Origin of the sequence: Bradyrhizobium sp. UNPA324, from assembly GCF_006658635.1 — a bacterium.
Classification (GTDB): Bacteria; Pseudomonadota; Alphaproteobacteria; order Rhizobiales; family Xanthobacteraceae; genus Bradyrhizobium; species Bradyrhizobium nanningense.
Genome location: NZ_LFJD01000004.1, coordinates 925,971 through 981,774, shown reverse-complemented (window position 1 = coordinate 981,774; position 55,804 = coordinate 925,971). Strand labels below are relative to the sequence as shown.

Genomic DNA, 55,804 nt, shown 5'->3' with positions numbered 1-55,804 from the left:
CCCGGACACCCCCTTGGCAGACGGCGTGCAAGCAGGTAATCGACGGGCCCTTCGCGGAGGACGGAACCGATTTCTCTTCGTACGCCACTGGCGCTTCTGCTCGTTTCACTGGGTGCGATTGCTGCCGTGTGGTGGTGGTTGGCGACGCCGATCACGCTCGCGCGCGCCCCGATCGATCCCGCCGACAAGGTCCAATGCGTCTCCTACGCGCCGTTCCGCGGCGAGCAGACGCCGCTGAACGCGTGGACCCATATCGAGGCCGAGCAGATTGAGCAGGATCTGCGCCAGCTCAAAGAGATCACCGACTGCGTCCGCACCTATTCGATGGAGAACGGGCTCGACCAGGTGCCGGCGATCGCCGCCAAGGTCGGCGGGCTGAAAGTGCTGCAGGGAATCTGGCTCTCCAGCAACCGCACCAAGAATTTCGAGCAGGTCGCGCTCGCCATCCGCCTCACCAAGCAATTCCCGGACATCATCACTACGGTCATCGTCGGCAACGAGGTGCTGCTGCGTGGCGAGATGACGACGGCGGATCTCGTCTCCATCATCCGCCTGGTGAAGACGCAGGTCAGCGTGCCCGTCACCTATGCCGACGTCTGGGAGTACTGGCTGAAGAACCGCGAGGTCTCCGACGCCGTCGACTTCGTCACGATCCACATCCTGCCCTATTGGGAGGATTTCCCGGTGAAGGCGAAATTCGCCGCCGGTCACGTGGAGACGATCCGCGAGCGCATGGTGGTGGCGTTTCCCGGCAAGGAAATCCTGATCGGCGAAACCGGCTGGCCGAGCGAGGGGCGCATGCGCGACGGCGCGTTGCCGTCACGCACCAACCAGGCGCGGGTGGTTTCGGAAATCCTCAGCCTGGCGAAGGCGCAGAAGTTCCGCGTCAATCTGATCGAGTCCTACGACCAGCCGTGGAAGCGCAAGCTGGAAGGCACTGTCGGCGGCTATTGGGGCCTCTACGATTCGGTGCGCCGGAGCCTGAAATATCCGCCGGGCGAGCCGATCAGCAATTTCCCGTACTGGAAATGGTACATGGGCGCGGGCATGGGCCTGTCCGTGCTGGTGTTCGCGGTCGCCCTCATCACGCTGCGCCGGCGGCCGTGGACGCCGCGCTTCTCGGCCTGGCTCGGCGTCGCCATCTCGGCGACGACGGCGGGGAGCCTGCTCGGGATCGGCGCCGACAAGATGTATTACGAGAGCTACGGCATCGGCGGCTGGCTGCTGTGGGGCGCGCTGTTACTTGCCGGCATCCTGTCGCCGATCTTCTGTTCGCAGGCCATGGTGATCGGCCGCAGCCTTCCGACCTTCCTCGATTTGCTCGGTCCGCGCGAGGGGCGCAAATGGTCGAAGCTCACCGCCGTTCTCGGCCTGACGCTCGCGGCGACGGCGGTGATCGCGGCCGCGACCGCGCTCGGCTTCGTGTTCGACCCGCGCTACAAGGATTTTCCCTACGCCGCGCTGACGATGGCGGTGGTGCCGTTTGCGCTTCTGATGCTGAACCGGCCGCAGATCGGCCAGCGTCCGATCGCGGAATCGGTGTTCGCGGGCGTGCTGGCGCTGTCGGCCGTCTTCGTGCTCTTCAACGAAGGCCGCGACAATTGGCAGTCGCTGTGGACCTGCGCGATCTATCTGTTGTTCGCGCTCACGCTGTGGCGGGCGCGGGCCGAGCAAACCCAAGAATGAACAGGCCGATCGCAAGGCCCGACAGCACGACATTGTAGAGCACGATGCCGAGGCCGGCCGCGATGATGCCGACCGTGAGCAGCACGATCGACGGCCGCATCAGGTTCAGCGTCGCAACCACCAGCGCGACGATGCCGAACACCGAATTCTTGAACAGCACGGTCGAGACCGACCGCGCCTTGCAGAGCAGCGTCTGAAGCCCGGCGTCGCAGGCCAGAGCGACCTGCGACAGCTCGATCGCGAGGTAGCGCAGATAAAGCGCATAGCCGACGGACGCGAAGCCGACGACGATAAGGAACTGCACCTGGTAGGGCGTGAGGCGGAAGGGCTTTTTTGTCATGGCCGCAATATGGTCGGGATGGCGCGGGCAGGCAACAGGGGGGATGATGTTTCTGCTGATCCGGCCGGCTTAAGGCGTGCGCGAGGAGCCGTCAAAGCCGACGTTGCGTCCGTTCTGTTCCGCCAGCCGGCGCTCGTATTTTTCAGCCAATGCGAGCAGTCGCTTCCTGATATGGGGATCCGCCTGGTCTGCCAGCTCGCGGATCAAGGTGAGTTGCTCCCGCAGAAACTTCGCGTCCGCCGTCATCTCCGCTCCGAATCAAATCCGTCGCGGATCATGCCGGATTGCGCCGGCTCTGTTGGTGTCATTTGGTACGTTGCCATCGCTCGGAGCGTGCGATGCGGGCGGTCAACGCGACGGAGCCGACCATGTTGGTCAGGCGCCGTCGGCAAAAGTTGAATGATCCTGTCGCAGCACCATCACTTCCTGTGGGTGTTCGAGCCGGTGGTGGTGGTGTGGTGGCGCATTTTCTGTCCGGGCGCGCTTTCCGAGTGGCCCGGGCCCGCGGCGGTATTGGTCTGGTGACCAGGCGCGTATTCGGAAGCGCCGGGACCCGTCGAAGGCTTCGTCGTGTTCTGCATCTGCTGACCCGGCGCGTAGCTCGAAGCGCCCGGCGATTTCGTAGTTTGCGCAAACGCCGAGGATGCCGCCAGCAGCGCGGCCGTCGCGATGATCAATGTCTTCACGCGTGTTTCTCCCTTGGTCATGGAGGCGGCGGGCGATTTCGTATGCGGGCCGCTCCCGTTTACGACCGGGATAACTTGGCAATCGGCGGGTGGTTTCTCTTGCCGGGCCGAAATTTAGGTCCATTGCCGCGTGCAACAACGCGCCGGCATTCACCGTGCGTTCAGGTTGAGGCTGCGTCCGCCCCGGATCGGCGCGGCTTCATCGCCTGAAGAATGACGACAGCGTCGATCCCGCGGACGCCGACGCGGTCTCTGGCTTCGCCGGCGCCGGCTGCGCCGCAGGGGCGGGCGCGGGCTCCTCGCGCTTGGTGCGTTTCGAGGAGTAGCTGCGGCGGCGCTGCGGCTTCTCGGGCTTGGTGATGGGCGTGGGCGCGGTTTCGGTTTGCGGGGCCGCGTCCTGGTTCTTCTCCGCGTTCTTCTCTTGAACCCTGTCTTGAGATTTCTCTTGCGCCTTGTCTTGAGGCTTCTCTTGCCCCTTTTCCGAGCCACGCATCGACAGGCGCTGGCCGTCGAACACGGTGGTCTCGCAGTGACGATTGTTCTCGGCGAGGCTCGCGCAGAATTTCGCGGCGGCGGCGGCGTTGACGAGGGGCCCGGCGCCCAGGCGGAGCTGCATGCCGAGCCCGGTCGTGCCTTCCTTGATCATGATGATCGGTCGCAGCGCTGCGACTTCCGGATTGGATTTGGTCACGCCGCGCCAGAGCGCGCGCAAGGCATCGACCGAATTGGCGCCGCCGAGATCGATCGCGAAACGCGTCTGCTGAACCGCGATCGCGGGGGATTCGCTGTCGGCGGTTTCCGCCGGCTTGGCGGCTGTCGCGACGACTTCGGTCGGGGCGGGCGCCGGCTCGGGCTTCTTCTCGGCAGCCTTCTCGTTTGTCTCGGGCTGCATCAATTTCGACGCGGCCGGATCGGGCGGCGCCATGATCAACTTGGACGGGACCAGCGGAATGGTCGGCAATGCCGAGTTCGTTGCCAGCGGTTGTTGCACGAGCGAGGCGGCAGCGGCGCTCTGCGGTGGCGGGCTCGACGGCTCCTTTGCAGTTTCCTTCGACGTTTCCTTGGGTGTCTCCTTGGACGTGTCCTTGGCGGCGTCGGTGCGGGGCTTGTCAGCGGCGGAAGCAGGCGTCGAGGCAACCGGCGCGACGCTGGGAGCCGTGGGCGCAGCATCCTGCGCCTTGCCGGACTGCGGCGGCGGGGTGGTTTGCTTGGCGATGGCGCCGGTGACGGAATCGAGCCCTTGCTCCAGCACGGTGACGCGCGAATACAACCGGTCGCGATCCGTATTCAGCGTCTCGATGGCGGCAGTGAGCCGGCGAGCCTCGATCTGGCTCTCCTTGGTGAGCACCTGGAGCCGATCGGCCTGGCGCGCGAGATCGGCGGAAGCAACCTGGTCGCGCCGCCAGCCGAGCTGAGCCTGATTGGCCATCACCGCGATGGTGACGGCGCCAACGGCCGCCACGCCCCACGAGCCAAGCCGCCACAGCAGGCGGCGGTCGAACGCGCTTTCCTCGGCCAAAAGTCCAGAGAACAGCCCGCCGGTCTCCTTGGCGCCGAAGGCATCCGCCAGTGGGTCGGAATCCTTTGCCATGAACGTTAAGTGCCCAGCCCCGAAGCTGCCCCGAATCAATCAGGGAACATTAACAGGAAAAGCGTGTCGCACTTGAATTCCGGGCGTTTGCGGGGGTAGCAAGGCGGCAGCTTTTGAGGGCGGCCCGCCCCATTTGATTCGGCCGAATCTGACAGGATTTCGATGACCGCCCGTTCCAGCCTCACGATCGTGCTCGCCGCCGGCGAAGGCACGCGCATGCGATCGAGCTTGCCGAAAGTGCTGCATCCGGTTGCTCACCAGACGCTGCTGGCCCACGTGCTCGGCGCGGCACCCAAGGGAACCGGCAGCTCGCTCGCGGTCGTGATCGGTCCCGACCACCAGGCGGTCGCGGACGAGGCGAAGCGCATCAGGCCCGACGCGCTCACCTTCGTGCAGACCGAGCGGCTCGGCACCGCGCATGCGGTGCTGGCGGCGCGCGAGGCGATTGCGCAGGGCGCCGATGATCTGCTGATCGCCTTCGGCGATACGCCGCTGATCTCGGCCGAGACCTTTGCGCGGCTGCGCGCGCCGCTCGCAAGCGGCGCTGCGATTGCCGCGCTCGGCTTCCGCGCTGCCGATCCCACGGGCTATGGCCGCTTCATCGTCGAGGGCGAACGGCTGGTCGCGATCCGCGAGCAGGCCGATGCGAGCGCCGACGAGCGCAAGATCGATCTGTGCAATGCCGGCGTGATGGCGATCGACGGTCGCCGGGCGCTTCAAATCCTTGGGCAAATCGGCAATGCCAATTCCAAGGGCGAATATTATCTGACGGACGCGGTCGAAATCGTCCGCAAGCAGGGATGGGAGTCCGTGGTGATCGAGACCAGCGAGGACGAAGTGCGCGGCATCAATACCAAGGCGCAGCTTGCGGAAGCAGAAGGCGTGATGCAGGCGCGCTTGCGGAGAGCAGCGATGGAGGCCGGCGTCACGCTGATCGCGCCGGAGACCGTTTATCTCGCCGCCGATACCGTGTTCGGCAAGGACGTGACCATCGAGCCGTTCGTGGTGATCGGCCCAGGCGTGTCGATCGCCGACGGCACCGTGATCCATTCCTTTTCGCACATCGTGCAGACGACACTCGGCAAGAACGTCTCGATCGGTCCCTATGCGCGGCTTCGGCCCGGCACCTCGCTCGGCGACGGTGCGCGGATCGGCAATTTCGTGGAGACCAAGGCGGCGACGCTGGAGGCCGGCGTCAAGGTCAACCATCTCTCCTATATCGGCGATGCCACAATCGGCGCCAATTCCAACATCGGCGCCGGCACCATCACCTGCAACTACGACGGCTTTAGGAAGCACAAGACGGTGATCGGGCAGGGTGCCTTCGTCGGCACCAATTCGTCGCTGGTCGCCCCCGTCAAGATCGGCAAGGGCGCCTATATCGGCTCGGGCTCGGTGATCACCCGCGACGTGCCCGATGACGCCATGGCGCTGGAGCGTAACCAGCAGACCATCCGGGAAGGCGGCGCGGCGCGCTATCGCGAGATGAAGACGGGCGGCAAGAAGCCGGAGAAGTGAGAAGCCAGGCGGTTCTTCTCTTGCGAGGGCTGCGCGCGCATGGACGAGGACAAAGAGGCCGCCTTCTTATTCGAGTTCTTCGTCGAGAACGTCATCATGCCGCCGGGACGATGGGTGCTGGACCAAGTTGGAGTGCGCCACACGCATGAGCATGAGATCGCGGCGCTTTTCACTGGACTGGCGTTCTGGGCGTTCGCCGTTTTCCTCGTGTTCGCCCTGGTTCTCGGGTGGTGAGGCGTCCGCTATTCGTCGTCGGCGAATTCGGAGAAGATCGCGCGGGTCAGGCGCCAGCCGCGCGGCTTGGCGCGCTTGACCGGCTCGCCTTCGGGATGCTTCACGAAGACGGGCTTGCTTTCCTTGCCGCGCTGGGGCGGCGGCCAATGCGCCAGGTGCGTGCCGGTGGTCTCGCTGGCGCGCAAATACATCGATGACAGACCTTTGCGGTCGGACGAGCCTTTCATGGCCTCAACTCTCCTGCACCGGAATCGTTGGTCAAACATGTTGACAACAGGTTAACGCGCGCGGTTTAAGGCCGGCCAATTCGCCGCAGGCAAAGCTCAGGTTGCGATCCATGCTGTCTCAATTCGCAATAATTATTGAGTATATGGTTCCTTCCGAATTTCGCTAAAAACCGGACGTGTCGTTTAGGCGATTTTTCGACGATTTGGGGGATAGTGATCCGCATGTGCGGGATTGTCGGCATTCTCGGGCGCAAGCCGGTTGCAGAGCAGCTGGTGGATTCGCTCAAACGTCTTGAATATCGCGGTTACGACTCGGCCGGCGTCGCGACGCTCGAAGGCCGGCATCTCGAGCGCCGCCGCGCCGAGGGCAAGCTGAAGAACCTGGAGAAGCGGCTGGAAGCCGAGCCGCTCAAGGGCACCACCGGCATCGGCCACACCCGCTGGGCCACTCACGGCAAGCCCACCGTCAACAACGCCCATCCGCACGCGACCGAGCGCGTCGCCGTGGTTCACAACGGCATCATCGAGAATTTCCGCGAGCTGCGCGAGGAGCTCGAGAAGAAGGGCACGGTGTTCAACACCGAGACCGACACCGAGATCGTGCTGCATCTCGTCGACGATCTCTTGGCGCGCGGCAACAAGCCCGTGGAAGCGGTCAAGCTGGCGCTGGGGCGCCTGCGCGGCGCGTTTGCGCTTGGCTTCATCTTCGCCGGCGACGACGACCTGATGATCGGCGCCCGCAATGGTCCGCCGCTTGCGATCGGCTATGGCGACGGCGAGATGTATCTCGGCTCGGACGCCATCGCGCTCGGCCCGTTCACCGACACGATCAGCTATCTCGAGGACGGCGATTGGGTCGTGCTGACCCGCAAGAGCGCGACGATTTTCGACAAGGACGGCAACGCCGTCCAGCGCGACAAGATCAAGCACGCCGCCTCGACCTCGCTGGTCGACAAGGCCAATTACCGCCACTTCATGGCCAAGGAGATCCACGAGCAGCCGGAAGTGGTCGGTCACACGCTGGCGCGCTACGTCGACATGGCGACCGAGCGCGTCGCGCTGCCGGTCAAGCTGCCGTTCGACTTCAGGAACGTCCAGCGCATCAACATCACCGCGTGCGGCACCGCGAGCTATGCCGGCTACGTCGCAAAATACTGGTTCGAGCGCTTTGCGAGGCTGCCGGTCGAGGTCGATGTCGCCTCCGAATTCCGCTACCGCGAGGCGCCCTTGCGCAAGGGCGATCTCGCCATCTTCATCTCGCAGTCGGGCGAGACTGCCGACACGCTGGCGGCACTGCGTTATGCCAAGGCCGAGGGCGTGCACACGATCGCCGTCGTCAACGTGCCGACCTCGACGATGGCCCGCGAGAGCGAGACCGTGCTGCAGACGCTTGCCGGCCCCGAGATCGGCGTCGCCTCGACCAAGGCCTTCACCTGCCAGCTGATGGTGCTGGCCAACCTTGCGATCGCGGCCGGCAAGGCGCGCGGCGAATTGTCCGACGAGGACGAGACCAAGCTGGTCCACGGCCTCGTCGAGGTGCCGCGCCTGATGGCGGCTGCACTCACCACCGAGCTCCAGATCGAGAAGCTCGCGCATCGGATCGCCAAGTCGCGCGACGTGCTCTATCTCGGCCGCGGCACCAGCTTCCCGCTCGCGCTCGAAGGCGCGCTGAAGCTGAAAGAGATCTCCTACATCCACGCCGAGGGCTATGCCGCCGGCGAGCTCAAGCACGGGCCGATCGCGCTGATCGACGAGACCATGCCGGTCGTCGTCATCGCGCCCCACGACCGGGTGTTCGAAAAAACCGTCTCCAACATGCAGGAGGTCGCCGCCCGCGGCGGCAACATCATCCTGATGACGGACGCCAAGGGCGCGGAAGAGGCGACCGTCGAGTCCCTCGTCACCATTGTCATGCCCGATATGGCGGCGGCGTTCGCGCCGATGGTCTATGCCGTCCCCGTGCAGCTGCTCGCCTATCACACCGCTGTCGTCATGGGCACCGACGTCGACCAGCCGCGCAACCTCGCGAAATCGGTGACCGTGGAATAGGCAGGAGGGATCCGGTCGGAGCGCTTCGTGGTCTTCCAAAACCTGCTAGAAGACCCTAGCTTGTGTGCTGCGACCGACTTGGAACCCGAATGACCCCCCGCGACGACGCGCCTGCGCCTCTTGATCCCATTCCGGAACCGCATACCGGCCTGATGGGCCGCTTCCGCAATTATTTCCTGACCGGCCTCGTCGTCACGGGGCCGATCGCGATCACGCTGTACCTGGTGTGGTGGTTCGTCACCTGGGTCGACGGAGTGGTGCGGCCGTTCGTGCCGCTGGCCTACCGGCCGGAAACCTATCTGCCTTACGTCATTCCCGGTTGGGGACTGGTTGTCGCGTTCTTCACGCTGACGCTTGTCGGCTTCCTTGCGGCTAATCTGATCGGCAGGACGCTGGTCGATGTCGGCGAGACCTTCCTCGGCCGGATCCCGGCGGTGCGCGCCATCTATCGCGGCCTGAAGCAAGTCTTCGAGACGCTGTTCTCGGGCAAGGGCTCGAGCTTCCGGAAAGTGGGCCTGGTCGAATTTCCCTCGCCGGGCATGTGGTCGATCGTGCTGATCTCGCAATCGCCGAACGAGGACATTGCGCGCAACCTGCCGGGGCAGGAGGAGCACGTCTCGGTGTTCCTGCCGTGCTCGCCGAACCCGACCACCGGCTTCTTCTTCTATGTCCCGAAGAGCAAGATCATCGAGGTCGACCTCACGGCCGAGGATGCGGCGACACTGATCATGTCGGCCGGCGTGGTGCAGCCGGGCTCGGCGCCCGATCCAAAGAAGGCCGCGGCCCTCGCGGGCATGGCCAATGCCGCGCGTATCGCCAACGCGTCGGCGCTTCAGCCTGAGCCTGCGAAGGTGGAGTAGGGCCATTCCGTTGCGGGATGGCGTCGGTCACGCGCACGTTGGCATCCTCTGCTATTCTCCCGTCGAGCCGAGCGCCTCGCTCGGCGCTCGACCTGGAGTGCATGATGTCCAAGACCATTGCGATCCTCGCGCCCGGCGCCATGGGCAGCGCCGTCGCCCGCCGTCTCAGCGAGCATGGCGCGCGCGTGCTGACATCCTTGAAGGGGCGGAGCGAGGCGACGCAAAAACGCGCAGCGGATGCCGGCATGATCGGCGCCGATGACGATGCGATCGCCGGCGCCGACATCATTCTTTCGATCGTGCCTCCGGGCGAAGCCGTCGCGCTGGCTGAATGGTTGGCCGGGCTGATCGTCAGCCGCGAGCACAAGCCGGTCGTGGTTGATTGCAACGCCGTCAACGTCGACACCGTGCGTGGGATTGAGGAGATCATCGGCTCGGCGCAGGCGCCGTTCGTCGATGCCGGCATCATCGGCTTTCCGCCGCAAGCAGGGGCTAAGAGTCCGGCCTTCTACATGTCCGGCGAGCACGCCAAGGACGTCGCGGTGCTGAAGGAATTTGGCCTCGACGTGCGGATCATCGAAGGTCCGGTCGGCGCGGCCTCGGCGCTGAAGATGTCCTATGCCGGCATCGTCAAGGGCCTCGCCGGCATCGGCTCGGCCATGGTGGTCGCGGCCACGAAAGCGGGCGCCGCCGATGGGCTGCGCGACGAGCTTGCGCTCAGCCAGCCTGCGATCCTGGCCCGGCTCGAGGTCGCTCTGCCTGACATGATTCCGAAGGCCTATCGCTGGGTCGCCGAGATGCGCGAGATTTCAGGTTTCCTTGGGCCCGATCATCCGGCCAGCCAGATCTACGAAGGCTTCGCGCGCTGGTTCGAGCATCTGGCGAAAGATGCGAAGGGCGAGGCTGTGGATGCGGAACTGATGAAGGCATTTGCCGCGGGGATCGCGCGGAAGAAGGCCTGATCGTTTTGGCTCACTCGCCGTTCAACGAAACCGAGTCCAGAAAGCCCTGAATGTCCCGGTCGTGTCTCAGGCGCACGACGGGGACATGGGGGCCGTATCGCAGGCGCTCGGCCTCGATGACGGGCACGCGCTCGGTGTCGTAGCGCCATGCCTCCTTCATCAGCTTCCAGTCGAACTGTTCCGGACATCCCTCGGGCAGATCGGGCCGAGTCGTGTCGCGATCGAAGGCCGAGCGCCAGAGAATGCGCCACTGACGGTGCCAGCGCGGACGGTCGATGACGACGAGAATATCGGCGCGCCCGATCGTGAGATCGAAGGCCAGCCCCGAGAAGCTGCCGTCAACGACCCAAGCGTCGCCTGCGATCGCTTGCGTAACGCGCGCCCGAAAGCCGGCCGTGTCGGAGGGGGTCCATCCCGGCCGCCAGTAGAGCACGTCGAGATGCACCACGGGCAGGTCGAGCTTTCGCCCGAGCTTTAGGGCAAGGCTCGTCTTTCCGCTTCCCTGCGAGCCAACGACGATGATCCGGCGCATGGCGGGAAGGTTTGCATGAAGTCGGCCCGTGGCGAAAGGGGCAGTCTTCTGAACCGGCTCCATCCACGTCATTGCGAGCCAACGGGTCCGCGCGAAGCACGACCCGATGACAGGCTCCGCGAAGCAATCCAGACTGTCGCCGCGGAAAGATTCTGGATTGCTTCGCTGCGCTCGCAATGACGGGGAGCAGACGCCGCGGAGCCCATCTGTTATTGTCTCTGCGGCAGCAGTTCGTGTACAACGGGAGTTCGAATGAGAGTGCTCGTCATCGGCGCAGGGGCGCTTGGCGGCTATTACGGAGCTTGCCTGGTCCGTGCAGGCCGCGACGTGACCTTTCTCGTGCGCGAGACGCGGGCCGAGCAATTGCGGCAGAACGGATTGCAGGTCGTGAGCCCGCACGGCGATTTTGCCGTGCAGCCGAACACCCTGCTGGCAAGCGATCTCAAGGAGCCATTCGATCTCGTGCTCGTCGGCGTCAAGGCCTACTCGCTCGATGACGCGATGAGCCAGTTTGCGCCCGCCGTCGGCACGAGCACGATGATCCTTCCGATCCTGAACGGGCTGAAGCATGTCGACGCTCTCGCCACAAGGTTCGGCGCCGCTCGCGTCCTCGGCGGTCTCGCCAATGTCAGTGCCGGGTTGGACGCGGATGGCCGGGTCGTTCAGTTCATGGCCAACCAGGCCATCATCTTCGGCGAGATCGAGGGCGCACTAAGTGAACGCGCGCTCGCGCTGGAGATTCTGCTCGGTGTTCCCGGTATCGACGTGCGCGCCAGCGAAGCGATCATGCAGGACATGTGGGAGAAGTTCGTGCAGCTCTCGACGCTCGCCGGCATCACCTGCCTGATGCGTGCAAGCATCGGAGACATCCTGGCCGTGCCCAACGGCGAGCAGTCGATTTTCCGCCTGTTCGCCGAATGCTGCGCCGTTGCGACGGCCTCGGGATACGAGCCGCGTGCACCGTTCATCGAGTTCGACCGCAAACTGTTCACGACGCTGGACTCGCCGCTGAAGGCCTCGATGCTGCGCGACATCGAACGCGGTTCGGTCACCGAGTCCGAACATATCCTCGGCGACATGGCGAACCGGGCCCGCAGGCTTGGCATCGAGACGCCGCTGCTGGATCTCGCCCGCGCGCATGTGGCGGCTTACGAGGTCGGGCGACGAAGGGCGGCAGGTTAGCCCGCCCCGATCAGCGGAATCGCCTCGTCTCGCTCATACAGATACAGCAGGCACCGCAACGCCTCGCCGCGCTCGCCCTTCAGCTTCGGATCCTCCTTGAGGATGCGGAGCGCTTCGTCTCTTGCCTGGGCGATGAGCTGGCCATGCACCTCCGGGCGCGCGATGCGGTAGCCGGGCAGGCCGCTCTGGCGCACGCCCAGCACGTCGCCTTCGCCGCGCAGCTTCAGGTCTTCCTCGGCGATGCGGAACCCGTCGGTGGTCTCGCGGATCACTTTCAGGCGGGCCTTCGACATCTCGCCGAGCGGCTCCGAGTAGAGCAGGATGCAGGTCGAGGCCTCCGAGCCGCGCCCGATCCGGCCGCGCAGCTGGTGCAGCTGGGCAAGGCCGAAGCGCTCGGCATTCTCGATCACCATGATGGTCGCCGCCGGCACGTCGACGCCGACCTCGACCACGGTGGTCGCGACCAGAAGGCCGATCTCATGGGCGGCGAACTGGCCCATGACCCGGTCCTTCTCGGTGCCCTTCATCTGGCCGTGGACGAGGCCGACGCGGTCGCCGAAACGCTTTTGCAGGCTCTCGAAACGCTTGGTCGCGTTCGTGAGGTGCTCGATGCCCTCGGCTTCGGATTCCTCGACCAGCGGGCAGATCCAGTAGACCAGCTTGCCCGCTTGCAGCGCGCGTCCGACGCCGTCCATGACCTCGCCGAGCCGGCTCATGGCGACGGCGCGGGTGTCGATCGGCTGCCGGCCGGCGGGCTTCTCGCGCAGCTCGGAGACGTCCATGTCGCCGAAATAGGTCAGCACCAGCGTGCGCGGGATCGGTGTGGCGCTGAGCACGAGCACGTCGACGGCTTCGCCCTTGGACGTGAGCGCGAGCCGCTCGCGCACGCCAAAGCGATGCTGTTCGTCGACCACGGCGAGCGCGAGATCGTGAAAGATCACGTCGTCCTGGATCAGGGCATGGGTGCCGACGAGCAGGTCGATCTCGCCTGCGGCGAGCTGGGTGACGATCTCGCGCCGCTCCTTGCCTTTCTCGCGGCCAGTGAGGATCGCGACCTGCATGCCGGCGCGCTCGGCGAGCGGGGCGATGGTCTTGATGTGCTGGCGCGCCAGGATTTCCGTCGGAGCCATCAGCGCGGCCTGCTTGCCGACCTCGGCGACGGCGGCGGCCGCGAGCAGCGCCACGACCGTTTTGCCGGAGCCGACGTCGCCCTGCAGCAGTCGCAGCATGCGCACCGGCTGCTTCAGATCCTCGGCGATGGCCGCCGCTGCGCTGCGTTGCGAGGGCGTGAGCGCGTAGGGCAGGGCGTCGATGATCTTGTTGCGCAGATGTCCGTCGCCGGCATTGCGCACGCCGGCGGGGCGGCGGAGTTGCGCGCGGATCAGGGCGAGCGCGAGCTGGCCGGCCAGGAGCTCGTCAAAGGCGAGCCGCGACCAGAACGGCCGATCGGGCAGGATGTCCGTCAGCTCGACCGGCTGGTGCACGCGGGTGAGCGCTTCGGCGATCGGCGGAAAATTGCAGCGTCGCATCACCTCCGGGCTGATCCATTCCGGCAGGGCCGGCAGCTTCTGCAGCGCCTGCGCGATCGCGCGGCGGAGCGAGCCGAGCGCGAGGCCTTCGGTCAGCGGATAGACCGGATCGATGCCCGAGAGCTTCGAGATCGCTTCCTCGTCCAGCACGCGGTCCGGATGCACGATCTGCGGGATGCCGTCGTACATCTGAAGCGTGCCGGAGACGTAGCGCTTCTCGCCGACCGGCAGCAGCTTTTCGACATAGCCCGGCTTGGCGCGGAAGAAGGTCAGCACGACGTCACCGGTGTCGTCGCTGGCGTAGACCAGATACGGCGCGCGCGCGTTGCGCGGCGGGGGCGGGCGATGACGGTCGACGGTGACCTCCAGCGTCACCATGGTTCCCTGCACCGCGTCACGGATTTTCGGCCGCGCCCGGCGGTCGATCACCTGGCTCGGCAAATGCAGCAACAGATCGACCAGCCGCGGCGTCTCGCTCCGGCTGAGCAAATACTGCAGCAGCTTGTCCTGTTTCGGACCGACGCCGGGCAGGCTGGTCACGGCAGCAAACAGCGGATTCAGGAGACTGGGGCGCATGGATGCGAATCTAGGATCGTTTCGGCCCGTCATGCCCGGCTTTGTGCCGGGCATCCACGTCTTTTTTCGTACCCCGCGCGGGCCACCGGGCCATGCCAAATCGAGGGCTGACACGGCCACCCCGAGTGGCTATATCAGCCCGGCCCGGCACGTCCGGGCTTTCTGCGTTTGACTGGATTTGAGACATGACGGGAACGACACGATCGAGCAGCGGGCTGGACGATCGCCGCAAGCGGCTGCTGTTCCGCTGCTGGCACCGCGGCACGCGCGAGATGGACCTGATCCTCGGCCGCTTCGCGGATGCCGAGATCGGCAGTCTGTCGGATGACGAGCTGACGCAGCTCGAGACGCTGCTCGAGGTCAACGATCCCGATCTCTATGGTGCCATCACCGGCGACAAGGTGCTGCCGGCCGATGTCGCCGGCGCGGTGTTTGCCCGCATCAAGGCCTATCCGATCGCGGACGGCGGCGTATGAAACCGGGGATGAAATCTCCGGCCGAGCTGCTTGCGCCCGGCCGGGCGCTGACGCTTGCCAATGTCGCGGAAGGCGCCGAAGGTCTCGTCGTCTCCGATCTCGCCCGGGCCATCGCGGCGCGGCCGAAGAAGCCGGCGGTCAGCCTTGCGGTGGTCTGCCGCGACGGGCCGCGCATGCAGCAGCTCGAACGCGCGCTGCAGTTCTTCGCCCCGGATTTGCCGGTGCTGACCTTCCCAGCCTGGGACTGCCAGCCCTATGACCGCGTCTCGCCGCATGGCGGCATCCTGGCGCAACGCCTGACGACGCTGGCCCGGCTTGCATCTCTGACCGGCAGCGACAAGCCGCTAATCGTGCTGACGACGGTAAATGCCGTCGTGCAGCGCGTGCCCGCGCGCGAGCTCGTCGCGGCGCAGGCGCTGTCGGTCGCCCCCGGCAATGTCGTGCCGATGGACACCATCGTCGCCTGGCTCGAGCACAACGGCTACAACCGCTCCTCGACCGTGCGTGAGCCCGGCGAATATGCCGTGCGCGGCGGCATCCTGGACCTGTTTCCGGCCGGCCTCGAGCAGCCGGTTCGCTTCGATTTCTTCGGCGACAGCCTGGAATCGATCCGCTCCTTCGATGCCGAGACCCAGCGCACGCTGCTCGCCATGCGCTCGCTCGACCTGGTGCCGATCTCGGAATTCCAGCTCGTCACCGACACCATCCGCCGTTTCCGCATGGGCTACGTTGCCGAGTTCGGCGCGCCCGAGCGCGACGATGCGCTGTATGAGGCCGTCAGCGAAGGCCGCCGCCATCCCGGCATGGAGCACTGGCTGCCGCTGTTCCAGGACCGGATGGACACGCTGTTCGACTACCTGCAAGGCGCAGCCGTCGCAATCGAGCCGCAGGCCGAGGACGCGATCCGCGAGCGCTTCAAGCAGATCCAGGACTATTACGAGGCCCGGCGCGACGCGATGGAGCATCCCGGCGGCGGCGCGATCTACAAGCCGTTGCCGCCCGACCGGCTCTATCTCACTGCCGAGGAATGGACCAAGCGCGAGAGCGACATGCCGCTGGTGCGGTTGACGCAGTTCTCGGTTCCGGCGGACGGGACGAGTGTCGTCGACGCCGGTGCGCGCAAGGGCCGCGACTTCGCGCCGGAGCGCAACGACACCAACGTCAACGTGTTCGAATCCGTGGTCGGCCACGTCATGGCGCTGCAGGCCCAGCGCAAGAAGGTCGTGATCGCGCTGTGGAGCGAAGGCTCGCGCGACCGCATGACGTCGATGCTGCGCGACCACAAGCTGACCCACACCACCAGCGTCAACTCCTGGCGCACCGTGCAGGCGACCCCGCGCAACGAGACCATGCTCGCGGTGCTCGGCCTCGAGAGCGGTTTCGAGACCGACGAGATCGCTATTATCAGCGAGCAGGACATCCTCGGCGATCGCCTGGTACGGCCGCGCAAGGCGAGCCGGAAGCTCGACAATTTCATCTCGGAGGTGACGAGCCTTGCCGCCGGCGACATCGTCGTCCATGTCGACCACGGCATCGGCCGTTTCATCGGCCTGCAGACGCTGGACGTTGCCGGTGCCCCGCACGACTGCCTCGAGCTGCACTATGCTGCCGAGACGAAGCTGTTTCTTCCCGTCGAGAACATCGAGCTGCTGTCGCGTTACGGCTCCGACCAGACGACGGTCGAGCTGGATCGCCTGGGCGGCGGCGGCTGGCAGACCCGCAAGGCGAAACTCAAGAACCGCATCCGCGAGATCGCGGGCGAATTGATCAAGATCGCGGCCGCGCGCCATCTGCACGAGGCGCCCAAGCTGCCGGTGCAGGCGGGCCTTTACGATGAGTTCTGCGCGCGCTTCCCCTATGACGAGACTGAGGACCAGCTCGGGGCGATCGAATCCACCCTGAAGGACCTCGAACTCGGCCGTCCCATGGACCGGCTGATCTGCGGCGACGTCGGTTTCGGCAAGACCGAGGTGGCGTTGCGCGCAGCGTTTGCCGTGGCGCTCGAGGGCAAGCAGGTTGCGGTCGTGGTGCCGACCACGCTGCTCGCACGCCAGCACGCAAAGACCTTCACCGAGCGCTTCAAGGGCTTTCCGGTCAACGTGGCGCAGGCTTCGCGGCTGATCGCGACCAAGGAGCTGAACCAGGTCAAGAAGGGCATTGCCGACGGCTCGGTCGATATCGTCGTCGGCACCCACGCGCTGCTCGGCAAGGCGATCAAGTTTCGCGATCTCGGCCTCGTGATCGTCGACGAAGAGCAGCATTTTGGCGTCACCCACAAAGAGCGGCTGAAAGCGCTTCGCTCCGAGGTGCACGTGCTGACGCTGTCGGCAACGCCGATCCCGCGCACGCTGCAGCTGGCGCTCACCGGCGTGCGCGAGCTCTCGATCATCGCTTCGCCGCCCGTAGATCGCCTCGCGGTGCGCACCTTCGTCGCTCCGCATGATCCGCTGATGATCCGCGAGGCGCTGCTGCGCGAGCGTTATCGCGGCGGGCAGGCGTTCTACGTGGTGCCGCGCATCGACGATCTCGCCGAGGTCAAGGATTTCCTCGACAAGAACGTGCCGGAGATGAAGGTCGCGGTCGCGCACGGCCAGATGCCGCCGGCCGTGATCGAGGACATCATGACCGCATTCTACGACGGCAAATATGACATCCTGCTGTCGACCACGATCGTGGAATCCGGCCTCGACATTCCCAACGCCAACACGCTGATCGTGCATCGCGCCGACATGTTCGGCCTGGCGCAACTCTATCAGCTGCGCGGCCGGGTCGGCCGTTCCAAGCTGCGCGCCTATGCGCTGTTCACGTTGCCGGCGCAGCAGAAGATCACCGCGCAGGCCGAGCGCCGGCTCACCGTGCTGCAGTCGCTGGAGACGCTGGGCGCCGGCTTCCAGCTCGCCTCGCACGACCTCGACATCCGCGGCGCCGGCAATCTCTTGGGCGAGGAGCAGTCCGGCCACATCAAGGAGGTCGGCTTCGAGCTCTATCAGTCGATGCTGGAGGAGGCGATCGTCAACCTCAAGGCCGGCGTCTCCGAGCCCGCCGCCGACCGCTGGTCGCCGTCGATCACGATCGGCATGCCGGTGCTCATCCCGGAGGACTATGTCGGCGACCTCTCGGTGCGGCTGTCGCTGTACCGGCGCCTTGCCGATCTCGACACCGAGGAGGAGATCGAGAACTTTGGCGCCGAGATGCGCGACCGCTTCGGCGTGCTGCCGGACGAGGTGCGCTACCTGTTCAAGGTCGCCGCGATCAAGGCGTTCTGCCGAAGGGCCAATGTCGAGAAGATCGACGCCGGCCCGAAGGGCGCCGTGATCGTCTTCCGCGACAATTCCTTCGCCCATCCCGACCGCCTCGTCACCTTCATCCGCAGCCACGGCCAAGCCGCCAAGGTGCGGCCCGACATGAAGGTGGTGTTCCTGCAGGACTGGGAGACCCCGGAAGAGCGTCTCGCCGGCACAACCGAGATCATGCGGCAGCTGGCGCAACTCGCCGAGAGCAAGAAGGCGGCGTGAGCTTCAGGTCTCACCTCTTCATTGCGAGGAGCCCTTGCGACGAAGCAATCCAGAATCTTTCCGCGGAGAGAGCCTGGATTGCTTCGCTACGCTCGCAATGACGGTGCTTGTTGCAGCAGTTCGCGAAAGAACTACGACGCGGCCCTTGACGCATCCGCCGACAGCCGCGCCAGCAGCGACCGTGCCGTATCCGAGGGCGACAGCGAATCCACGCTGACCACGGGATCGCTGCGCATCTCGTGCTTGCCGTTCGAGGTATGCCTCATCACCGCCGACAGACGCCGCGCGATCATATGGGCCGTGCGGAAGTCGGTCTCCGCGAACACCACGATGACCGAGCCGTCCTTCTGCGCCACGCCGAAATCCATCTGCCGCATCAGGCGGCTGAGGATGCGCGCGGCGTCGAGCTGGGCGCGGGAATTACCGGGGTCGAAGGCGAAACGTGCGACAGACAGGCCGCCGCCGCGGGCCAGCGTCTGCTCGACCGCTTTGGCAAAATCGCGGGCGAAGGCTTCCGCCGTGAGCAGGCCGCTGCGCGGATCGAGCCAGCCGCCGGCATCGATCGAGCGCAGCGTGCGGCTCAATTGGGCTTCCATCGCGTGCTGGCGGATCAGCGGCAACGCATTGGCCGCGACCTTGGCCGGCTCGCCCGGGATCAGCTCGAGATTGGGCAGGTCGTAGGTCTGCGTCAGCTGGTGCGCGGTGACGACCACCGGCAGGCTGCGGAAGCGGGTGTCCTCGGCGAGCACCGTGAGAAAGGCGTCGGTGACGCGCGCGGTGAAACCTTCGGCGAGCACGACGCCGTCGAGGTCGCGGGTGTTGAGGTGTTTCGCGGCGGCCTCGATCGAGAGCGCACCGACGACGCCGACGCGTTCGCCGAGCGCGACGGAAAGCGCGGGGTAGGCCGCGCCGCGGCCGATCAGGAGCACGGTGGCATCGCGTGCGGGGTCACCTTGCGGCAGCGCGACCTTCACTTCGGGTAGCCGGCGCAGCACCGTGGCGTGGAGCGTGCGCACGCGCAGCGCGGCGCGAAGCCGTGCGATCAGGCGGTCGGGATTGCCGCCGCGCAAGGAGAAGGGCAGGGCATTGCGAGGCAGCGTGCCCGCCGCATCCACGGCGACGAAAGGAAGATAAGGCGATTGCTCGGCGATCTTCTTTGCGAGCGCAGCCAGATGCGGCTCATGTCCGCCATGCATCACGGCGAGAATTGCAGCTGGCTGCACCTCTTCGACCGCGCGGGCCGCGCTGGCCCAGTCGGTATCGACCACGGGAAACAGCCGGGCCTCGTCCAGCGCCCCGACGAAGGGCGGCCGATCGGCATTGGACACAAAAAGGATCGGGCCCGCCTGGGACATTCGGAAACTCTGATCACGCAACAGATGCCGCGCAATCTAGTTTGGCCGCCTTAATGCAGCGTCAACGTATCAGGCGAAACTGCGCCTAGACCGGCCCGGAGCGGTCGCGAAAAGCCTCGACCATCAGGGGGTTAAGCCCGAGCTCGCTGAGCGCCTCGCGGGCGCGGGCGTTGTCCTGGGCGCGTCCGGCCAGCCTGTGACCGGAAAGCCGGTCGGGCAGCGCGGTGAGCAGGGCGCCCTGGCCGAGCCGGCGTGCCCATTCCTGGAGATCGTTGGAGAGGAAGCGGTAGCCGCCGACGGCCATGATGCCGGAGGGTGGCGCGGTGATGCAGATTGCGCCGCTCGGGCGGTCGAGCCGTGCGGCATAACCGGTATCGACATAGTCGCGCGGCGGCTGCGCCGTCAGGGTTTCACCGACCGGCTGCGGCGGGGCATAGGCCGCGATCGGCACCATCGCGCCGCGCAGGCCGAGCGTGCCCTTCGGCGTCAGCAGGATCTCGCCGGCAATGGACGAGCCCATCTGCTCGCGCGGAGCGCCGTGCGGCCCGGGCATGACTGCCACCGGCATGCCGTCCTCGCCGCGGCGGGCACCGAACAGGCCGGCCTCGCCGAACAGATAGACGTCGGTCAGCGGCGCATGGGGAGCAATCCAGGCATCGCTCGCTGCCACCTGCTCGGGCGCGCGCCACAGGCCGATGACGTTGCGTAAGGACGGCATTCGCGCCGCCAGGTCGGCATCGCCGAGCCGCAGTGCGAGCTGCGCCGGCGCGATCAGCACCTCGCATTCGTGCTCGTTGATCTGCTGCTCCAGAACGTCGTTCTCGAACGGATGATGCAGCGCCAGCGCGCCGCCGGAGAGCAGCCACACCGCGAGCGAGGAGGCGAGCCCGGCGAACGACATCGGCGCGAACGCCGCCATCAAGCTCGCGCCCTGCCGGATGTCGGCTTCGAGCGACATCGCGAGCCCGCCGGCGATCAGGCTGAAATGCGGTCGCGGCACCGGACGAAAGCCTTCCGCGGTGACGTCGAAGGAGATCATCGCCGCCTTGCGACCGTCCTGGATCACGGCCCGCGTGGTGCCGGGCGGGCGGGCCAGCACGTCGTCCAGCGACGCCATGCCTTCGGGCAGATCGGTGCCGAAGCCGCAGACGTGACGGATCGAGAAGGCTTCGGCGGCCGCATGCATCGCGAGATCGGCATAGCTGACGCCATCAACCGTGCTCATGGTAACGATGGCGCGGGCCGCGGTGCGGTTGAGTGCGGCGGTCAGTTCGGCGTGGCGCCACAACAGCGGCAACACGGCGACGACGAGGCCGGCGCGGTGGGCGGCAAGCACCGTGAGCACGAACTCGACCGTGTTGGGCAGCTGGATCGCGATGACGGAATTGGCCGGCAGGCCCGATTCGACGAAATGGGCCGACAGCGCCTCGATAGCCCTGTCGGCCTCGGCGTAGCTCATTCGCCGCGGCTGGTGCCCGGTGACGCGTCCCTTGTTGAGGGGATCGAGCAAAGCGGCCGCGTGCGGCTGCCGGGTCAGCGTGCGCTGGAACAGCGTGTCGAGCGTCGGCGATGCGGCTGGCTGGTTCACGGCGTCACTTTGCTTGCGTGGCTTGCGGCTGCCCCTTCGACCACCAGGCTTCCGGCAAATAGCCGGAGAGCGAGGTGGCCTTGGGCCGTTCTATCCGATTCCAGCGCGCGATCCATTGCTCGGATACGTTAAACAGGGGGATTGTGTAGAAGCCCGCGATCAGAGCGCGGTCGAGCGCCCGCACCGACGAGACGAAATCCGTATGTTCACGGGCCTCGAGCAGGGCGGCGATCATGGCATCGATCGCCGGATCCCTGGCGCCCATGTAATTGCGGGTCCCCGGATTGTCCGCGGCCGCGCTGCCCCAGTAGAAATATTGCTCGTTGCCGGGCGACAGCGACTGGTCCCAGCGGTTCTGGATCATGTCGAATTCGAACGCGAGCCGGCGCTGGTCGAACTGCACGGGATCGACCGAGCGTACGCTCGGCTCGATGCCTGCGCGCTTGAGGTCGCGCTGGAACGCGAGCGCGATACGCTCCTGGTCGCGGGTCGTGACCAGGATCTCGAAGGTGAAGGGCGCCTTGGTGGCGCGATTGCGCAGCACCGTGCCGTCGAGATCGTAGCCGGCCTCGGACAGCAGTTTCAGCGCCGCGCGCAGCGTGGTGCGGTCGCGTCCCGATCCGTCGGTCACGGGAAGGCGGTAGCTGCCATCCATGACGTCGGGCGGAATTCGGGCGGCGAACGGTTTGAGAAGCTCTCGTTCGCGCGCGTCCGCTGGCCGGCCATAGGCCGACAGGTCGGAACCCGCGAAATAACCGGCAACGCGCGAATAGAGCCCGAAAAAGTAGTTGCGGTTGACCAGCTCGAAATCGAATAGCAGCGTCAGCGCCTGGCGGACGCGGATGTCGGCGAAGATCGGCCTGCGCGTGTTGAACACCAGGAATTCGGAGGGCTGCGGCAAGCCCGGCTTGACGGTATCGCGGATCACCTCGCCGCTTTTCGCGGCCGGAAAATCGTAGCCGTCATGCCAGCGCAGCGGCTCCTGCTCGACGCGGAAATCGTAGAGACCGCGCTTGAAAGCTTCGAACTGGCCGTTGGCCTCGCGAAAATAGTCGAGCCGGATCTCGTCGAAATTGTAGAGCCCACGGTTGATGGGCAGGTCGCGGCCCCAATAGTCGGGATTGCGGGTCAGCGTCACGCTGGCGCCGGGTTTCACCGCCGTGACGCGATAGGGGCCGGAGCCAATCGGGCTCGTCAGCGTCGTTTCCTCGAAGGTCGCGACGTCGACCGCGTGCTTGGCCAAAATCGGCATCAGGCCGAGAATCAGCGGCAGCTCGCGATCATTGGCGCCTGCGAGGTCGAAGCGGACGGTGAGGGGATCTGGCGCCTCTGCCTTGACGACTTTGGTGTAGTACTGCCGGTGGTTCGGCCGGCCATGGTCGCGCAGCAGCTGCCAGGAGAACAGCACGTCTTCAGCCGTGACCTGCTTGCCGTCGGAGAAACGGGCGCGCGGATCGAGGCGGAATGTGACGAAGTTCCGCTCGTCGTCGGTTTCGACGCTCTTGGCGAGCAGGCCATAGAGTGTGAACGGCTCGTCATTGCCGCGCGCGAGCAGGCTCTCGACCACGTAGCTCCGCATCTGCTGCACGGCCAGTCCCTTGACGATGAAGGGGTTGAGGCTGTCAAAGGTGCCGAGGACACCCCAGGTCAAGCGGCCGCCCTTGGGAGCATCGGGGTTGACGTAGGGCATATGGGTGAAATCGGCCGGCATCGCCGGCTCGCCGTGCATGGCGATGGCATGGACCTGCTCGGCCCGGGCCGCGTCTGCCGACAATCCGCCGCCGAGAGCCAGGACAAGGGCAGAGGCCAACGCCAGGACGCAAAGGCGGACACCGGGGCCCTCGAAAAGGCGTTGGAACATGAACATCAGCACAGGTTGATTCGAGGACCGTCGTGCCTCGAATCCTATCACAGGGAATTTCCCCGGACGCAGCTGTGGATGTGGCCAAAGGCGCTTGTCGGCATTGATCTTTTCGTCGACCACGTTAAGAAGGCACCCAATCGCGCAAGAGCGTCGAGCCCGTCACTTATCCGCCTCAATTGACGGGGAGAGAGCCGCGCCCAACGCGGCCAGGTTCGGTGCTTCGGAGCGGTTCGGGCACTTCCCGTTCAGAAAGGGTTTTCCGCAATGAATTTCCATTACTTGGCCGCGTCCGTCCGGCCGCGCGGGCGACTTCTCGCCCTGTTGACGGCGACGGTATTGGCCGTTCCGTTTGCCGCCGAGGCTCAGGCGCCGGCTCCGGGCGCGCCCGCGCCCAAGGCGGCCCCGAAAGCCGCTCCCAAGGCTGCCCCCAAGGCTCCGGCGCCGGCCGCTCAGGCCCCCGCCCAGCAGGCCCCGGCCCAGGGCGCTCCGGCGCAGCAAGGTGCGGCCCAGCCGGCCGATCAGCAGATCCAGCTGATCTACGCCCCCTGGACCAAGTTCTGCCTGAAGGGCCAGGACGCCAACGCCAAGCAGGTCTGCTTCACCGGTAAGGACGGCCGCATCGAGTCGGGCCAGCCGGTCATCGCCGCCGTGATCATCGAGCCGGAAGGCGAGCCGAAGAAGATCCTGCGCGTGACGCTGCCGCTCGGCATGCAGCTCGTGCACGGCACCCGCATCATCGTCGACGGCAACCCGCCGCTGCAGCAACCCTATGTGATCTGCTTCCAGAACGGCTGCATGTCGGACTACGAGGCGACGCCCGAGCTCATCAACAACATGAAGAAGGGCCAGAATCTCGTTGTGCAGGCAATCAATGCCAATGGCGCGCCGCTGACCCTGCCGCTGCCGCTGGCCGGCGAATTCCAGAAGGCCTATGACGGTCCGCCGACCGATCCGAAGGTGTTCGAGGAAACCCAGAAGAAGCTTCAGGAAGAGCTGCAGAAGAAGGCCGACGAGCAGCGCAAGAAGCTCGAGCAGCAGGGTGGCGCGCCCGGCGCACCTCCGACCGCTCAAAAGTAATCGGGGGCCAGATCCCGGACACATGAAAAAGGCGCTCATCTCGAGCGCCTTTTTTGCTGGCCGCCTCTCGGAGCGACTCAATTCAGAGAGGGATTGCGCGGGCGGTAGCCGCCATCCTTATTCTTGATGAAGATCTCGGCCACCTGGGAATGCCGGATCGGCTCGCCGGATTCATCCGGCAACAGATTCTGCTCGGACACATAGGCGACGTACTCGGACTCCGCGTTCTCCGCGAGCAGGTGGTAGAACGGCTGATCCTTGTGGGGCCGCACCTCCTCGGGGATCGACAGCCACCACTCCTCGGTGTTGTTGAATTCCGGATCGATGTCGAAGATCACGCCCCGGAACGAGAAGATCCGGTGGCGCACGACCTGTCCGATCTGAAATTTGGCGGTGCGCGCTTTAATCATTCTCCGTCGATAGACCAGGATTGTGGCCGATGCTAGTGGCCTCATCTGGAATTGGCATTCACTTAAGGGGCAGATAGCCCCCAAGTCTTCAGAAAACACTTCATCAATGGTCGATATCCTCAATCTGGCGCTACCTTATTTCGGTCTGATCTTCGTCGGTTTCGCCTGCGGCAAAGTCAAATCCCTGCCGGAATCGGGCCTCGCCTGGATGAACTTCTTCCTGCTCTACGTGTCGCTGCCGGCGCTGCTGTTTGCGATCATGTCCAAGACGCCGTTCGCCGAATTGAACAACCCGCCGTTCCTGGTCGCGACCACGCTGTCCACCGTCGCCGCGTTCACCCTGGCGCTGGTCGTGGGCAAGGTTTTCGGCCGGCTGACATTGCGCGAGGCGACGCTCGCAGGTCTCTCCGGCGGCTACGGCAATATCGGCTATATGGGCCCCGGGCTGGCGCTCGCCGTGCTCGGATCCAAGGCTGCGGCGCCGACTGCGCTGATCTTCTGCTGCGACAGCATCTTCCTGTTCACCATCGTGCCGCTCCTGATCGAGCTGTCCGACCGCGATCATCCCTCCATCGTGCACGCCTTCGGCGTCGTGCTGAAGCAGATCGTGCTCAACCCGCTGATCATGTCGGCCTGCTTTGGCGCGGCCTTCGCATCGCTGCATGTCGAGATGCCTGTCGCGCTCGATCGCACGATCACCTTCCTGCAGAACGCGGCGGCCCCGACCGCGCTGTTCGTGCTCGGCGTGACCGTGGCGTTGCGCCCATTCGACCGCGTCCCATGGGAGGTACCGGGTGTGATCGCAATCAAGCTGCTATTCCATCCGCTCGCGGCGTTCGGCCTGATGCTCGCGTTCGGGCCGTTCGCACAGCCCTGGGCCGCGACCGCCGTGCTGATGGCCTCGCTGCCACCGGCGCTGAACGTGTTCGTGATCGCCCGGCAGAACGATGCCTGGATCGAATCCGCCTCCGTCGCGGTGCTGCTCGGGACCTTCGCGTCCGTGGTCACGCTGACCAGCGTGATGTGGGCGATTCAGACCGGACGGCTGGCGTTTCCGTGAGCGGGCTCAGCGCCGCCAGAACTACCGCCGCCAAGTCGGCGTCAGGCCCTCGCGCATCGCAAAGCGCCTGAGCGGGCCGATGGCGCCGAGCAGGTGCATGCCGACGGCGCGGACCGGCTGCAGGGGGAGGAAATCGTTGAGCAGGGAGCGGTTGGCCATGTCGATCGCAAACGTCCGGCTCAGGATGTCCGGGCGCCGGGCGCGATCGTAGCGCTTGAGCACTTCGTCCGCGCCGGGATCCTGGCCCGCAGCGAGGGCTTCGCCGGCGAGCCGCGCGATATCGGCGGCATCGCGCAGGCCGAGATTGAGGCCCTGGGCGCCGATCGGGGGAACCACATGGGCGGCTTCGCCGACCAGCGCGATGCGGTCGCGGCCGAAGGATTTCGGGCGTTCGATCGCCAGCGGAAACAGGTTGCGCCCGGGCTCCACACTCATGCCTCCGAGGATCGAATGCGACTGCTTCTCGACCGCTGCCGACAGCTCCGCATCGCTCAAGCTCCGCAGCCGCTCGGCCTCCGCAGGTGCCGAGACCCAGACGACGCTGGAGCGGTCGCCGGGCAGGGGCACGAACACGCAGGGACCGTGTGGCGTGTGGAACTCGGTCGAGACGTTGCGATGCGGCCGCGTGTGGCAGACGTTGAAGGTCAGCGCGGTCTGCGTCAGCTCGCGCCGCGTCACCTCGATGCCGGCAGCCTGCCGGCACAGCGAATGCCGGCCGTCGGCGCCGACCACGAGGCGGGCCGAGAGAAACTGTGCGGAGGCGGTGCGGATTGCGACGTCGGCAGCTTCGATGACGATGCTTTCAGCCTCGTCGTCGAAACGGACGAGATTGGGCAGCTCTGCCGCACGCTCTTCCAGCGCCAGCATCAGCGAGCGGTTGTCGATGTTGTAGCCGAAGGCGTCGAGCGCGATTTCGTGACAGGAGAACCGGACCTCCGGCGCGCGGAACAGCCGGCCGGTGTCGTCGACGAGGCGCATGACCTCGAGCGCGGCGGCCTTGTCCTTGCATCGCGACCAGACGTCGAGCGTCTCCAGGAGTTCGACGGAGGCACCGAGCAATGCGGTGGTGCGATTGTCGGCATAGGGAACGCGGCGCGCCACCAGTGCGGTCCGGGCACCCGCCTGCGCCAGCGCGATCGCCGCGGCAAGGCCCGCAGGTCCGCCGCCGATCACGGCGGCGTCATGGAGTGTCGATGCATCTGTCATGGAACGACAAATGACACGCCCGGCGGCAAATTCAAGCCTGCTGATTTTGCCTGATTTTTCGACGAATTGTGGGACCGGGCGGCGCCCTGGCGCATGTGCAAATCGGCTTCATTCTGATAGCAGAAGCTATGGATAGCCAAGAGGATTCCCTGAAGCCCACGCCCGCGATCCGCGCCGCGGCCTTCTCGGTGCACATCTTCACCGCGTTTGGCGCGGCGGTCGCGCTGCTCGCGATGCTGGAAGCCGTGCGCGAGCACTGGGCGGCGATGTTTCAATGGCTGGGCGTGGCCCTGATCATCGACGCGATCGACGGTCCGATCGCGCGTCGGCTCGACGTCAAGAACGTGCAGCCGAACTGGTCGGGCGACGTGCTCGATCTCGTGGTCGACTTCGTCACCTACGTCTTCGTGCCGGCCTATGCGATCGTGGCCAGCGGCTTATTGCTGCCGGTCGCAGCTCCCTTGCTCGGCGTCGCCATCATCGTCACCAGCGCATTATATTTCGCCGATCTGCGCATGAAGGCGGACGACAATCATTTCCGTGGCTTCCCGGCGCTGTGGAATGCGGCGGCGTTCTATTTGTTCCTGCTGCACTGGCCGCCCCTGTGGTCGACGCTGCTGGTGGCCGCGCTCGTCGTGCTGACTTTCGTGCCGTTCCACGTGCTGCATCCGGTCCGCGTCGTGCGGCTGCGCTGGCTGACGATGTCGCTGATCGCGCTCTGGGCGGTGCTCGGCCTCTACGTGCTGGAGATGGATTTTCGCGTCGGCACCGGCGTCACCGTCGTGCTCTGCGCCATCGCGCTCTGGATCAGCTTCAGCGATTCCTTGATCCGCCTGGCAAGATCCCTCGCATGATGCAGCAATCGCAAAAGAACCGGCAAGAAACCGGCAAGCGGTCCGCTTAGCCGTTCCAGCTAGCCGTCGAGTTGACAAGGCAGGCGCGATGCCTTTCGCTCAGCCTTGGAGAAGAGGAGGTCAGGCGATGACCAAAGCGGTCCGTGTGCACAAGGTCGGAGGCCCCGAAGCCCTGGTCTACGAGAGCGTCGAGGTGCCGGCGCCCGGTCCCGGCGAGGTGCGGATCCGTCAGCATGCGGTTGGCCTGAACTTCATCGACGTCTATTACCGCACCGGTCTCTACAAGGCACCTGGGCTGCCGTTCATCGCCGGCAACGAGGCCTCCGGCGAGGTTGCCGCGGTCGGGCCCGGCGTTACAAATTTTCATCCCGGCGATCGCGTCGCCTACTATCACAATCTCGGCGCCTATACTGGCGAGCGCAACATCCCCTGGGAGAAGCTGGTCAAGCTGCCCGACCACATCACCCACGAGCAGGGTGCCGTGCTGATGCTGAAAGGGCTGACCGTCTGGTATCTCCTGCACAAGACCTTCAAGGTCGAGCCGCATCACCGCGTGCTGATCCATGCCGCCGCCGGCGGCATCGGCTTGCTCGCCTGCCAATGGGCAAGGGCGCTCGGAGCCCACGTCATCGGCACGGTCGGCTCGCGCGAGAAGGCCGAGCTCGCCGAGGCCAATGGCTGCGACCACGTCATCCTCTACAACGAGGAAGATTTCGTCGCGCGCGTCAAACAGATCAGCCGCAATGAAGGCTGCGACGTCGTCTACGACGGCGTCGGCAAGGCGACGTTCCCGGGCTCGCTGTCCTGCCTGAAGCCGCGCGGGATGTTCGTCTCGTTCGGTAACGCGTCAGGTCCGGTGCCGCCGTTCGCGATCGCCGAGCTCAACCATCACGGCTCGCTGTTCGCGACGCGGCCGAAGCTCAACGACTACATCGGCACCCGCAAGGAGCTGCTGGAGGGCGCCGACACGTTGTTTGCCGCCGTCATCAACGGCAAGCTGCACGTGCCGATCAACCACGCCTACGCGCTCAAGGACGCCGCCAAGGCCCATATCGATCTCGAGAGCCGGAAGACGACCGGCGCGTCGATTTTGAAGCCGTAGGTTTCGTGGCCCGGACAAGCTGCAACGCGTGAGCGTTGCGGCGCGGAGCCGGGACCCAGAAGGCGGCACGGGACGCTGCGCAGAGATGAGCCCCGGCTCTGCAGCGCACCGCTCCCGGACGATGCTTCGCATTGCCTTGAGAGCGCTGCGCTGCGTCCGGGGCACGAGACTGGTTCTACGCCACCCGCCGTGCCGCGCCGGCCTTGGTCAAGATCCCGTCGAGACAATCGATCATCTCGGCGATCTCTTCCTTCGCGACGTTCAGCGCCGGCATGAAGCGCAGCGTGTCGACCTGCGGCGCGTTGAGCAGCACGCCGGCCTCGAAGGCCTGCGCGACGATGCCGAGCGCGATCGGCAGCTTGAGGTCGAGCGCGAGCAGCAGCCCGCGTCCCCGTACGCCGCCGAGGCCATGCCGGGCCGAGACCTTCTGCAGCTCGCTTTCGAGCAGGAGACCGGTCTCGGCGACCTGTTTCAGGAAGTCCGGCTTAGAGATCTCCTCGAGCACCGCAAGCCCCGCGGCGCACATGATCGGGTTGCCGTTGAACGTGCCGCCCTGATCGCCATGCTCGAAGCAGGAGGCGCGTTCGGTCGCGAGCAGGGCTGCGAGCGGCACGCCGCCGCCGATGCCCTTGCCGAGCGTCATGATGTCGGGCGCAATCCCTGTGTGCTCATAGTGGAAGAGCTTTCCGGTCCGTCCCATGCCGGTCTGGATCTCGTCGAAAATGAGTAGCAGGCCGTGCACCTCGGTCAGCGCGCGCAGCTCCTTCAGGAACGCATCGGTCGCGGGCCACACGCCTGATTCACCCTGGATCGGCTCGAGCATCACAGCGACGGTGTTGTCGTTGATCAGCCTTTCGACCGAGGCGATGTCGTTGAGCTTGGCCTTCTTGAAGCCCGCGACCTTCGGCTCGAACAGCGGCTCGAACGCTTTCTTGCCCGAGGCTGACATCGTCGCCAGCGTCCTGCCGTGGAAGCCGCCTTCGAAGCTGATGATCTCGAACGCGCCGCTTTTATGCAGGCTACCATATTTGCGCGCGAGCTTGATCGCGCCCTCATTGGCTTCCGCGCCGGAATTGGTAAAGAACACCTGATCGAACGCGCTGCCGGCGACCAGCGCCTCCGCCAGCTTCAGGCTGGGCTCGTTGTAGAAAGCCGGGCTCGGCGTCAGCAGCCGTTTCGCCTGCGAGGCCAGCGCTTCGGCGACCGCCGGCGGGGAGTGGCCGAGACAGTTGACGGCCCAGCCCTGCACGAAGTCGAGATAGCGCTTGCGGCCGTCGTCCCAGAGGTAGGAGCCGGCGCCGCGGACGAACACGGCTTTCGGCCGTGCCGTGATGTCCATCAGCGCGTCGTACGGATGCGTCGTCATGTCGAACTCCTCTGGAGGCGGGTGGAAAACGGGCGCAAAAAGCAGAAAGGCCGCACCTTGCGGGTGCGGCCTTCTCGAAAACTTCAGCTGAAATTCAGTGGTTCAGCGGCGTCGTCGGACATGGCGCACCCTCTCATCGTCGCGGCAGCGACGACGGAGCATTTCGGTGCGCAGGTTGGTCCGGGCGTTGATCATGGGGCGCGGCAATACATGCGAAGGGCAGGGCTTGTCAAGCGGGCGTTTTGCAAGACACAGCCCTGGCGTGCATCGGTCAGGTCAGGTGCGGCGCTTCCTCGGCGTGCTCGTCGCCCCAATCCGCATCCGCGATGGCGGTGTCCAAGAGCTCGCCGCGCATCAGCTTGAGCGGCGATCTCCAGTACAGCGCGATGTTGTGGAAAGGGTCGGTCAGCACCTTGAACACCCAGACGAGTCCGGTCGTGACGTCGCGCGTGGCGAACAGCTGGAGCATGCGGGCAAGGCCGCCGCCGACGCCGATCGCGAGCCAGAGCGTGCCGACGTGACGGATGAAATCGAGACGCGTGGCGGGCGGATCGAACAGCCCGAACAGGGAAGGGAACGCATATAGCGCGAGCGGTGCGCTGCCCCACACCAGCAGCAGGATGATCTTGCGGGTCTGGTTGTAGCCGACCTTGACCGCTTCCTTGTAGTCGTTGCTGACGTCGTTGACGGAATCATAGCCGTTCGGCTCGAAGAAGAAATGCCCGGTCTGCCGCGTCAGCATCGCAAGCCAGCCAATGATGCCCGCGAGCGCTGCGTCCTTGAACAGCAGCGCGTAGCAGCCGAGGAAGATCACGGCGCTGACGAGGTGCAGCGTCTGGTTGACGGTGCTCTGGTGGTAGAAGCGGTAGTCGTCGAAGCGCTGCCTGCGCAGCATGTCCGAGAGACGGCTCATCAAAATCCTCGCTCGCGTTGAAATCCGCGGCAGAGTTAGGCCGAGTCCGTGACTCCTGCGTGAATGCATTATAGTGTCACATCGCCGGCGCGCGGCTTACGGCAGTGAAGACGACGACGCCTGCGGGCGGGACCGAGACGGATGCGAGGGCCCACGCAGCTGGCCGCACCCTGTACCGATTGTTTCCCGCCGTTTCACCGCTCGACCGGCGGAAACCATCCCGCCGCTGGCGCGTTTGTGATCGAAGGATGCGACTTGGTTCGAACCGGACGCAGCTCGGCTCAGACCAAGAGTGGCGGGACCAACGAGACAGTTTCAGCCTTGTCCGATACGCCTTATCCAATCGACCTCGACAGCGTTCGCGGCGCATTTCCGCCGGGCATCGAAGCGCCCCCGCTGCTGCTCGACTTTGCTACGTGGCTCGACGGGCGCCCGTGGGGCAGCGTCGGCTGCTTTTCGCTGCAGGGCCAGTTCTCCGATCACGCGCCGATCATCGACGGCAGCCCCTTGCGGGACAGGTTTTCGCTGTTCATGCGGCTGCCGGATGGTTCGGCCGTCGGCGGCTGGTACGGCGCAGGTCTCGACCGCGACAATCCGCCGATCGTGGGGCTGGGGTCGGAGGGCGATTACGAATTGCTGGCGCCGAGCCTCGATGGCCTGCTCGCCAAACTGACGTCGCAACAATTCGACAATGCCTGGAGCGATCTCAAGCCGCGCGACGAGGTCGAGTGCCAGACGGTCGAGCTTGCGCAGTGGCTCGCCGGACGGCCGCATGGCGAGCCGACAACGCCCGAGGAAACGTCGTCGGACCTGCCCGACTTCCGCGGCTTCGTGGAAAAGTGGAGTCGGGATCGCGAAGACTATTGGGCCAATCACCGGCTGATGGCCGAGCTCGGCTGGCGGCTGGCCGCGCATCTGCCCAAGGGCAAGAAGCCCTGGGACCAGACGCGCTTTGCGGTCGCGATCGTCGGCAAGCAATACGAGGCGCGCGTGCTCTCGCGCGGGCCCCAGCTGTTCGAGGAAGCGGTTTCAATCGAATCCCTGTTGCGCGATCTGCGCGAGGAGATGCGTCGTGCGCAGCCCGAGCTTGGGTTGTGGTACGCGATGAATTTCGGCCTCTATGCGGACGGCCGCATCATGCCCAACTTCGAATACGATGTCCGCCCGACGATCGACGGCGAGCCGGCGCTGCTCCCCGAAGCCAAGGCCGACCTCGCCCGTGCGCCGCGCCCGGAGCGCTGGGTGCCGAAATGGCTGGCGTGACTGATCCACATCGTCATTGCGAGCGTAGCGAAGCAATCCGGGCTGCCACCACGGAGGGATTCTGGATTGCTTCGTCGCATCAGCGCAAAATTGCTACGCAATTTTGTCGCGAGCTCCTCGCAATGACGGGGGCGTCAGAACCCCGCGACGCTGCCGTGGAGGTCGTATTGATCGGCGCGCTCGATCTTGGCGGTGACGATCTCGCCGACGCGCAAGGGGCGGCGGCTCGTGAGGTACACCGCGCCGTCGATCTCCGGCGCGTCGGCCTTGGAACGGCCCTTGGCGACGGTCGGTCCGACCTCGTCGATGATGATCTGCTGGCGCGTGCCGACCTTGCGCTTCAGCCGGCGCGCCGAGATCTTTTGCTGGCGAGCCATCAGCGCGTTGTAACGCTCCTGCTTGACCTCTTCCGGCACCGGATTTTCGATCGCGTTCGAGGTTGCGCCGGCGACCGGCTCGTATTTGAAGCAACCGAGACGATCGATCTCGGCTTCATCGAGCCAGTCGAGCAGATAGGCGAAGTCGGTATCGGTCTCGCCGGGGAAGCCGACGATGAAGGTCGAGCGCAGAGCAAGATCGGGGCATTCCTCGCGCCAGCGCTTGATCCGCGCCAAGGTCTTGTCCTGCGCCGCCGGACGCTTCATCGCCTTCAGCACCTCGGGGCTCGCATGCTGGAACGGGATGTCGAGATAGGGCAGCACCTTGCCCTCGTTCATCAGCGCGATGACCTCGTCGACATGCGGGTAGGGGTAGACATATTGCAACCGCACCCAGGCCCCGAGCTCACCGAGCTCGCGGGCGAGGTCGAGGAATTTGGCGCGGACCTGGCGGTCCTTCCACGGGCTCTCGGCGTATTTGAGATCGACGCCATAGGCCGATGTGTCCTGCGAGATGACGAGCAGCTCCTTGACGCCGGCGCCGACCAGGCGCTCGGCCTCGCGCAGCACGTCATTGGCCGGGCGCGAGACCAGATCGCCGCGCAGCTTCGGGATGATGCAGAACGTGCAGCGGTTGTTGCAGCCTTCGGAGATCTTCAAATAGGCGTAGTGGCGCGGCGTCAGCTTGATGCCCTGTGGCGGCACCAGATCGAGATGCGGATTGTGCGCGGGCGGCAGCGCGCGATGCACGGCGTCGAGCACGCTCTCGTATTGCTGCGGGCCAGTGATGGAGAGCACGCCGGGATAGGCTTGCTCGATCTGCTCGGGTTCCGCGCCCATGCAGCCTGTGACGATCACCTTGCCGTTCTCGGACATGGCTTCGCCGATCGCCGAGAGCGATTCCTGCTTGGCACTGTCGAGGAAGCCGCAGGTGTTGACGATGACGATATCGGCGCCGTCATGCTTGCGGGCGAGCTCATAGCCTTCGGCGCGCAGGCGCGTGATGATGCGCTCGGAATCCACCAATGCCTTGGGACAACCGAGTGATGTGAAAGATATACGCGGCGCTCTTTCCATGTAATCGCCTGAAACCTGCATCTGAATTGTTCGGATATGCGATCCAACTAATTGATCCGATGGCGAAATTCAATAACTACGTGCGCGGTACAATGCTAAAACGCAGCATTTACACGTATTATGAGGCAATCGGCCAGTAACTAGGGAAGTATGGGACCGATTGAGGTTCCCCAACGTGGAAGTTCGTTTCGATTGAGCGATGGAGGAGGAGGAGCCGAGATGAATTGCTCCAACACGCACCTCTTAGTTGTTATTCCGTCTCTTGCTTGATTCCACGGAGTTTAACCGCGATGCGCCGTTTCATCTTCGGCATGGCTTTCGTTACCGTTTTCTATGGAGCGATGTTTCCGGCGCGAGCTGAAGTCGACAAGATCATCCATGTCTGCGACCGGCAAGAACGAATGTGTCCGGAATTCAGGCCACGCGTGATAGCGCCTGATGGGTGGGCGAGGGACGAGGCCGCGAGTCTCAAGTACGGCGCATCGATGTTCGTGCCTCACGGGAAGAGCTTCGGTAAAGCAGAAGTCATTATCTATGCCGAAGGCCGCTACAACAAGGACCGGACCGAATTGGTTCAATGGGTCGCTGCCAGTGATCGGGATTGGGCAACGACATCCGGCAAGAATGCCAAGATCACCGCGCTTCCCTCGGTCAACCCCAAGGTCATTATCAATCGCTACGACAATCCGTCCCTCAAGGACCAGCCCATCGAAGTGATCGCGCATTACGCCGATCTCGACAAGGACGGCAATTCCTACGTCGTGCGGCTAGCGGTCTCCGGCCTCAACGAGGCGGCGGTGCTGGCCGCCGTGCCACTTCTCGACAAGATGATCGTTGGCGCGAAGATTCCGTGAGAGCATGAGCCCAAATGCTCGCTCTCGGGTAACGACCGGTAAGGCTGCGATAGACTACATGAGTTCTGCTTCGCATCCGAAAGCTGAAATCTCGCCTTAGCAAGCACGATCCCGCCCGCTGGAGCGCATTTTTTGGAGCGACGGCTCAAGTTTACATTCGTTGTCTCAGGAGCACCCGAGCGACACGAAGCTGACCTTGGGCGCAGCCATCTGATCCACATCCAAATCTGCCTGATTGACCGGCATGAGCTAGTCCCAATTGCCCACAATTACAACCCTTTGCAGGGCGTTCCGGCGTGCTATGGATGAATCACCTGCCGTGAGTGAGCCATGAGCGCCGACCAGTCGCCCAAAATCGTGATCGTCGACGAAAGCCCGATCCGGGCTGCGATCCTGGAGGAGGGATTGCGGGAGGCCGGATTCACGCAGGTCGTCCATATCAGCGAGATGCAGAGCCTGCTTGCCCGTATTTATGCGGTGGACCCCGACATCATCCTGATTGATCTGGAGAACCCCAGCCGCGACGTGCTGGAGGCCATGTTCCAGGTCAGCCGCGCCGTGAAACGGCCAATCGCGATGTTCGTGGATCAGAGCGATTCCGCCTCGATCCAGGCTTCGGTCGAGGCCGGGGTATCCGCCTACATCGTCGACGGGCTGAAGAAAGAGCGCATCAAGCCGATCCTCGACCTCTGCGTGTCCCGCTTCAATGCCTTCGCCAAGCTGCAGGAGGAGCTCGAGCGCACCAAGTCGCAGCTCGAGGACCGCAAGATCATCGAACGTGCCAAGGGCATCCTGATGAAGGTGAAGGGCCTGACCGAGGACGAGGCCTATGTGCTGCTGCGCTCCACCGCGATGCGCGAGAAGAAGAAAATCGGTGAGATCGCGCAGTCGATCATCACCGCGTCGGAGATGCTGAAATGACCGCCCCCCTCCGCATCGGGTTCATTCCGCTGGTCGATGCCGCCGCGTTGATTATCGCCGTCGACAAAGGATTTGCCGCCGCCGAAGGTCTCGAGGTCGAGCTGGTGCGCGAGGTCTCCTGGTCCAACGTCCGCGACAAGCTCAATATCGGCCTGTTCGACGCCGCGCATCTGCTGGCGCCTGTGGCGATCGCGTCCTCGCTCGGGCTCGGTCACGTCAAGGTGCCGATCGCCGCGCCCTTCAATCTCGGCATCAACGGCAATGCGATTACGGTCTCGCCGGCTCTCCATGCCGCGCTGATGGAGGAGATCGACGGCGACCGGTTCGATCCGATGGTGACGGCGAAAGCGCTGGCGAAGGTGGTTGCCAAGCGCCGCAAGCTAGGGGCCGAGCCGCTGACCTTTGGCATGACCTTCCCGTTCTCGACCCACAATTACCAATTGCGGTTCTGGATGGCTGCGGCCGGGGTCGATCCTGACGAGGACGTGCGCCTCGTGGTGTTGCCGCCGCCCTATATGGTCGACAGCCTCGCCAATGGTCATGTCGATGCATTCTGCGTCGGCGCGCCCTGGAATTCGATCGCGGTCGATCTCGGCATCGGGCATATCCTGCATTTCGTCTCCGACATCCTCGACCGCGCAGCCGAGAAGGTGCTCGCGGTTCGCCAGGTCTGGGCCGACAAGCATCCGGACGTGGTCGCTCGTCTGGTGCGCGCGGCGGTGAGGGGGGCCGAGTTCATCGAGAATCCTGCGAACCTGATCGAGGCGGCGCAGATCCTGGCGCAGCCCGAGCGGATCGGCGTCGATGCCGAAGTGATCCAGCGCACCCTGACCGGACGCCTGAAGATTTCCCCTGACGGCACCTTCCGCGAAAGCGGCCGCTACCTCCTGGTGGGGCGGGAGGAGGCAGGGCGCCCCGATCCGGTTCAGGCCGCCTGGCTCTATGCGCAGATGGTGCGCTGGGGGCCGACGGCGCTTACTCCGGAGGGCGTCAAGACGGCGATGGCCGTGTTCAGGCCCGACCTGTACGATGCTGCCCTCGGCCGCCGGCCGCCCGAGCAGGCACCCGCAGCCTTCGGCGCATTCGCCGGCCCGGTGTTCGATCCCGACAACATCCGAGGGCATCTTGAGGCCTTCGAGGTTGGGCGCTGGCGGACCTGATTCCGTCTGCATCATTTGTGAGCACACCGATTTGCCGCCCAAATATTGATCAGGATGCACGAATTTCGTGAAAATGCACGGCCCGGGATTTTTCGGGCCCGTTCCTAATCGCCTGAAAAGACAAAGCTTTCCATTTCCCCCAAGCTGGCACGCAACTTGAATGTTGCAGTGCGGCCAGCTTGTCACAGATGCCTGCTGAGCCGAGTCCCGCAGCAACGAAGCTGATCGGACCGTGGGGGTAGCGAAGCCGGCTCTTGCAGCCAGCCTCGGTCCTCGCGGGTCGCGCAATATCCGTCGATGCCACCCAGGTGGCCGCAGGAGCTTCGTTACCGACCATGAAAATCGATACGCTCGCAGTCGACTTTACCGACGAGCAGAAACGCTATCTCGAAGGCTTCACGACCGGTCTGCAGATCAGCCGGGTTGGGCGAGGTCTGGGCGGCGGCAGCGCCGGCAAGGCGAATGCCGAGCCTGCTGGTCCCGATGCCGTGCACATCAAGGCGCAGGACAAGGTGCTCGCGTCGGGCAAGAAGCTCGCCGACCAGGAGAAGTTCAAGCGCGACGAGCATCCCTTCGATGCCTATCCGCGGCTACGCCAGCAGGCGCTCGACAATGCGCCGCCGAGCCCGGCGGACAATTTCCGCTGGCGCTATTACGGCATCTTCTACGTCGCGCCGACGCAGGATTCCTACATGAGCCGCCTGCGGATTCCGAACGGCATCATGAAGCACTGGCAGCTGTCCGGCCTTGCCGACCTCGCCGACGAACTATGCGGCCCGTATAGCCACGTCACGACGCGCGCCAATCTCCAGCTCCGCGAGATTCCGCCGAAGAACGCGGTCAAGCTGCTCGAGGGCATCCAGGAGCTTGGCCTGTGCTCGCGCGGCTCCGGCGCCGACAACATCCGCAACGTCACGGGGACGCCGACGGCCGGCATCGATCCGCAGGAAATCATCGACACGCGGCCCTATGCGCGCGAATGGCATTACCACATCCTCAACGACCGCTCGCTGTACGGTCTGCCGCGCAAGTTCAACGTCGCCTTCGACGGGGCCGGCAGGATTGCCGTGCTCGAGGAGACCAATGACATCGCGTTCACGGCGTATGAGGTGAAGGACGGTTTTGGCGTCGAGCCGGGCGTCTGGTTCCGGCTCGGCCTCGGCGGCATCACCGGCCACAAGGATTTTGCCAAATATTCCGGCATCATCGTCAAGCCAGAGCAGGCGACCGCCGTTGCCGACGCCATCGTGCGCGTGTTCATCGACCATGGCGACCGCACCAACCGCAACAAGGCGCGGCTGAAATACGTGCTCGACGCCATGGGCCATGACGGCTTCCTCAAGCTGGTCGAGGAGCGGCTGAAGACGCCGTTCACCCGCGTGCCGGAAGAGGCATTCGCGCCGCGGCCGGCCGCCGACCGCATGGCGCATGTCGGCGTGCACAAGCAGAAGCAGGAGGGTCTGAACTGGATCGGCGTGTCGCTGACGCTCGGCAAGCTCAGCTGCGATCAGATGCGGGGTCTCGCCAAGGTTTCGCGCGACCTCGGCGACGGCGAGATCCGTCTGACCGTCTGGCAGAACTTGCTGATATCGGGCGTGCGCGATGAGAACGTCGAGCTTGCGATCGCGGCGATCAAGCAGATCGGGCTGGCGGTCGAGGCCTCGCACATCCGCGCCGGCCTGATCGCCTGCACCGGCAATGCCGGCTGCCGCTTCGCCGCCGCCAATACCAAGCGCCATGCCGCCGAGATCGGTGACTGGTGCGAGCCGCGCGTCGCGATGGACAAGCCGGTCAACATCCACGTCACCGGCTGCCATCATTCCTGCGCGCAGCATTACATCAGCGACATCGGCCTGATCGGGGCGCGCGTGCCGGTCAACGAGGACGACACGGTCGAGGGTTATCACCTCTTCACCGGCGGCGGCTTCGGCCCCGACGCCGACGTCGGACAGGAGGTCTATCACGACCTCAAGGCCGAAGACGCGCCGAAGACGGTCGAGGCGCTGCTCAAGGCCTATATCGCTCATCGCTCGTCTGCCGACGAAACCTTCCTTTCCTTTGCGCGCCGCCATGACGGCGAGACGCTGCGCAAGCTTGCCGATGCACAGGTGTCCGCATGAACCAGATCACTCCTCCGCCCAGGCTCGATATCATTCCCGCCAGCGCACCGTTCTCCGATGCGCAGCGATCCTGGCTGAACGGCTTCTTTGCCGGGCTGCTGTCGCCTGATGTCGCCGCGCCGCTGTCGGCGGAGCAGGGCGCCGCCGTCATGCAAGGCGCGGCCGGCGACGGTGACGACGGCGAAGCGCCCTGGCACGACCAGACCATGCCGATTGCCGATCGCATGAAGCTCGCCGAGGGACGCCCGGTGCGCCGCAAGATGATGGCGGCGATGGCGCAGCAGGATTGCGGCCAGTGCGGCTACAATTGCCACGATTATTCGGAAGCGATCGCCAGCCGCAGCGAAGCACGGCTCAACCTCTGCGTCCCCGGCGGCAAGGAAACCGCGCGGATGCTGAAGTCGCTCTACGAGGAGCTCGACAAGGCCCCGGCGGTTAAAACGGCGGACAAGCCGGACGCTCCGGCGCCGGCCGTGACGGTCACGATCGCCGAGCCCGGTCGCGCGCGCGACAATCCCGTGACAGCGACCTTCCTGTCGCGCCGCCTGCTCAACAAGGGGAAGTCGGAGAAGGAAACCTATCACGTCGAGTTCGATCTGTCCGAGAGCAAGCTCGACTACGTCGTGGGCGACAGCTTTGGCGTGTTCGCGCGCAACGATGTCGGTCTCGTCGACCAGGTCATCGCGCTGCTCGGCGCCTCCCATACCACCAAGGTGAACGGCAAGACGCTGCGCGAGGTGCTGATCGACGACGTCTCGCTGTCGCCGGCGCCCGACACGCTGTTCGAGCTGATCTCCTTCATCACCGGCGGCGCGGCGCGCGAGAAGGCGCGGGCGCTGGCGCAGGGGGAGGATCCCGATGGCGACGCCGCAACCCTCGACGTCATGGCCGGGCTGCAGAAGTTTTCCGGCACGCGGCCACATCCCGAGGCCTTCGTCGAGGCACTGGAACCGCTGCAGCCGCGGCTCTATTCGATCTCGTCGTCGCATAATGCGACGCCCGGAAAGCTGTCGCTGACGGTCGATTCCGTGCGCTACGTCATCGGCAAGCGCAAGCGGCTCGGCGTCGCCTCGACCTTCCTCGGCGAACGCATCGCCGAGGGCGAGCAGCTCAAGGTCTATGTGCAGAAGGCGCACGGCTTCGGCCTGCCGAAGGATCCGAAGACGCCGATCATCATGGTTGGTCCGGGCACCGGCATCGCGCCGTTCCGCGCCTTCCTGCTCGACCGCAAGGCGACCGGCGCGCCCGGCAAGAACTGGCTGTTCTTCGGCCACCAGCGCAGCGATTGCGACTTCTTCTACCAGGAGGAGCTCAATGCGATGAAGACCTCGGGTCTGCTCACGCGCATGTCGCTGGCCTGGTCTCGCGACGGCGAAAAGAAGTTCTACGTGCAGGACCGCATGCGGGAGGTCGGCCGCGAGGTGTGGACCTGGCTCGCCGAGGGCGCGCATTTCTACATCTGCGGCGATGCCAAGCGCATGGCCAAGGATGTCGAGCGCGCGCTGGTCGACATCGTCGCCCAGTTCGGCGCGCGTTCGACCGACGAGGCCGTCAGCTTCGTCGCCGAGCTCAAGAAAACCGGCCGCTTCCAGGCCGACGTGTACTGAGTGCCGTTACAATACGTCATCCGGGCCGGTTCCAACTGGCTCGGATTTGAACGAATAAGATTCTGGGAACCCGCACCTGGAAAGAATTTATATCTGCGATTGGCCCCTTGCGGAGCAGGCGTATCGCTATTTCCGTCGCCGTCTTGCCTCACACCCTGGGTGATCCCTCATAATCCCGCAAATGGGGCGTTGGAGATCGACCATGCGCGAACTATCGGCGGAAGCCAGACTTCACCTTTACGCGCGCTCGCTCTCGCAGCGGACCCGGGCGAACGTCCATCATTTCGCGCTCTACAGCGCGTTCGCGATCATCGCGGCGATCGTGTTCGGCACGCTCTCGGTGCATCCGTTTTAAGTTGAGTGCCTAGGGTGGGTTAGCCTGCGGCTGCGCGAAGCGCAGTCCGCTGGCGTAACCCACTACTTGTACCGCCCGCCGCAGAGGTGGATTACGCTTCGCTAATCCACCTACGAACAAGCCTCACCCGCGCCTGAACGGCGCGACCTCGATCCCGGCATCCTTCAACGCCTGACGCAGCGTCCGCGCGATCTCCACGGCGCCGTGCGTGTCGCCATGGATGCACACCGTGTCCGTGCGCATCTTGATCACCTTGCCCGTCACCGAGACCACCGCGCCGTCCTGCACCATGCGCACCACGCGCTCGGCAATGGCCTTGGCATCGTGCAGCACCGCGCCGGGCTTCTTGCGGGAGACGAGGTTGCCGTCGTCCTCATAGGCGCGGTCGGCGAACACTTCGTGCACCATCGGCAGGTTGGCGTCTTCGCCGGCCTTCACCAGCTTCGAATTGGCGAGCACGACGAAGATCAGGCTGGGATCGACGGCTTTGATGCCGGCGGCGATCGCCTTGGCCGTCATGTCGTCCTCGCAGGCGACGTTGGAGAGCGCGCCATGCGCCTTCACATGCGTGACCTTGTGGCCGGCCGCGGTCGCGATCGCCTGCAGCGCGCCGATCTGATAGGCGACGAGGTTCTCGATCTCGGAGGCTTTGAGGCCCGCAATCGGGTGCCGGCCGAAGCCGTGCAGGTCGCGATAGCCGGGATGCGCGCCGACCGAGACGCCGCGCGCCTTCGCAAGCTCCACCGTCCGGCGCATGATATCGGGGTCGCCGGCATGGAAGCCGCAGGCGACGTTGACCGAGCTTGCGAGCTCGATCATCGCGGCGTCGTTGCCCATCTCCCACGCGCCAAAACCTTCGCCGAGGTCGCAATTGAGATCGATCGTCTTCATGGGTGCTCTCCGCCTTCCGGTCTCGTTGTTACGTTTAAGGCTCCGTGGTGACCTGCCATGTGCCGGCATCGACGGCGTTCACCGCGTGGCCCGCCACATTGGCATCGCTGAGCGCCTCGATGTTGAGCGCGACGCTGTCGGCCGCGCGCAGGCGATCGGGCAGGGTGCGGATCGTTTGCGCGAACTTCTTCGCCTCGTTCTGCGCCTCGGCCACGCTGACGGCCTTGAAGCGAAACGCCGTCCCCGCCGAGGTCTGTGCGAGACGGCCGATGTCGGCGGTGATCACGGTTGCGATCTTCGGATAGCCGCCGGAGGTGCCGCGGTCCATCATCAGCGCGATCGGCGCGCCGTTGCCGGGCACCTGGATGCTGCCGTTGACGGTGCCGTCGGAGACGATGTTGTGACCGTGCAGATGCTTGATCGCGGGGCCTTCGAGCCGGTAGCCCATGCGGTCGGAGGTCGCCGAGATCTTCCACTCGCTGTCTAGGAACAGCGCCTTGTTGGCGTCGTCGAACTCGTCGTCCTGCGGCCCCAGCACGACACGGATTGGACCGCTCACGGGTTTCGGCAATTCGATGCGCATCTCGGGTGCGCCGCTCGCGGCATCGACGCTGAATTCGTCGCCGGCCTGGAGCGGGCGCGGGTAGGGGCTGCCGAGGCCGGCGCGGGCATTCACCGCGAGACTGCCGAACACGAGTTCGCCCGTGATGGCGCCTTCGATCGCGAGATAGGTGAAGGCGCCGCCGCGGGCAAAGCCCAGCGTCAGCGTCTCGCCGTCCTTCAGCGTCACCGAATTGTCCATGGCGACCGCGTTTCCGGCGACGTCCGCGTTGCGCGGCGCGCCGGAGATCGCGACGCGCACGGCGCCGTCACGGGCGGTGAAGGCGGCACCGAACGGGCCGATCTCGACGGCGGCCGCGAACGGCGCGTTGCCGACGAGTGTGTTCGCCGCAGCCAGCGACAGCCGATCCATCGCACCGCTCACCGTCAGGCCATAGCGCTGCGCACCAAAGCGCCCGCCGTCCTGGACGGAGCTTGCCGGTCCAATGCTGGCGACGATGAGCCGGCTCATGCGTCCACCTGCTCGGCGATGATCTCGCCGGCTTCCGCAGCGCGATCCAGCTCATCGAAGGTCTTGTGGTCGATGGCGAAAAACGTCACGCGGTCACCGGGTTCGGTCAGGAAGGTCGGGTTACGGTGGAGCTGATAAGTTCGCACCGGCGTGCGGCCGAGCAGATGCCAGCCGCTGGGGGCGGCCAGGCACTGGATTCCGGCCTGGACGCCGCCGATCGAGATCGTACCGGCCGGCGTCAGCAGCCGTGGATTCTGCCGCCGCGACATGTGCAGCGATTTGTCGAGGCCGCTGAGATAGGACCAGCCCGGCGTGAAGCCGATCATCGCGACCTTGTAGTCGCCGCCCGCATGCCGGCCGACGATGTCGTCCGGCGTGGTGTTCAGCGCCTTGGCGACGTCCTCGAGGTCGATGCCGTGCTCGCCGCCATAGGCGACGGGAATGCGCCAGCGGCGCGCCTTAGTCACCGGCGGGGGCGACTGGATCGCGATCGGAAGCAGCTTGTCGCCGAGTGCGTCGAAACCGATCTTGCAGGGGTCGTAATGCACGAGCAGCGAGCGATAGGTCGGCACGGTCTCGGTGATGCCGTCGATCGGACTTGCTGCGAGCGCCTTGTCCAGCGCCAGCACGCGCTGGTTGGCATCCTCGTCGATGGTGCGGCTGAACTCGACCGTGACGGCGCTGTCGCCACTGGGCAGAAGGCGGGGCGGGGGAAGCGTCGCGGCCATTGAGCTGTCGAAGAGCTGTCGAAATCGGGCTTTGGAAAGTGCGGGCTCGACCTTGAGTTCCGCGTCACTCCTGCTTCGCGTAAATGCGCCCGCAAGTCCAATAAATTAATGCAGGGGGAAGCGATAAAGCCTTGTTATCGCGTCGCATAAAGGTCCACCGGCCCTGCGTTATTGCTAGCCTCTTGGCCCTTGACGCACGGCCTGCGGCTCGCAAGATGCGCGCGTTATTTCCCGCACCTCGGAGCTCGTTGTCGTCCATGTCGCTGTCCCCCGAAGCCCGCAAGACCCTCGCCGGCATCACCACTGCCACCATCACCACGGTCCTGCTGAAGAAGGGCCTTCGCAATGTGTGGATGCGCGGCGCGCGGCCGCTGCGCCCCGGGCTGCCGCGGCTGGTTGGGCCGGCCTTCACGCTGCGCTTCGTGCCGGCGCGCGAGGATCTGGCGACGCCGGAATCTTGGTCCTCGCCGATCTCGACCCGCACCGCGATCGAGGCGATGCCGGAGGGCTGCATCACGGTGGTCGACGCCATGGGCATCACCGATGCCGGCATCTTCGGCGACATCCTCTGCGCCCGCATGGTCAAGCGCGGCGTCACGGCGCTGGTCACCGACGGGGTGGTGCGTGACGTCGAGGGCGTGCTCGGCACCAATCTGCCGGTCTGGTGCGACGGCTATGCCGCGCCACCTTCGGTCGCGGGCCTCACCTTCGTCGGCTGGGGCGAGCCGATCGGCTGCGGCGGGGTTGCCGTTTTCCCGAATGACATCGTGGTCGCCGACCAGGACGGCTGCGTGCTGATCCCGCAGGCGATGCTCGACCACGTGCTCAACGAGGGCGTCGAGCAGGAGCGCATGGAAGCCTGGATCGTCAACGAGGTGAACAACGGCGCGGTGCTGCCGGGCCTCTATCCCATGAACGCCGAGACCAAGGCGCGCTACGCCGCCAGCAAGAAGTAACGGACACGGAAACGAGGACTCTCATGGACATCACGCTCGCCGGCACGCGGCCGACCCGCCGCGCGCCCAAGGAACACTTCACCGGCACCGTATGGCAGGACCCCATCAACATGGCGCCTGCGCCGGCACGGCTGAACGTCTCGCGCGTCGCATTCGAGCCGGGTGCCCGCACCAACTGGCACCACCATCCGCTCGGCCAGACGCTCTACGTGATTTCGGGCGTCGGCCGCGTCCAGACCAAGGGCGGGCCGGTCAGGGAAATCCGCCCTGGCGACACCGTCTGGATTCCGCCCGGTGAAGTGCACTGGCACGGGGCCTCGCCGACCAACAGCATGTGCCACATCGCCATGCAGGAAGCGCTTGATGGCGTCTACTCGACCTGGCTGGAGCCGGTGACCGACGCGGAGTACGGCGCGGCGCTGGGCTAAGACTCCCGGGTCCCGGACAAGACGCATCGCCTTCAGGCGATGCGTCTCCGATCCGGGACCCAGAGCCTTCCAGCGACCACGATGCTGGGTCCCGGCTCTGCTCAGCAGCGTTGTACGCTACAGCGCGTCCGGGACACGGCAACGCCAACTTACACCTTCGCCGCCGTCCACGTGCCCGTGCACAGCGCGCCTCGCCACGTACCGGAGCCGACGGCGCGGCTCAGACGCCTCTAGTTCACCCGCGTCCAGGTTTGGCCGCCGCAGAACATGCCGCCGAAGGCGCAGCCCTGCACGTTCAGGCGATCGGTGCCCTTCATCGCGATGGTCGAATCGTAGGTCGAACCGGAGTTCGGATCGAGGATGCGGCCGGACCATTTCTGGTCCTTGCCGGGCTTCATGTTGATCAGAACCTGCTCGCCGTTCTGGTTCGATTTGCTGTCGACCGAATAGCCGCACAGATTGCTGCCGCATTGCTCGATACGGACCTTGCCTTCCTTCTCCTCGGTGAGCCAGACGCCGAGCGGTGAATTGAGATCGCGCGTGGCCGCAGCTGCCGGGGCAGGCGGAGCGACGGCCGCCGCCTGAACGGGGGCCGGTGCAGGGGCCGGAGCGGGAGGCAGAGGCGGCGCCGAAGGGGCCGCAGTCACGGCCGGGCCCGGCGGTGCTGTCACGGCGGGAGGAGCCTGCTGCGCGGCTGGCGCGGGTGCTGGAGGAGGCGCCACGGCTGCAGGGGCAGGCGCCTGCGCGGCCGGCGTTTGCGGCTCAACCGTGGCTTGCTGCGGCGGCTGCTGGCTCGGCGCCGTCTCGTTCTTCTTGGCCTTCTTCGCCTTGTTGCCCTGGCCGGTGTTGTCGTACACGCCGGGGATCTGCACCGTGCCGCGGTCGGGGTCGATGCGGATGGTGCGCCCGCCATATTCGAAGGTGTACTGCGCCTGGGCAGCTGTGCTCGCCAACAAAAGGAATGCGGCCGTGGCCAACAGCTTCCTCATTTCGCATCTCCTGAACAGATGGTCCCGCACCGACGCTTACGCATCGGTTCGATTGCAGAAAGTGATCCAGATCACTGTCACGGTATGAGTCGCCGTCCTGCGGTTCCGGGTTCAATAAGCGAGGGACCGGTCCAAAGTTGGGCCGGGACAGCGACAGGAGGACGCGGGCTGAAGCGCCGTTCCAACGCAATTGGAACGGGATTCCAGCTTCTCGCGTCACCGCGTCCTCTTGGCGCGCGACGCTCTAATCGAACCAGGCGGCGTAAATCTTCTTGTAGCTGCCGTCTTCCATGGAAATGTGCAGCCATTGGTCGACGAAGGCCTTCAGCGCCATGTCGCGCTGGAGCCAGTAGGCCTTCTCGGAGAAATCGAACGGTTTTTCCGGATGCACGGCGCAGAGCACGCCGCTGTGCTGCTTCTGCTGGTAGCGCGTCTCGGAGGCATCCGTCATCATCAGGTCGGCATTGCCCTTGGCGATCTCGTCGAAGATCACGGTGTTGTCGGGGAAGACGGTGATCTCGGCGTCCTTGATGTTGGCACGCGCGAAACGCTCATTGGTGCCGCCGGGATTGACGATCACGCGGGTGCCCTTCTTGTCGATGTCGGCGATGCTCTGGTACTTGCCGACGTCGGCGCAGCGGGCGATCGGCGTCTTGCCCTCGCGCATGATCGGCGTCGAGAAGAAGCCCTTCTTCTGCCGGTCGAGCGTGACCGAGACGCCGCCCATCGCGATGTCGAACTGGTCGGCCTCGAAATCCTTCATCAGCTTCGGCCAGGCCGTCGGAACGAACTCGACCTTGACCCCGAGCGCCTTGCCGAGCGCCTGCGCCATGTCGACGTCGAAGCCGCTGAACTGTTGCGTCGCCTTGTCCAGATAGGTGAAGGGCTTGTAGTCGCCGGTCATGCCGACCCGCAAGGTGCCGCGCTTGACGATCTCGTCGAGCCGCGAGGGCGCCTGTTGCGCTTGGGCCGAAAAATTTGCCAACATCGCCACGGCCAAAGCCGCCAAGATTCGACCAGCCATTCGAACGATCATGTCTTCTCCACCCCTGCGCGAGCTGTCATTGTGCAGCTCTTTACGGCGTGGATTTAGACCAGACGCGAGCTTCTGGCGAGGTAGAATTGAAAGGAATCTCGACGTGACGATCTCGATGTACGAGGCCTCGGCTGGCCTGTTCGTGCCGTACTTGCGCAACCTCTCCGCGCTGCTCGACAAGGGCGTCGCCTATGCGGAGGCCCGCAAGTTCAACCCGGCGGTCCTGCTCGGCATGCGGCTCGCGCCGAACATGTACGATTTGGCACAGCAGGTCGGCGAGGCCTGCCGCCACGCCACTGTCGCGCCGGCCCTGCTGGCAGGCTGCGAGCCGGTGGCGCTGCCCGCGCTGGAGCACGACATGGCAGGGCTCCAGGCGCGCATCGCGACATCGATCGAGTTCATCGAAAGCCTGCCGCGCGCACAGATCGACGCGGCGGCGGAGCGCAATGTCTTCTTCAAGCTGAAGAACGGGACCGAGCTGCCCTTCACCGGGCGGACGCTACTGCTGACATTCAGCGTCCCGCAGTTCTTCTTCCACGTCACGACCGCCTACGACCTGTTGCGGCACGCAGGCGTCGAATTGGTGAAGCGGGACTTTCTTGGCCCGCGCGAACGCTAAAGCATGATCCGGACAAGTGCGAAGCGGTTTTCCGGAGAGATCATGCTCAAACAATAGCCTGAGGCGCGATGATCGCGCTTCAGGCTTCGCCCTTGCGCTCGTAATCGGCGAGCGAGCTGCGGCCGGCGATCTCGCTGCGCAGCAGCTCGAAGCGCTTCTGCGCCTCGTCCTCCTGGACGTCGACGAAATGCACCGCGGCCTCGCTCGTCATGGGACCGCTGACCACGGGCGCGGATTGTTCGCCGATGGTCTCGTGGACGTAGTACTGGTCGTCATCGCCGCGATGGACCGTCCATTTGAGACGGATCGCCACCATGGGGCCGGGCCCGACCTTGCTGTAGCCGTCGGCATCGGTGTGATCCGGCACCAGCGGCTGCTCTTCGACCACCGGATGCTCTTCCAGTGACGGATGCTCTTCGACAGCCGGATATTCGTCCACGACCCGATGCTCGTCGGAGTCCACGTGCTCGCGCTCTCCAGCCATCACGATCTCGGTCTCGGTCTTGCGAATGACCAGAACGGGCTCGGGGTTCTCCAGGATACTGGCGATGGTCGCCAGCGCGTGGTCGGTCGGGTCGATTTCTGACAAGGCTCCATCCTCCAGCTCGACGCGGCCGGCAAGTCTGTCCCACTGCCGCCGCGGCCGGGAACATTAGGCGCGTTTGATTAAGGCTGAGTTGGGGCTCGATCTGCGCCAAAATGGGACGCTTTCTGGCGTTCCGAAGGCGGCCGCTTCCGTCCGCCCGCCCGGGGTTCGGCTCAGCCCAGCACATCCTGATTGATCACGTTCTGCCGGATCGGATCGCCGTCCAGCACACTCAGGATGTTGCGCGCGGTCTGCTCGCTCATGCGCTGGACCGCCTCGACCGTGACGCCGGCGACATGCGGGGCGATGATGACGTTGGGCAGTGCGAACAGCGCGTTGCTGACCGGCGGCGGCTCCATCTCGAACACGTCGATGCCGGCGCCGGCGAGCTTGCCGGAGACCAGGGCGTCGTAGAGTGCGGCTTCCTTCACGATGCCGCCGCGTGCGGTGTTGATGAGATAGGATCTCGACTTCATCCGGCCGATGCGGGCCGTATCGAACAGGCCGATCGTCTCCTGCGTCTTCGGGCAGTGAATGGTGACGAAATCGGCGTGGGGCAGGGCGGCATCGAGATCGGCGACGGGCTCGCAGCCCGCGGCCTTGATCTCGGAGGCAGGCTTGTAGGGATCGTAGACCTGCACGTTCATTTCCATCGCGAGGCACCGCTTGGCGGTACGGCTGCCGATGCGGCCGAAGCCGATCACCAGCACGGTCTTGCCGTAGAGGTCGAACGGCAGCATGCCGAGCCGATCCGCCCATTTGCCGTCCCTGACGCAGGCATGCAGCTCCTGTGCGCGCTTGGCCAGCGTCAACATCATGAACAGCGCCGCTTCCGCGACCGAGGGCGAGTTTGCACTGCCCGCGACCATCAGCGGCACCTTGCGGCGGGAGAGGGCGGGCACGTCGACGGCGTCGTAGCCGACGCCGATGCGGGTCACCACCTTCATGTCCCTGGCGGCTTCGAGCTCGGTCTCACCGAAGGCGGTCGCGCCGAGCGCGACGCCATGGACCGGCGCATGGCTCTTCAGCAAGGCCTCGAAATCCCCAGCCGAGATCAGGTTCGCAAACTCGACGAGCTCGATATCGTCCCGCTGGGTAAGGAGGGCGCGTGCCCCTTGCGACAAAGTTTGCGTAACGAAAATCTTCTTCTTGTTGGTCGCCATCGTCCCCTGCCTGCGCGAGTTTCTTGAACCGGCGTCACAACACGACGCCGGTCGCCTCGTTTAGCAGGTGCATATTGTTGAGGTCCATCGCCAAACGCATGGGAGCCCCGTCCTTGGCGCCGGCATTGGGATCGACGCGGCCGCAGACCGGCGTACCGTCGAGCCCGAAATAAACCAGGGTCTCCATGCCCATCGGCTCGGTGACGTCGAGCACGGTGTCGAAGGACTCGATGCCCGGTCCGAGATGCGCGTGCGACTCGGTGAGATGCTCAGGACGGATACCGAGCAGCAGCTTCTCGGTGCGCGGCAGCGAATTGTAGCGCGCGGCGCGGGCCGGCGGCAGCGCGAAGGCGATGCGGTCGGTGAGGCGGATCTGCAGCGTGCCGCCGACCTCCTCGAGCCGGCACGGGATGAAGTTCATCGCGGGCGAGCCGATGAAGCCGGCGACGAAGCGTGTGGCGGGCTTGTGATAGAGCTCGTTCGGCGTGCCGATCTGCTCGATCCGTCCCTTGTTCATCACCACGACGCGGTCGGCCAGCGTCATCGCCTCGACCTGGTCGTGGGTGACGTAGACGGTGGTGGTGCGCACCTTCTGGTGCACCTTCTTGATCTCGATCCGCATCTGCACGCGGAGTTTCGCGTCGAGATTGGACAACGGCTCGTCGAACAGGAAGACCTTCGGATTGCGCACGATGGCCCGGCCCATCGCGACGCGCTGGCGCTGGCCGCCGGAGAGCTGCTTCGGCTTGCGGTCGATCAGGTCGGTAATGTCGAGGAGGCGGGCGGCCTCCGTCACCCGCGCCTTGATCTCGGCCTTGGGATAGTGCTTCAGGCGCAGCCCGAACGACATGTTCTCTGCGACCGTCATGTGCGGGTAGAGCGCGTAGTTCTGGAACACCATCGCGATGTCGCGATCCTTCGGCGGCACGTCGTTGACGACGTCACCGCCGATCATGATGTCGCCGTCGCTGATGTCCTCGAGGCCTGCGATCATGCGCAGCGTCGTCGACTTGCCGCAGCCGGAGGGACCGACCAGCACGATGAACTCGTGGTCGGCGATATCGAGATCGATACCGCGCACGGCTTCGACATCGTCGTAACGCTTGACTACTTTCCGCAAAGCAACGTCAGCCATCGAACTTCAGCTCCTCGCCATCAACCCTTTGTCGCACCGGCGGTCAGGCCGGCAATGTAGTAGTCCATCAGGAAAGCGTAGATGATCAGCGGCGGCGCCGCGCCGAGCAGCGCGCCGGTCATGATCTGTCCCCAGTTGAACACGTCGCCCTTGATCAGCGTCGTGATGATGCCGACCGGCAGCACGAGCTGGTCCGTGGAGGTAGTGAACACGAGCGGATAGAGGAATTGCGCCCAGGACACCGTAAAGGCGAAGATGGTCGCGGCGATCAGCCCCGGCAGCGCCACCGGAATGAAGATCCGGGTCAGGGTCTGGAACCAGGACGCTCCATCGATGATCGCGGCCTCGTCTAGCTCCTTGGGAATCGAGGCGAAGTAACCGATCATGATCCAGGTGCAGAACGGTACCGTCAGAGTCGGATAGATGAAGAGCAGCACGTACCAGCGATTGATGAGCTGGATGCCGGTCCAGTCGCCGAACAGGGCAAACACCTTGAACAACGGAATGAAGAGCAGGCTGTCCGGAATCAGGTAGGTCAGGAACACGCCGGTCGCCAGCGTGGCCGAACCCCAGAACCGCATCCGCGCAAGGGCAAATGCCGCCGGCACGCTGATCAGCATCGTGATGGTGACCACGAAGATCGAAACCAGCGCGGAATTCCAGAAAAACCGCAGGAACTGGTTTGACGTCAGCAGGCCGACATAGTTCTCGAGCGTCGGGTGGAAAACCCACCATGGATTGGTCGCCGCCGAGATTTCGGCGCTGCTCTTGAGCGAGGTGATCAGCATGTAAATCGGCGGCAGCAGCGAGAAGATCGCAAACAGCGTCAGAAAGAAGTACGACCAACGCAGCGCCCATTTGCGGTCGCGGCTCATACTTCCATACTTGACGGTGCGCGTCGGCGCGGCCTTGTCTATCGTGACTGAGCTCATCAGGCTTCATTCCCGCGCTTGTTGACATCCCGCAGGATGAATATCGCTGCGACCGCCAGGATTGGCACCATGAACAGGGAGACGCTGGCACCGAGCGGAATGTCGCTTCCTTCGATGCCGATCCTGAAGGCCCAGGTGGCGAAGATGTGGGTGTGGTCGAGCGGGCCGCCGGCGGTCAGGATTCGCACGATGTCGAAATTGGCGAAGGTCACGATCAGTGAGAACAGCGTCGTGATCGCGATGATGTTGCGCATCATTGGCAGCGTGACGTACCAGATGCGCTGCCACCAATTGGCTCCGTCGATCGCTGCGGCTTCATAGAGCTGGTCGGGCACCGATTTCAGGGACGCCAGATACATGATCATGAAGAACGGTGCGCCGTACCAGACGTTGACCAGGATGACGGAAAAGCGCGCCCAGGCGGCGTCGCCCGTCCACGGGATCGGTCCAATTCCGAGAAATGACAGCGTATAGTTGAACGCAGAGTAGGAGGGGTCGAACAGCCACAGCCATGCCAGCGTGCTCATCGCGGGCGGGATGACCCAAGGCACCAGCAGCATGCCGCGCCACTTCCGCTGGCCCTTGGCCGGAATGTTATGGACGAAGTGGGCGACAATGAACCCGATCAGCGCTTTGAACAGAACGGCGGTGATAGCGAAGATGCAGGATTGCTTGACGACCAGCCAGAACGTGTCGCGCTTGAACAGGAACTCGAAGTTTCCGAAACCGACGAATCTCTGCATCGACTTGTTGAGGGTCGCCAGATGAAGCGAGTAGAACGCAGGATAAAGCACCAGAAGTGTGATGAGAATGATCAGCGGCAGCGTCATCAGAAACGCCGCAGTCGATTTGCGTTTGAGCGCCTTTTGCAGACCAGAGCGTTTTCGCGCCGGTTGCGCTGCGCCAACCCTGTTCGGCTGCAATGCGACATCCGCCATGATGCATTTTCCTCGCGCGGTTTGGTCGGTAAACCCGACTTTTGGAAGGTTCGAGAGCCGAAGCCGTCGGCTCTCGCCAGGTGAGTGAGACGGAGGACCCGCCGCAAGCGGCCTCAGGCCGTCGCGGCGAGCCTTTCCGGCTTAGCTCCGCATGAAGCCTTCGCATTCGCCTTCGGCCCAGGCGAGGGTCTTTTCCATCGCTTCGCCCTGATGATACCGCAAGCACATCTTGGTAAGCGTGGCCTGCGCGTATATTTGCTGTGCAATCTTCGGCGGCGCTGGCGAGGCCGCAATCGACAGCGTCTGATGCTTGTAGGGGTTCGGATAGTGATAGAGCGTGCCTTTCGGCGGCCCTTCCTCCTGCCAAACCTTCAACGTCGTCAGCTTCTCATAGGCCGGTAGATCGTAGCCGCCGCTTGCGACCACCATCTTCTCGATGGCCGCGGGCTTCGACAGATGGACCAGGAGGCTCTTCGCCGCGTCCTTATTCTTCGAGAAATTCCATATGCTCCAGAAGTACGGCAGGTAGGGGGCAAAACGCCCCTTGGGTCCGGCCGGGAATCCGTGAGTCCAGCATTGCTCTGCAACCTGCGGCGCGTCGCGTTTGGCGACCGCCCAGGCGCTCGGCGGATTCATGATCATCGCACCTCTGCCGGAGACCAGCCATTTATTGTTGGATGCGTCGTCCCAGGCTGCGACGTCGGGCGGCAGGAAGTTGATCAGCTTCTTGTAGAAGTCGAGTGCCTGACGAACCGCGTCGGTCTTGACGGTGAGATTGCCCTTGGCGTCAACGAGCTCGGCGCCGAACGAAAGGAAGATCGCGCCCGCCGTATCGACGTTGTCGGTGGTCTCGCCGAGGCCGATGCCGAACGGGAAGCCTGCCTTGTGACAGGCCTCGGCAGCTTTCAGGAATGTTTCCAGCGTCCAGTTGTCGGCCTTTGGTGGAGAACCGGCCGGATACATCTCCTGGACGTCGATCCCCGCGTGCTTCTTCATCAAATCGATGCGGGAGCAGGGACCCTTGATCTGACTGCCGACGCAGGCCGGAACGCCGAGCCATTTGGTCCCGACAGTGCCCAGATATTTGGCCGTGCCGTTCACCTCGCCGTTCTCCGCGATAATCGGCCCCATGATGTCGGCAACGTTCTCCAACTGCTCGGCATTGGAATGGGCCCACCACGTTGGCATCGCGAAAATATCATGGCCCGACTTTGCCTGCGCTTCGGCGGCAATGGTCAGCAGGTTCTTGTTGCCCTGGCTTGGGATGTAGTCGATGGTAACCTCGACCTTCTCCTTCGCGGCCCATTCGTTGACGAGCTCCGTCGAGGCCGAATTGGCGCCTGGCACCCAATGGTCCCAGAAGCCGATCGAGAGCTTGCCGGCGGCGTAAGCGCCCCGGACATAGGGCGCCGTGATCAGCGCCGCGGAGGACATTGCAGTGGCAGCCACAAATTGACGTCGCGTCAGTCTCTTGCGTGACATCTCGTTTCCTCGCTTGGGTGTTGTTGTTGGAGTTTCCTCTAAGACTTCTTTTCCGAGTTCTTGTTGTTCGATTTTCTTATTGATGCTGTCGGCCCAAATGGCAATTCACGAGGACCGCGGCAAATTGGTAGCGCGATCAGATCATGATTGATCGCGTCTGTCGAGAAACCCGAACGGCTCGCACATAGAACTAACGTTGTGTCCCTGGAAGGTGGGAGTGCTGTAGCGTCCGTAAGCTGCGGTCGCTTGTTTTTGCGACGCACACGTCGCGTGAACCGGCCAGGAACGATCCGTGCGCAATTACGCCGCAGTTTCGAATAAGCCTGGATAACCGCTTCGCGCGAAAGACTTTTCGGGCGTGGACAGCCATTGGCTGCGTCTGGACCGCGATGCGGCGGAAACGATAGAGTTGCGGCGGGCGGGTTGGCTGCCGCCCCGACAGGCTATTCAGATCGACGATGGAGACGAGAATGATCAACCCGGCACCGTCAGCGCGGCTTCACATGCGGCGATGCTTCGCGCTGGGGGCCGTGCTCGCGCTGCTGCTCGGTGCCGCCGCGGTGGCCAATGCTCAAGGCTTGGTCAAAGGCGTTCAGGACGGCGCGGCGGCCGGAAACAAGGCGGCAGGTCCGGTCGGTGGTGTGCTCGGCGGCGCGATCGGCGGCGTGGTCGGCGTCTTCACCGGTGTGCTCGGCGTCAACAACAACAATGGCGGCAATCCGCCGCCGGCGGCCAAGGAGTCCAGCAAGGACGCCAAGCAGCAGGGCGCGGCCAAGGACAAGGATGCCAAGGGAGCCAAAGCGGGCAAGGGCGCCAAGGCGAGCAAGGAGGCGAAGAACGCGCCGCAAGGCAAGGATGATCAAGGCAAGGACAATAAGGACGTCACGGTCCTGACCCAGCCCGGCGCGCCGCAGCAGACCGCCGAACAGATCGTTGCCAACAGCGATTCCTATATCGAGCGGATCAAGACCGAGCTGAACCTCACGCCCGACCAGGAGAAGCATTGGTACGGCTTCTCCAGCGCAATGCACTACCTCGGGCATAATGGTGCAGAGCGGCTCAACTTGCGGGTTGCCCGCGCCAAGCGGGATCCGCCCGACGACATTATCGAGCAGATGCGCAACGAGGCGCAGTTCCTGACCGACCGCGCCGCTGACCAGCGCAACGTCGCCGACGCCGCCGAGCCGCTCTATTCGAGCCTCGACGACAAGCAGAAGCAAGTCTTCATCCAGGAGATGGTGCGTCTGAGCCACGAGCGCGGATTGGATTGATCAAGTTGAATCGGATCGGGCGCGCCCGAATTAACGGCGCCCGCCACGAATTCGTGAATCCTCCCCGCAATTGATGTATGGTTAGCTTCGCAAGCTGACTGCGGGGTTGATATGGCGGACGGACTCTCCGTTTTCCTGGTCGAAGACGAGGCGTTGATCCGGATGATGATCGCCGACATGGTGGAGGAACTCGGCCATCACGTCGTGGCGGAAGCGGACAATGTGCGGGATGCGAGCGCATTCGCCATGACCGCGCAATACGATATGGCCATCCTCGACATCAACCTCATGGGCGTCTACGTCGATCCCGTCGCCGACTTGATCGAACGTCGCGGCAAGCCGTTTCTGTTCGCCACCGGTTACGGACCGGAGCTACTGCCATCCTTGCTCCGGCGCAGACCGATCCTGCGCAAGCCGATCGCAATGGATCAGCTCAAGGCGATGATCGATTCGATGTTTCCGGGAACTCCGGCTCAAGCGCCGCACTGAATGACGGCGGGGCGCCGCACTGACTGAGCCAATGACAATGGCCGCCCGTCAGGGGCGGCCATCTGGCGACAGAGTTTGTCGCGGTCTCACATCAGTCCGGCGGCGAGGTCGATGCCGTGCGCCATCAGGCCGAACGAGGCGACCAGGCCCGTGCAGCAGAACAGCAAAATGGTCTTGAAGGACGACTCGGCGAAACGCGGTTCGACGACGGCCGGCATCGCGGCAAGCGAAATCATGCTCATGTTCATTCCCCCCTTTGTTGATCCTGAATTGCATCAGGTGGGGGAACTTCTAGAGCAAAGAGTTTGACATGAGATTGCGAAGCGTCGTTAACGAAACCGCAATCGAATCCCGCGGTCTCACCGGTCCGGACCGGATTGCAAGCCTCAGTTGCGGCCGTTCTTCAGCACCGTCGCAATGGTATGGGCCGTCATGGCCGCGCGGTCTGAGGCGCGCTGGGCGGCCAGCCGGTCTCGCGCCTTTTCCTCGATCAAGAGATCGATCAGGGCCAGCCGCTTGCCTTCGTCGTCCGCCTCGGTCAGCAGGCGGTGATAGCGGTGATAGTCGAAACCCAGATCCTGCTTACGCATGTCACGC

53 protein-coding genes are annotated in these 55,804 nt (G+C 64.7%); 25 read left to right on the top strand and 28 right to left on the bottom strand.

Translation table 11 applies throughout. The features are described 5' to 3' along the window. Positions 1–126 precede the first annotated feature (126 nt). Positions 127–1,686: a glycoside hydrolase family 17 protein gene (locus UNPA324_RS04650; protein ID WP_164936092.1), complete on the top strand. Its 1,560-nt coding sequence runs from the start codon at positions 127–129 to the stop codon at positions 1,684–1,686. Here the strand turns inward: UNPA324_RS04650 and UNPA324_RS04645 are convergent. From UNPA324_RS04645 to UNPA324_RS04635, 4 genes are all read right to left on the bottom strand, one after another. Then, positions 1,646–2,026: a hypothetical protein gene (locus UNPA324_RS04645; protein WP_128918167.1), complete on the bottom strand. Its 381-nt coding sequence runs from the start codon at positions 2,024–2,026 to the stop codon at positions 1,646–1,648. The two genes, UNPA324_RS04650 and UNPA324_RS04645, sit on opposite strands and share 41 nt — an antisense overlap. Positions 2,027–2,095: 69 nt before the next feature. Beyond that, entirely contained in the window at positions 2,096–2,272 is a 177-nt protein-coding gene (locus tag UNPA324_RS35000) for a hypothetical protein (protein ID WP_164936091.1), read from the bottom strand. Between the two features lie 173 nt (positions 2,273–2,445). Then, positions 2,446–2,712, bottom strand: coding sequence for a hypothetical protein (locus UNPA324_RS04640; RefSeq protein WP_128918166.1), 267 nt, complete (start codon positions 2,710–2,712; stop codon positions 2,446–2,448). Between the two features lie 199 nt (positions 2,713–2,911). Then, the gene (locus UNPA324_RS04635) at positions 2,912–4,303 is read right to left on the bottom strand and encodes a hypothetical protein (protein ID WP_141933741.1); all 1,392 of its coding nucleotides are present in this window, start codon (positions 4,301–4,303) and stop codon (positions 2,912–2,914) included. 162 nt (positions 4,304–4,465) lie between these two features. On the opposite strand from UNPA324_RS04635, the gene glmU reads away from it, so the two are divergent. Beyond that, positions 4,466–5,821 carry a bifunctional UDP-N-acetylglucosamine diphosphorylase/glucosamine-1-phosphate N-acetyltransferase GlmU gene (gene glmU, locus UNPA324_RS04630; RefSeq protein WP_128918164.1) on the top strand — a complete coding sequence of 452 codons (1,356 nt, stop codon included), beginning with the start codon at positions 4,466–4,468 and terminating at the stop codon, positions 5,819–5,821. 39 nt (positions 5,822–5,860) lie between these two features. After that, positions 5,861–6,055: a hypothetical protein gene (locus UNPA324_RS04625; RefSeq protein WP_128918163.1), complete on the top strand. Its 195-nt coding sequence runs from the start codon at positions 5,861–5,863 to the stop codon at positions 6,053–6,055. 8 nt (positions 6,056–6,063) lie between these two features. On the opposite strand, the gene UNPA324_RS04620 is transcribed toward UNPA324_RS04625, so the two are convergent. Next, a complete protein-coding gene (locus tag UNPA324_RS04620; RefSeq protein WP_128918162.1) occupies positions 6,064–6,282 on the bottom strand; it encodes a hypothetical protein in 219 nt (72 codons plus the stop codon). A 222-nt stretch (positions 6,283–6,504) separates the two neighbouring features. On the opposite strand from UNPA324_RS04620, the gene glmS reads away from it, so the two are divergent. The 3 genes from glmS (at position 6,505) to UNPA324_RS04605 (ending at position 10,153) form a co-directional block, all read left to right on the top strand. After that, positions 6,505–8,331 (top strand): glutamine--fructose-6-phosphate transaminase (isomerizing), encoded by a 1,827-nt coding sequence (gene glmS, locus UNPA324_RS04615; protein ID WP_128918161.1) that lies wholly within the window; start codon positions 6,505–6,507, stop codon positions 8,329–8,331. Between the two features lie 89 nt (positions 8,332–8,420). Continuing rightward, complete coding sequence (locus UNPA324_RS04610; RefSeq protein WP_128918160.1) at positions 8,421–9,191, top strand: DUF502 domain-containing protein; 771 nt, start codon at positions 8,421–8,423, stop codon at positions 9,189–9,191. Positions 9,192–9,295: 104 nt separating this feature from the next. Beyond that, the gene (locus tag UNPA324_RS04605) at positions 9,296–10,153 is read left to right on the top strand and encodes an NAD(P)-dependent oxidoreductase (RefSeq protein WP_141933739.1); all 858 of its coding nucleotides are present in this window, start codon (positions 9,296–9,298) and stop codon (positions 10,151–10,153) included. A gap of 10 nt (positions 10,154–10,163) precedes the next feature. On the opposite strand, the gene UNPA324_RS04600 is transcribed toward UNPA324_RS04605, so the two are convergent. Then, a complete protein-coding gene (locus UNPA324_RS04600) occupies positions 10,164–10,685 on the bottom strand; it encodes a P-loop NTPase family protein (RefSeq protein ID WP_141933737.1) in 522 nt (173 codons plus the stop codon). 252 nt (positions 10,686–10,937) lie between these two features. Between UNPA324_RS04600 and panE the strand changes: the two genes are divergently transcribed. Next, positions 10,938–11,867: a 2-dehydropantoate 2-reductase gene (panE, locus tag UNPA324_RS04595; protein WP_141933735.1), complete on the top strand. Its 930-nt coding sequence runs from the start codon at positions 10,938–10,940 to the stop codon at positions 11,865–11,867. Here panE and recG read toward each other — a convergent pair. Further along, positions 11,864–13,972 (bottom strand): ATP-dependent DNA helicase RecG, encoded by a 2,109-nt coding sequence (recG, locus tag UNPA324_RS04590; protein ID WP_141933733.1) that lies wholly within the window; start codon positions 13,970–13,972, stop codon positions 11,864–11,866. The two genes, panE and recG, sit on opposite strands and share 4 nt — an antisense overlap. Before the next feature lie 185 nt (positions 13,973–14,157). On the opposite strand from recG, the gene UNPA324_RS04585 reads away from it, so the two are divergent. Then, complete coding sequence (locus UNPA324_RS04585; RefSeq protein ID WP_141933731.1) at positions 14,158–14,448, top strand: FAD assembly factor SdhE; 291 nt, start codon at positions 14,158–14,160, stop codon at positions 14,446–14,448. Further along, positions 14,445–17,963: a transcription-repair coupling factor gene (gene mfd, locus UNPA324_RS04580; RefSeq protein WP_141933729.1), complete on the top strand. Its 3,519-nt coding sequence runs from the start codon at positions 14,445–14,447 to the stop codon at positions 17,961–17,963. The genes UNPA324_RS04585 and mfd overlap by 4 nt, the downstream gene beginning before the upstream one ends. 131 nt (positions 17,964–18,094) lie before the next feature. Here mfd and UNPA324_RS04575 read toward each other — a convergent pair whose 3' ends face one another. The 3 genes from UNPA324_RS04575 to UNPA324_RS04565 form a co-directional block, all read right to left on the bottom strand. Beyond that, positions 18,095–19,318, bottom strand: a complete 1,224-nt coding sequence (locus tag UNPA324_RS04575) for a GGDEF domain-containing protein (RefSeq protein ID WP_128918153.1) — start codon at positions 19,316–19,318, stop codon at positions 18,095–18,097. A gap of 85 nt (positions 19,319–19,403) precedes the next feature. Continuing rightward, positions 19,404–20,906 (bottom strand): class I adenylate-forming enzyme family protein, encoded by a 1,503-nt coding sequence (locus UNPA324_RS04570; protein ID WP_128918152.1) that lies wholly within the window; start codon positions 20,904–20,906, stop codon positions 19,404–19,406. 4 nt (positions 20,907–20,910) lie between these two features. Next, on the bottom strand, positions 20,911–22,773 hold the full coding sequence (locus UNPA324_RS04565) for an extracellular solute-binding protein (RefSeq protein WP_181769294.1): 1,863 nt from the start codon (positions 22,771–22,773) through the stop codon (positions 20,911–20,913). 261 nt (positions 22,774–23,034) lie between these two features. Here UNPA324_RS04565 and UNPA324_RS04560 point away from each other — a divergent pair, with 261 nt between their 5' ends. Next, positions 23,035–23,847 (top strand): invasion associated locus B family protein, encoded by an 813-nt coding sequence (locus UNPA324_RS04560; RefSeq protein WP_128918150.1) that lies wholly within the window; start codon positions 23,035–23,037, stop codon positions 23,845–23,847. Between the two features lie 77 nt (positions 23,848–23,924). Here UNPA324_RS04560 and hspQ read toward each other — a convergent pair whose 3' ends face one another. Beyond that, the gene (hspQ, locus tag UNPA324_RS04555; protein WP_018317973.1) at positions 23,925–24,257 is read right to left on the bottom strand and encodes a heat shock protein HspQ; all 333 of its coding nucleotides are present in this window, start codon (positions 24,255–24,257) and stop codon (positions 23,925–23,927) included. A 106-nt stretch (positions 24,258–24,363) separates the two neighbouring features. On the opposite strand from hspQ, the gene UNPA324_RS04550 reads away from it, so the two are divergent. Further along, positions 24,364–25,317, top strand: coding sequence for an AEC family transporter (locus tag UNPA324_RS04550; RefSeq protein WP_128918149.1), 954 nt, complete (start codon positions 24,364–24,366; stop codon positions 25,315–25,317). A 21-nt stretch (positions 25,318–25,338) separates the two neighbouring features. Here UNPA324_RS04550 and UNPA324_RS04545 read toward each other — a convergent pair whose 3' ends face one another. Continuing rightward, positions 25,339–26,523, bottom strand: coding sequence for a UbiH/UbiF family hydroxylase (locus UNPA324_RS04545; RefSeq protein WP_128918148.1), 1,185 nt, complete (start codon positions 26,521–26,523; stop codon positions 25,339–25,341). Positions 26,524–26,651: 128 nt separating this feature from the next. Here UNPA324_RS04545 and pcsA point away from each other — a divergent pair, with 128 nt between their 5' ends. Both pcsA and UNPA324_RS04535 read left to right on the top strand, forming a co-directional pair. After that, positions 26,652–27,377 carry a phosphatidylcholine synthase gene (gene pcsA / locus UNPA324_RS04540; protein WP_181769293.1) on the top strand — a complete coding sequence of 242 codons (726 nt, stop codon included), beginning with the start codon at positions 26,652–26,654 and terminating at the stop codon, positions 27,375–27,377. Between the two features lie 127 nt (positions 27,378–27,504). Next, positions 27,505–28,479: a quinone oxidoreductase family protein gene (locus UNPA324_RS04535; RefSeq protein WP_141933725.1), complete on the top strand. Its 975-nt coding sequence runs from the start codon at positions 27,505–27,507 to the stop codon at positions 28,477–28,479. Between the two features lie 175 nt (positions 28,480–28,654). Here UNPA324_RS04535 and UNPA324_RS04530 read toward each other — a convergent pair whose 3' ends face one another. Both UNPA324_RS04530 and UNPA324_RS04525 read right to left on the bottom strand, forming a co-directional pair. After that, positions 28,655–29,845: an acetylornithine transaminase gene (locus tag UNPA324_RS04530; protein ID WP_141933723.1), complete on the bottom strand. Its 1,191-nt coding sequence runs from the start codon at positions 29,843–29,845 to the stop codon at positions 28,655–28,657. 271 nt (positions 29,846–30,116) lie between these two features. Next, positions 30,117–30,758, bottom strand: a complete 642-nt coding sequence (locus UNPA324_RS04525) for a hypothetical protein (protein ID WP_181769292.1) — start codon at positions 30,756–30,758, stop codon at positions 30,117–30,119. A gap of 321 nt (positions 30,759–31,079) precedes the next feature. Here UNPA324_RS04525 and UNPA324_RS04520 point away from each other — a divergent pair, with 321 nt between their 5' ends. Beyond that, positions 31,080–32,021 (top strand): hypothetical protein, encoded by a 942-nt coding sequence (locus tag UNPA324_RS04520; protein WP_181769291.1) that lies wholly within the window; start codon positions 31,080–31,082, stop codon positions 32,019–32,021. Positions 32,022–32,155: 134 nt separating this feature from the next. Here UNPA324_RS04520 and rimO read toward each other — a convergent pair whose 3' ends face one another. Further along, positions 32,156–33,475: a 30S ribosomal protein S12 methylthiotransferase RimO gene (gene rimO / locus UNPA324_RS04515; RefSeq protein ID WP_128918142.1), complete on the bottom strand. Its 1,320-nt coding sequence runs from the start codon at positions 33,473–33,475 to the stop codon at positions 32,156–32,158. Between the two features lie 290 nt (positions 33,476–33,765). Here rimO and UNPA324_RS04510 point away from each other — a divergent pair, with 290 nt between their 5' ends. From UNPA324_RS04510 to UNPA324_RS04485, 6 genes are all read left to right on the top strand, one after another. Next, a complete protein-coding gene (locus UNPA324_RS04510) occupies positions 33,766–34,329 on the top strand; it encodes a hypothetical protein (RefSeq protein ID WP_141933716.1) in 564 nt (187 codons plus the stop codon). A 330-nt stretch (positions 34,330–34,659) separates the two neighbouring features. Beyond that, positions 34,660–35,250: an ANTAR domain-containing response regulator gene (locus UNPA324_RS04505; protein WP_128918140.1), complete on the top strand. Its 591-nt coding sequence runs from the start codon at positions 34,660–34,662 to the stop codon at positions 35,248–35,250. Continuing rightward, positions 35,247–36,410 carry a CmpA/NrtA family ABC transporter substrate-binding protein gene (locus tag UNPA324_RS04500; RefSeq protein ID WP_141933714.1) on the top strand — a complete coding sequence of 388 codons (1,164 nt, stop codon included), beginning with the start codon at positions 35,247–35,249 and terminating at the stop codon, positions 36,408–36,410. Before UNPA324_RS04505 ends, UNPA324_RS04500 begins: the two co-directional genes overlap by 4 nt. 335 nt (positions 36,411–36,745) lie before the next feature. Beyond that, on the top strand, positions 36,746–38,530 hold the full coding sequence (locus UNPA324_RS04495) for a NirA family protein (protein WP_181769290.1): 1,785 nt from the start codon (positions 36,746–36,748) through the stop codon (positions 38,528–38,530). Beyond that, complete coding sequence (locus UNPA324_RS04490; RefSeq protein WP_141933710.1) at positions 38,527–40,137, top strand: sulfite reductase subunit alpha; 1,611 nt, start codon at positions 38,527–38,529, stop codon at positions 40,135–40,137. Before UNPA324_RS04495 ends, UNPA324_RS04490 begins: the two co-directional genes overlap by 4 nt. 202 nt (positions 40,138–40,339) lie before the next feature. After that, a complete protein-coding gene (locus UNPA324_RS04485; protein ID WP_164936086.1) occupies positions 40,340–40,492 on the top strand; it encodes a hypothetical protein in 153 nt (50 codons plus the stop codon). A 123-nt stretch (positions 40,493–40,615) separates the two neighbouring features. Here UNPA324_RS04485 and UNPA324_RS04480 read toward each other — a convergent pair whose 3' ends face one another. The 3 genes from UNPA324_RS04480 to pxpB are packed head-to-tail and all read right to left on the bottom strand — an operon-like array spanning position 40,616 to position 43,183. Further along, a complete protein-coding gene (locus UNPA324_RS04480) occupies positions 40,616–41,383 on the bottom strand; it encodes a LamB/YcsF family protein (protein WP_128918135.1) in 768 nt (255 codons plus the stop codon). A gap of 34 nt (positions 41,384–41,417) precedes the next feature. After that, positions 41,418–42,455, bottom strand: coding sequence for a 5-oxoprolinase subunit C family protein (locus tag UNPA324_RS04475; RefSeq protein ID WP_128918134.1), 1,038 nt, complete (start codon positions 42,453–42,455; stop codon positions 41,418–41,420). Beyond that, positions 42,452–43,183, bottom strand: coding sequence for a 5-oxoprolinase subunit PxpB (gene pxpB, locus UNPA324_RS04470; RefSeq protein ID WP_141933708.1), 732 nt, complete (start codon positions 43,181–43,183; stop codon positions 42,452–42,454). Before pxpB ends, UNPA324_RS04475 begins: the two co-directional genes overlap by 4 nt. A 257-nt stretch (positions 43,184–43,440) precedes the next feature. Between pxpB and UNPA324_RS04465 the strand changes: the two genes are divergently transcribed. Next, positions 43,441–44,139, top strand: a complete 699-nt coding sequence (locus tag UNPA324_RS04465) for a ribonuclease activity regulator RraA (protein ID WP_128918132.1) — start codon at positions 43,441–43,443, stop codon at positions 44,137–44,139. Between the two features lie 23 nt (positions 44,140–44,162). After that, positions 44,163–44,567 (top strand): (R)-mandelonitrile lyase, encoded by a 405-nt coding sequence (locus tag UNPA324_RS04460; protein WP_141933706.1) that lies wholly within the window; start codon positions 44,163–44,165, stop codon positions 44,565–44,567. A gap of 230 nt (positions 44,568–44,797) precedes the next feature. Here UNPA324_RS04460 and UNPA324_RS04455 read toward each other — a convergent pair whose 3' ends face one another. Continuing rightward, a complete protein-coding gene (locus tag UNPA324_RS04455) occupies positions 44,798–45,556 on the bottom strand; it encodes a DUF2147 domain-containing protein (RefSeq protein WP_141933704.1) in 759 nt (252 codons plus the stop codon). 244 nt (positions 45,557–45,800) lie between these two features. Further along, entirely contained in the window at positions 45,801–46,580 is a 780-nt protein-coding gene (locus UNPA324_RS04450; protein ID WP_141933702.1) for a transporter substrate-binding domain-containing protein, read from the bottom strand. A 127-nt stretch (positions 46,581–46,707) separates the two neighbouring features. Here UNPA324_RS04450 and UNPA324_RS04445 point away from each other — a divergent pair, with 127 nt between their 5' ends. Further along, the gene (locus UNPA324_RS04445; RefSeq protein WP_128922009.1) at positions 46,708–47,211 is read left to right on the top strand and encodes a DUF1993 domain-containing protein; all 504 of its coding nucleotides are present in this window, start codon (positions 46,708–46,710) and stop codon (positions 47,209–47,211) included. Between the two features lie 79 nt (positions 47,212–47,290). On the opposite strand, the gene UNPA324_RS34995 is transcribed toward UNPA324_RS04445, so the two are convergent. The 6 genes from UNPA324_RS34995 to UNPA324_RS04415 all read right to left on the bottom strand — a co-directional run bounded on the left by UNPA324_RS34995 (position 47,291) and on the right by UNPA324_RS04415 (position 53,447). After that, positions 47,291–47,800 (bottom strand): hypothetical protein, encoded by a 510-nt coding sequence (locus tag UNPA324_RS34995; RefSeq protein ID WP_181769289.1) that lies wholly within the window; start codon positions 47,798–47,800, stop codon positions 47,291–47,293. Positions 47,801–47,970: 170 nt separating this feature from the next. Continuing rightward, complete coding sequence (locus UNPA324_RS04435; RefSeq protein WP_128921744.1) at positions 47,971–48,960, bottom strand: hydroxyacid dehydrogenase; 990 nt, start codon at positions 48,958–48,960, stop codon at positions 47,971–47,973. Between the two features lie 34 nt (positions 48,961–48,994). Next, positions 48,995–50,095 carry an ABC transporter ATP-binding protein gene (locus tag UNPA324_RS04430; protein WP_128921745.1) on the bottom strand — a complete coding sequence of 367 codons (1,101 nt, stop codon included), beginning with the start codon at positions 50,093–50,095 and terminating at the stop codon, positions 48,995–48,997. 20 nt (positions 50,096–50,115) lie between these two features. Further along, positions 50,116–51,027 carry a carbohydrate ABC transporter permease gene (locus tag UNPA324_RS04425; RefSeq protein ID WP_025036339.1) on the bottom strand — a complete coding sequence of 304 codons (912 nt, stop codon included), beginning with the start codon at positions 51,025–51,027 and terminating at the stop codon, positions 50,116–50,118. Further along, positions 51,027–51,965, bottom strand: coding sequence for a carbohydrate ABC transporter permease (locus tag UNPA324_RS04420; protein WP_128921746.1), 939 nt, complete (start codon positions 51,963–51,965; stop codon positions 51,027–51,029). The genes UNPA324_RS04425 and UNPA324_RS04420 overlap by 1 nt, the downstream gene beginning before the upstream one ends. A 141-nt stretch (positions 51,966–52,106) precedes the next feature. After that, positions 52,107–53,447 (bottom strand): ABC transporter substrate-binding protein, encoded by a 1,341-nt coding sequence (locus tag UNPA324_RS04415; RefSeq protein WP_128921747.1) that lies wholly within the window; start codon positions 53,445–53,447, stop codon positions 52,107–52,109. Between the two features lie 470 nt (positions 53,448–53,917). Between UNPA324_RS04415 and UNPA324_RS04410 the strand changes: the two genes are divergently transcribed. Beyond that, positions 53,918–54,718 carry a Spy/CpxP family protein refolding chaperone gene (locus UNPA324_RS04410; RefSeq protein WP_141933700.1) on the top strand — a complete coding sequence of 267 codons (801 nt, stop codon included), beginning with the start codon at positions 53,918–53,920 and terminating at the stop codon, positions 54,716–54,718. Between the two features lie 111 nt (positions 54,719–54,829). Next, positions 54,830–55,207: a response regulator gene (locus tag UNPA324_RS04405; protein WP_128921749.1), complete on the top strand. Its 378-nt coding sequence runs from the start codon at positions 54,830–54,832 to the stop codon at positions 55,205–55,207. A gap of 86 nt (positions 55,208–55,293) precedes the next feature. On the opposite strand, the gene UNPA324_RS34990 is transcribed toward UNPA324_RS04405, so the two are convergent. Beyond that, complete coding sequence (locus tag UNPA324_RS34990) at positions 55,294–55,449, bottom strand: hypothetical protein (RefSeq protein ID WP_164936547.1); 156 nt, start codon at positions 55,447–55,449, stop codon at positions 55,294–55,296. Positions 55,450–55,593: 144 nt separating this feature from the next. After that, complete coding sequence (locus UNPA324_RS04400) at positions 55,594–55,797, bottom strand: hypothetical protein (RefSeq protein ID WP_128921750.1); 204 nt, start codon at positions 55,795–55,797, stop codon at positions 55,594–55,596. Positions 55,798–55,804: the final 7 nt, after the last annotated feature.

Coding starts and splice junctions, on each gene's coding strand:
- UNPA324_RS04530 (WP_141933723.1), bottom strand. CDS start 29,845: ATGACGACGCATCCGTACGACGCGCTGATGGACATCACGGCACGGCCG.
- UNPA324_RS04575 (WP_128918153.1), bottom strand. CDS start 19,318: ATGTCCCAGGCGGGCCCGATCCTTTTTGTGTCCAATGCCGATCGGCCG.
- rimO (WP_128918142.1), bottom strand. CDS start 33,475: ATGGAAAGAGCGCCGCGTATATCTTTCACATCACTCGGTTGTCCCAAG.
- recG (WP_141933733.1), bottom strand. CDS start 13,972: ATGCGCCCCAGTCTCCTGAATCCGCTGTTTGCTGCCGTGACCAGCCTG.
- UNPA324_RS04610 (WP_128918160.1), top strand. CDS start 8,421: ATGACCCCCCGCGACGACGCGCCTGCGCCTCTTGATCCCATTCCGGAA.
- UNPA324_RS04550 (WP_128918149.1), top strand. CDS start 24,364: ATGGTCGATATCCTCAATCTGGCGCTACCTTATTTCGGTCTGATCTTC.
- UNPA324_RS04415 (WP_128921747.1), bottom strand. CDS start 53,447: ATGTCACGCAAGAGACTGACGCGACGTCAATTTGTGGCTGCCACTGCA.
- UNPA324_RS34990 (WP_164936547.1), bottom strand. CDS start 55,449: ATGAGCATGATTTCGCTTGCCGCGATGCCGGCCGTCGTCGAACCGCGT.
- UNPA324_RS04635 (WP_141933741.1), bottom strand. CDS start 4,303: ATGGCAAAGGATTCCGACCCACTGGCGGATGCCTTCGGCGCCAAGGAG.
- UNPA324_RS04565 (WP_181769294.1), bottom strand. CDS start 22,773: ATGTTCATGTTCCAACGCCTTTTCGAGGGCCCCGGTGTCCGCCTTTGC.
- UNPA324_RS04510 (WP_141933716.1), top strand. CDS start 33,766: ATGCGCCGTTTCATCTTCGGCATGGCTTTCGTTACCGTTTTCTATGGA.
- UNPA324_RS04420 (WP_128921746.1), bottom strand. CDS start 51,965: ATGGCGGATGTCGCATTGCAGCCGAACAGGGTTGGCGCAGCGCAACCG.
- UNPA324_RS04585 (WP_141933731.1), top strand. CDS start 14,158: ATGACGGGAACGACACGATCGAGCAGCGGGCTGGACGATCGCCGCAAG.
- UNPA324_RS04485 (WP_164936086.1), top strand. CDS start 40,340: ATGCGCGAACTATCGGCGGAAGCCAGACTTCACCTTTACGCGCGCTCG.
- UNPA324_RS04455 (WP_141933704.1), bottom strand. CDS start 45,556: ATGAGGAAGCTGTTGGCCACGGCCGCATTCCTTTTGTTGGCGAGCACA.
- UNPA324_RS04625 (WP_128918163.1), top strand. CDS start 5,861: ATGGACGAGGACAAAGAGGCCGCCTTCTTATTCGAGTTCTTCGTCGAG.
- UNPA324_RS04460 (WP_141933706.1), top strand. CDS start 44,163: ATGGACATCACGCTCGCCGGCACGCGGCCGACCCGCCGCGCGCCCAAG.
- UNPA324_RS04490 (WP_141933710.1), top strand. CDS start 38,527: ATGAACCAGATCACTCCTCCGCCCAGGCTCGATATCATTCCCGCCAGC.
- UNPA324_RS04605 (WP_141933739.1), top strand. CDS start 9,296: ATGTCCAAGACCATTGCGATCCTCGCGCCCGGCGCCATGGGCAGCGCC.
- UNPA324_RS04600 (WP_141933737.1), bottom strand. CDS start 10,685: ATGCGCCGGATCATCGTCGTTGGCTCGCAGGGAAGCGGAAAGACGAGC.
- UNPA324_RS04480 (WP_128918135.1), bottom strand. CDS start 41,383: ATGAAGACGATCGATCTCAATTGCGACCTCGGCGAAGGTTTTGGCGCG.
- UNPA324_RS04435 (WP_128921744.1), bottom strand. CDS start 48,960: ATGGCGACCAACAAGAAGAAGATTTTCGTTACGCAAACTTTGTCGCAA.
- UNPA324_RS04465 (WP_128918132.1), top strand. CDS start 43,441: ATGTCGCTGTCCCCCGAAGCCCGCAAGACCCTCGCCGGCATCACCACT.
- UNPA324_RS04400 (WP_128921750.1), bottom strand. CDS start 55,797: ATGCGTAAGCAGGATCTGGGTTTCGACTATCACCGCTATCACCGCCTG.
- UNPA324_RS04405 (WP_128921749.1), top strand. CDS start 54,830: ATGGCGGACGGACTCTCCGTTTTCCTGGTCGAAGACGAGGCGTTGATC.
- UNPA324_RS04430 (WP_128921745.1), bottom strand. CDS start 50,095: ATGGCTGACGTTGCTTTGCGGAAAGTAGTCAAGCGTTACGACGATGTC.
- hspQ (WP_018317973.1), bottom strand. CDS start 24,257: ATGATTAAAGCGCGCACCGCCAAATTTCAGATCGGACAGGTCGTGCGC.
- glmS (WP_128918161.1), top strand. CDS start 6,505: ATGTGCGGGATTGTCGGCATTCTCGGGCGCAAGCCGGTTGCAGAGCAG.
- pxpB (WP_141933708.1), bottom strand. CDS start 43,183: ATGGCCGCGACGCTTCCCCCGCCCCGCCTTCTGCCCAGTGGCGACAGC.
- UNPA324_RS04535 (WP_141933725.1), top strand. CDS start 27,505: ATGACCAAAGCGGTCCGTGTGCACAAGGTCGGAGGCCCCGAAGCCCTG.
- UNPA324_RS35000 (WP_164936091.1), bottom strand. CDS start 2,272: ATGACGGCGGACGCGAAGTTTCTGCGGGAGCAACTCACCTTGATCCGC.
- UNPA324_RS04425 (WP_025036339.1), bottom strand. CDS start 51,027: ATGAGCTCAGTCACGATAGACAAGGCCGCGCCGACGCGCACCGTCAAG.
- UNPA324_RS04505 (WP_128918140.1), top strand. CDS start 34,660: ATGAGCGCCGACCAGTCGCCCAAAATCGTGATCGTCGACGAAAGCCCG.
- pcsA (WP_181769293.1), top strand. CDS start 26,652: ATGGATAGCCAAGAGGATTCCCTGAAGCCCACGCCCGCGATCCGCGCC.
- UNPA324_RS04620 (WP_128918162.1), bottom strand. CDS start 6,282: ATGAAAGGCTCGTCCGACCGCAAAGGTCTGTCATCGATGTATTTGCGC.
- UNPA324_RS04560 (WP_128918150.1), top strand. CDS start 23,035: ATGAATTTCCATTACTTGGCCGCGTCCGTCCGGCCGCGCGGGCGACTT.
- glmU (WP_128918164.1), top strand. CDS start 4,466: ATGACCGCCCGTTCCAGCCTCACGATCGTGCTCGCCGCCGGCGAAGGC.
- UNPA324_RS04645 (WP_128918167.1), bottom strand. CDS start 2,026: ATGACAAAAAAGCCCTTCCGCCTCACGCCCTACCAGGTGCAGTTCCTT.
- UNPA324_RS04410 (WP_141933700.1), top strand. CDS start 53,918: ATGATCAACCCGGCACCGTCAGCGCGGCTTCACATGCGGCGATGCTTC.
- panE (WP_141933735.1), top strand. CDS start 10,938: ATGAGAGTGCTCGTCATCGGCGCAGGGGCGCTTGGCGGCTATTACGGA.
- UNPA324_RS04450 (WP_141933702.1), bottom strand. CDS start 46,580: ATGGCTGGTCGAATCTTGGCGGCTTTGGCCGTGGCGATGTTGGCAAAT.
- UNPA324_RS04545 (WP_128918148.1), bottom strand. CDS start 26,523: ATGACAGATGCATCGACACTCCATGACGCCGCCGTGATCGGCGGCGGA.
- UNPA324_RS04500 (WP_141933714.1), top strand. CDS start 35,247: ATGACCGCCCCCCTCCGCATCGGGTTCATTCCGCTGGTCGATGCCGCC.
- UNPA324_RS04525 (WP_181769292.1), bottom strand. CDS start 30,758: ATGAGCCGTCTCTCGGACATGCTGCGCAGGCAGCGCTTCGACGACTAC.
- UNPA324_RS04445 (WP_128922009.1), top strand. CDS start 46,708: ATGTACGAGGCCTCGGCTGGCCTGTTCGTGCCGTACTTGCGCAACCTC.
- UNPA324_RS04475 (WP_128918134.1), bottom strand. CDS start 42,455: ATGAGCCGGCTCATCGTCGCCAGCATTGGACCGGCAAGCTCCGTCCAG.
- UNPA324_RS04495 (WP_181769290.1), top strand. CDS start 36,746: ATGAAAATCGATACGCTCGCAGTCGACTTTACCGACGAGCAGAAACGC.
- mfd (WP_141933729.1), top strand. CDS start 14,445: ATGAAACCGGGGATGAAATCTCCGGCCGAGCTGCTTGCGCCCGGCCGG.